Here is a 55,611-nt window from a genome sequence, read left to right as displayed (position 1 = left end):
GCGCGAGGGCGTGCGGCGCATGCCGGCGCTGGGCGCCAACGTGCCGCGCCGGCTCGGGGCGGTGTTCGCGGTGTCGGCGGCGGTGGCCGGGGTGGCCGGCGGCCTGCTGGCCCAGACCACGCAGTTCGTCGGGCTCGATGTGCTGGGCTTCCCGCGATCGGCCGAGCTGCTGGTCATGCTGGTGCTCGGCGGCACGGGCCGGCTCTACGGCGCGCTGGTCGGCGCGGCGCTGTTCATGATCGCGCAGGACGTGCTGGCGGGCATCAACCCGGTCTACTGGCAGTTCTGGATCGGCCTGCTGCTGGTGCTGATGGTGCTGTTCGCCAAGGGTGGGGTGATGGGCGCGGCCAGCGCCATTGCGGGCCGGCTGCGGCGCGGCCGGGGGGAAGCATCATGACGGCCACGCTCCGCACGGCAGGGCTCGGCAAGTCCTGGGGCGCCTTCGCCGCCAATAGCGACATCTCGCTCAGTTTCGCACCGGGCGCGCGCCACGCGCTGATCGGGCCGAACGGCGCCGGCAAGACCACCTTCATCAACCTGCTGACCGGGGCGCTGCCGCCGTCGGCAGGGCGGATCTGGCTGGGCGACCGCGATATCACGGCGCTGCCCCAACATGCGCGCGTGCGGCTGGGCATGACCCGTACGTTCCAGATCAACACGCTGTTTCCGGGCCTGACGGTGCTCGAATCCGTCGTGCTGGCGGTGGCCGAGCGCACCGGGGCCGCACGCATCTGGGCGCGCACGGTGGCTTCCCAGACGCCCCTCGTCGACGAAGCCATGGCGGTGCTGGCCATGCTGCGGCTGGACGCCGATGCCGACGTCGAGACCCGCCAGCTGCCCTACGGCAAGCAGCGGCTGCTGGAGATGGCGCTGGCGCTGGCCACGCGGCCGTCGATCCTGCTGCTGGACGAACCCGCCGCCGGCATTCCCACGGGCGAGAGCGCGGAGCTGTTCGCGGTCATCGCCGGGCTGCCGCGCGACATCACCATCGTCTTTATCGAGCACGACATGGATCTGGTGTTCCGCTTCGCCGAGCGCATCACGGTGCTGGTGGCGGGCCGCGTGTTGACCGAGGGCACACCGGCCGAGATTGCCGCCGACCCGCGCGTGCGCGAGGTGTATCTGGGGGAGGCCGCCCATGACTGAACTGCTGCGGATGGAGGGCGTCAGCGCGGGCTATGGCGACGCGCTGGTGCTGGACGGCATCGACCTGACGCTCTCCGCCGGCGACAGCCTGGCGCTGCTGGGCCGCAACGGCGTGGGCAAGACCACGCTGCTGGCTACGCTGATGGGCTTCACGCGGCTGCGCGGCGGGCGCCTGCACTGGCAGGGGCGCGACCTCGCCCGCGTGCCGCCGCACCGGCGCGCGCAAGGTGGCATCGGCTGGGTGCCGCAGGAGCGCTGGGTGTTTCCGTCGCTGACCGTGGCCGAACACCTGAGCGCCGTGGCGCGCCCCGGGCCGTGGGACATCCCCCGCGTTTTTCAGGTCTTTCCGAGGCTCGAGGAGCGCCGGAAGAACCTCGGCAACCAGTTGTCGGGCGGGGAACAGCAGATGCTGGCGATGGCGCGCGCGCTGATGGTCAATCCTTCACTGCTGCTGCTCGATGAGCCGATGGAAGGGCTGGCGCCGATCATCGTGCAGGAGCTGCGGCGAGTGATTGCCGGGCTGATCGCGGACAGCGGCATGGCGGTGATCGTGGTGGAACAGCACGCCCGGCTGGCGCTGGCGATGACGCAGCGCGCGATGGTGCTCGACCGGGGGCGCGTGGTGCACGCCGGCGAGAGCGCCGGGCTGCTCGCGGATCGTGCCCTGCTGGATCGGCTGGTGAGCGTGGCGGCGTAGGTGGTGGCGTAGGTGACGGCATAAGACGAGTCTGATTGCTTTTCAGAAACGTCTCATATCTCTGGGCGCGCTTCATTCCCAGAATGCATGGATCGACATCATCCGCTCAGACAGCAGGAGATCGCCATGCACAAACCGAAACCGTCTTCCCGGACATCCATTACACCCGGCATGCTCGGCACCCCGGGGTTCCCCGGGCCGATGGCGCCGTCGGCCCCGGCCCTGCGGCAACTGGAGCGCATTCAGGAAGCGCTCGGGGTGATGTCGGCGGCGCTGGATAACGCGGCCTCGCCGGACTTCGGCAATGCCGGCGCCGCGCTGATCATCCGGCTGATCCGGCGCGAGGCGGCGTCAGCCATCTCGGTGCTATCGCCGCCGAAGGAACGCTCCGGTCACGGCTTCAAGCCGCTGTAGAACGCCGCGAGGTTGGCGATGTCCTTGTCGGTCAGCGGCTTGGCCATCAGGTTCATCATCTCGTCCTTGCGCGCACCGGTCTTGTAGTCCTTGAGCGCCTTCACGAGGTAGGTCTCGTTCTGGCCGGCCAGGTGCGGCGCCTCGGGCAGCTTCGACTTGCCGTCCAGGCCATGGCAGGCCTGGCACTGCAATGCCTTGGCCTTGCCGGCCTGGGCGTCTGCGGCCAGGGCAGGAGCCCCGGCCACGGCCATTGCCATCCCCAGCCAGGCGGCGATTGTCAGCGAACCGTGTCGCGTCACTTGGCCCCCGCGTAGGAGATGCGGTAGATCGCCCCGGCGTAGTCGTCGGACACCAGCAGCGAGCCGTCCTGCAACTGCTGCACGTCCACCGGGCGGCCCATGTACTCGCCGTTGGCCGTCAGCCAGCCTTCGGCGAAGACCTCGGTGGCGCCGACCGAGCCGTCGGCGTTGACCGGCGTGTACACGATGCGGGCGCCAATCGGCTTGGTGCGGTTCCAGGAGCCATGCTCGGCCGCGAACACGCCGTTCTGGTACTTGGCCGGGAACATCTTGCCGGTATAGAACGACATGCCGAGGTCGGCCGCGTGGGCGGCGTACTCCACCACCGGGAAGACGGCGTCTGCCGGCGGCTTGGCGTCCTTGTACTCGACCGTGCGGACCTTGCCGCCGCCGTACCACGGGAAGCCGAAGTTCTGGCCGCCCTTGGTGGCCCGGTTCAGTTCGCCGGGGGGCTGGTCGTCGCCCATGCCGTCCACCTGGTTGTCGGTGAACCAGAGCATCTTGTCGACCGGGCTGAAGTCCAGGCCCACGGAGTTACGCACGCCATGGGCATAGACCTCGCGATTCTTGCCGTCCTGGTCGATCCGGATAATGCCGCCGACGCCGTTCTTGTCGAGGGTGGCCAGCTTGTCCTTGGGCGGCACGTTCCACGGCTGGCCGAGCGCCACGTAGAGCTTCTTGTCCGGGCCGATGCGGCAGGCGCGCGCGCCGTGGTTGAAGCTCTCGAACTCGGTCGGGACCAGCTTGCCCTGCGGCACGACCACGCCGACGGCCACGTCGGGGCCGCCCTCGCCGAAGAACTGGGCGGCCGGGAACGCCAGCACGCGGTTCTGCTCGGCCACGTAGAGGATGCCGTCGGGGGAGAAACAGACGCCATTGGGCACCTTGAAGGCGACGGAACTGGCGAACTGCACCACGTCGTCCGCCACGCGGCGCTTGTTGCGGTCCGTCACCTGCCAGACCTTGGTCTTGCGCGTGCCGACGAAGACCACGCCCGTGGACGGCTCCACCGCCATGTGGCGGGCCTCGGGCACCACCGCGTACAGCTCGATCTTGAAGCCCTGCGGCAGCTTGATCGTCTTGAGGTTGTCGCGGATGGCGTCGGCGCGCGTGCCGGTCTGCGGCACGGTTTCCGGCGTGGCGGTGCCGGTCGGCTTGAAGCTCTGGAGCTTCTGGAGGTTGTCGGGGGCGGCCATGGCGGGTGCCAAGGCCAGGAACATCGCGGCGGCGGCCGCGGAGGATATGGCAGTCCTGATCATTTTGTCGTCTCCGGAGTTCTTCTTGTGTGCATCAAACAGCTTAGGTCAAGAATCGGAACCCGCGTGATGCACTTTCTTGACGACGCAATAAAAGATTTTCAGGACGGCCGCCGCCGGGCAGGCTTACTTGCCGGAGTCCTTCACCCCGTCGAATTTGTCGAACTCGACGTTGTAGAGCTCCCCGTTGACCTTTTCCACCTTGCGGATGTAGACGGTCTGCACCACGTCGCGCGTGGCCGGGTCGATGGTGATGGCGCCGCGCGGGCTCTGGATCTTCATGCCCTTCAGCGCCGCCAGGAACTTGTCGCCGTCCGTGACGCCGTTGGTTTTCTTCAGGGCCTCGTAGATGGCGGCCATGCCGTCGAAGGCGGCCACGGCCATGAAGTTGGGCCGGCCGGCGCCCGGGTTGGCCTCGGCAAACGCCTTCAGGAACGCCTTGTTTTCCTTCGAATCATGGGCGGCGGAGTAGTGGAACGAGGTGATCACGCCCAGCGTGGCGTCGCCCATGGCGGGCAGCACGTGGTCGTCGGTCAGGTCGCCGGTGGCAATCACGCGGATGCCGGCGGCGGCCAGGCCGCGCTCCCGGAAGCCCTTCATGAAGGCCACGCCTTGCTCGCCGGCGGGCAGGAACAGGAACACGGCCTCCGGCTTGGCGTCCTTGATGCGCTGGATGAAGGGCGCGAACTCGGGGTTGCGCAGCGGCACGCGGATCGACTCGATAATCTGCCCGCCGCCGCCCAGGAAGTTGGTCTTGAACGCGGTTTCGGCGTCGATGCCGGGCGCGTAGTCCGCCACCAGCGTGACCACCTTGCGGATGTTGTTGCGCACCGCCCAGGTCGCCATCGGCGCCGAGATCTGCGGCAGCGTCATCGACACCCGTGCGATGTAGTTCGACTTGGTGGTGATGACGGAGGAAGCCGCGTTGAAGATCACCATCGGCTTTTTCGCCTGCTCGGCGATGGGCGCCACGGCCAGCGCCTCGGGCGTGAGGCCGAAGCCGGCCAGGATGTCCACCTTGTCGCGCACCACCAGTTCCTGGGCCAGGCGCTTGGCCACGTCCGGCACCGGGCCGGTGGTGTCCTTGAGGATGACTTCAATCTTGCGGCCGCCCACGGTGTCGCCGTGGAGCTTCTGCCACGCCTTGACGCCGCCTTCCATCTGCTTGCCGTAGTCGGCAAAGCTGCCCGAGAACGGGGCGATCAGCCCGATCTTGACCGGGTCGGCGGCAAAGCTGGAAGCGGGGAATGCCAGGACGGCGAGGGCGCCGCACGCCAGGACGGCGCGCCGCAGCGGGGTGAAGGTCATCGAAGTCTCCCGAAAAGTGCGGTACTAGGCGACCGCATCGAACGGGAGTGTAGGGGGGAGGGCGGCTGTGCGCAATCCCGTGTTTCGCTCCCCCTCCCGCAGGCGGGAGAGGGGGAAAACCAAGGCTCAGACCACCGTTGCCAGGGCCAGCGTCAGGCCCAGCGCCACCACCGAGATGATGGTTTCGCAGACCGACCAGGTCTTGAACGTCTGCGCCACGGACATGTTGAAGTACTCCTTCACCAGCCAGAAGCCGCCGTCGTTCACGTGCGAGAGGATCAGCGATCCGGCGCCCGTGGAGAGCACCAGCAGTTCCGGGCGGGTGCCCGGCACGCTGGCGGCGATCGGGGCGACGATGCCGGCGGCCGTGGTCATGGCCACCGTGGCCGAGCCCGTGGCGATACGGATCATCACCGCCACCAGCCAGCCCAGCACCAGCACGGACACGTGGGCGCTGGTCGCCACGTCCACGATGGACGTGGAGATGCCCGAGTCGCGCAGGATGCGGCCAAAGCCGCCGCCGGCGCCCACCACCAGCGTGATGATGGCCGTGGGGGCCACGCACTCGTTGGTGAACTTCAGGATCATCTCGCGGCTGAAGCCGCGTGCCTTGCCGAAGGTGTAGAAGCTCACCAGTGCGGCGATCAGCAGCGCCATCACCGAGTTGCCGATCAGCTTCAGGAAGTCGTTGGCGAAGGTCTTCGGCGTGGTGAACAGGTCGGCCCAGCTACCGATCAGCATCAGCATCACCGGCAGCAGGATGGTGAACACCGTGATGCCGAAGCTCGGCAGGGCGTGCGTGGCCTTGACGCCCTCGTCTTCCTCGGTGAACTGCGCGGCCAGCGGGTTCACATCGGGCAGCTTCACGTAGCGGTCCATCAGCTTGGCGAACAGCGGGCCGGCGATGGCGGCCGTGGGCACGCCCACGATCAGCGCGTACATGATGGTCTTGCCGATGTCGGCGCCATAGGCCGTCACGGCCAGCAGCGCAGCCGGGTGGGGCGGGATCAGCCCGTGCACCACGGACAGGCCGGCCACCATCGGAATGCCCACCAGCACCATCGAGGTACCGGTGCGCTTGGCCACGTTGAAGGCGATCGGCACCAGCAGCACGAAGCCGACTTCGAAGAACACCGGCAGGCCGACGATGAACGCGATGGTCACCATGGCCCAGTGCACGTTCTTCTCGCCGAAGAAGTCGATCAGCGTCAGCGCGATGCGCTCGGCGCCGCCCGACTCGGCCATCATCTTGCCGAGCATGGTGCCCAGCCCGATCACCAGCGCGATGTGGCCCAGCGTGCCGCCCACGCCGGCCTCGAACGACTTGATGATGTCGCCCATCGGCATGCCCACGGCAAAGCCGAGCGCGACGGACACTATCACCAGCGTGATGAAAGGGTTGAGCTTGAACCTGGCGATCAGTATGACCAGCGCGATCACGGCGATCAGCGCATAAACCAGGAGTGTGGTTCCTGTTACGGCACCCATATTGTCTCCTTGCGCGGGTGCCGTCCGGAGGACGGTCCGCTTCCGCTATGAAAAGGCCGCTATTCCTGTGGGGCTTAGCGGCCGGGTTGATAAATCGGTTGGCTCACCGTGCGGGCTTATGCCGCGGTTTTCTTGTAGGCAATGCAGTCCACTTCGACCTTGCAGTCCACCACCATGCTGGACTGCACGCAGGCGCGGGCCGGCGGGTTGGCGCCGAAGTATTCCTTGAAGATCTTGTTGAACGAGGTGAAGTCGCGGGCGTCGTCCAGCCAGACGCCGCAGCGCACCACGTGCTCGGGGCCGTAGCCGGCCTCGGCCAGGATCGCCAGCACGTTCTTGATGGCCTGGTGGCTCTGCGCCACGATGCCGCCGTCGATCACCTCGCCGCCCACCATCGGCACCTGGCCGGATACGTAGAGCCAGCCGTCGGCGGCTACCGCGCGGGCGAACGGCATGTGCGAACCGCCCTGGCCCGTGCCGCCTTCCACGCCGAAACGCTTGATGTCCATGAAAACTCCTGTCTACTGAATGATGAAAGGGATCAGGCCGTGGCGCGGGGGCCGCGCGGCAGGAAGCGGCCGGCGCGCACGCCGGTGGCCTCGCGCTGCTGCCACGACAGCTCGCCGTTGACCCAGACCGCCGCGATGCCCTCGGCGGGCTGCATGGGGTCGGTGAAGCTGGCGGCGTCCCGGATCGTGGCGGCGTCGAACAGGACCAGGTCGGCCCAGTAGCCTTCGCGCACGAAGCCGCGCCCGGTCAGCCCGAAGCGCTCGGCGGAGAGGCCGGTCATCTTGTTGACGGCCACACTCAGCGGAAATAGCTCGCGGTCGCGCGCGTAGTGGCCCAGCACGCGCGGAAACGCGCCCCAGAGACGAGGGTGCGGCAGCGGGTCATTGGGCAGGCCGTCGGAGCCGACCACCGTGGCCGGATGGCGCAGGATGCGGTCCACATCGGCATCTTCCATGCAGTGGTAGACCGCGCCGGCCGGTTGCAGTCGCCGCGCGGCTTCCTCCAAATCGACATTCCACTCGGCGGCGATGTCGGCCAGCAGGCGGCCGCCCATGGCCGGATGCGATTCCGACCACGTGACCTGGATGTCGAAATCGCTGGTCACCTGCTTGAGGTCCAGCGTGGACGAGCTGGCCGTGTACGGATAGCAGTCGCAGCCCACCGGCTGCCAGCGCTGGGCGCCTTCCAGCGCGTCCAGCACCTCGCCGCTGCGGCCCCAGTTGGGCACGCCGGCGCATTTCAGGTGCGAGATGACCACCGGCACGCGCGCATGGCGGCCGATGCGGAAGGCTTCGTCCATGGCATCGAGGATCTCGGCGAACTCGCTGCGCAGGTGGGTGGCGTAGAGCGCGCCGGCGTCCGCGAGCGGCTCGGCCAGGGCGAGGACTTCCTCGGTCGGCGCGCAGAAGGCGTTGGCGTAGGCCAGCCCGGTGGAGAGGCCCAGCGCACCGTGGGCCAGGGCTTCCTCCAACTGGGCGCGCATCGCGGCGGTCTCGTCGGGGGTGGCGGCGCGGTCGAGCCGGTCCATATGGTTGCTGCGCAGGGCCGTGTGGCCGACCAGCGCGGCCACATTGACGGCCGGCTGCGCCGCGTTGACGGCCTCGACATAGGCCTGGAAGCTCGGGTAGCGAAACGCCTCGGCGCGGCCCAGCAGGTTCATCGGATCGGGCGGATCGCCCGCCAGCGTGACCGGCGCCGCGCTGATACCGCAGTTGCCGACGATCACCGTCGTCACACCCTGCGAGATCTTCGGCGTCATCTCGGGCTGGCGGACCACGTTGGTGTCGTCGTGCGTGTGGACGTCGATAAAGCCGGGCGAGAGCACCATCCCGTGGCCTTCCACCACGTGGGAGGCGGTGTCCGGGTCGATGGCGCCGGGGGCGTCGATGCGCGTGATGCGGCCGTCGCGGATGCCCACGTCGGCCAGCCGGGGCGCGGCGCCCGAGCCGTCGATCAGGCTCACGAGGCGGATCAGGGTGTCGAACAGGTGTGGCATGGTCAGTCTCCCAGCGGCTGGCGGCTGTCCGGCCCGTCGCTGTCCTGGCTCACGCCGCGGTGGGCGTCGAGCACGTATTTGAGGCGGCGCAGCTTCTCGGCACTCTGTTCCTGCGTCAGCAGGGCCAGGCGCGTGGCGAGCACGTCGAGCACCAGCAGCATCGCGTAGCGCGAGGCCGATGGCTTGAAGATGAAATCCGTCTCCAGCGAGCGCACGGGCAGCAGCACATCGGCACGCGCCGCCAGCGGCGAACCGAGCGCCGTCACAGCGATCAGCCGGGCGCCGTACTCGCGCGCGATGTCGCAGCTGGCCAGCATCTCGGGCATGTTGCCGCTCGCCGAGAACGCCAGGACCACGTCGTCGCGGGTCAGCGTGGCTGCCACCATCTTCTGGAGGACCGCGTCCTGATACGAGGCCACGGGGTGGCCGAGCCGGGCCAGCCGGTAGCGCGCCTCGTCGGCCATGAACGTCGAGCCGCCACCCATGCCAAAAGCGTAGACCATGCGCGCGTCCAGTAACAGCCGCGCGGCAATGCCGATGCGTTCCGGGTCGATCAGCTTGCGATTGACTTCCAGCGTATTGATGACATCGGCGTGAATGCTTTCTGCCAGCGAGGCGGGCGCCCCGGGCTCCGCCAGCGGCACCGGCTGCAGGAAGCGCGAGCCCACCGCGGTGGCCTGGGCCAGCCGCAGCTTCAGGTCGCGCACATCGCGGCAGCCGATGGCCTTGGCGAAGCGCGTGACACTGGCCTCGCTCACCGCCGCCTTGCGCGCCAGTTCATTGATGCTGGCCGCCGCCGCGCCGGCCAGGTCTTCCAGGATCACCTGGGCGACCTTCTGCTCGGCCAGACGCAGCGCGGGGCCACGTTCGGCAATGCGGGTCAGGATGTCGAAAGGCGCGGTCATGGCGGGCGGATGCGCGTCCCCCGGCAGGGCTGTCGGGCGACGCATGTTACTTTATAACAAGGATGAAATATCGTAGTTTCAAGGCTATGATTACGTCAATCAGAATTTTTGCGGGGTGATGTCAGCATGCGTGAGACAAAGTATCAGGGTGAATACCAAGCCGGAATCATCGATCCGCTGAACAAGGCGCTGGGCCGGATGGACACCCCGCTGGCCCCCGCAAACGCCAGCCAGGTCGGCTGGAACCTGTTGTCGGAGGACCTGAGCCTGCCCGCGGCTGTGCTCTATGAGGAACGTCTCGCGCACAACCTCACATGGATGCGCCGCTTCATGGGTGAATACGGGGTGCAGCTGGCGCCGCATGGCAAGACCACCATGGCGCCCAAGCTGTTCGCGCGACAGTTGCAGGAAGGTGCCTGGGGCATCACCCTGGCCACCGCGCACCAGACCGCAGCCGCCGCCGCGCATGGTGTGAAACGCGTGCTGATGGCCAACCAGCTGGTTGGACGCCGCAATATGGAGATCGTGGCGGACCTGCTGCGCGATCCTTCCTTCGAATTCTTCTCGCTCGTCGATTCAGCGGATCTCGTCGATCAGCTCGGCGCGTTTTTCCGTGCGCGCGGCCAGAAGCTGCAAGTATTGGTGGAACTGGGCGTGGAGGGTGGCCGTACTGGCGTGCGTGACGCCGCCCAGCAGCAGGCCGTGATGGACGCGCTGGCGCGCTGGCCCGACGCGCTCGCGCTGGCCGGCGTGGAAGTCTACGAAGGCGTGCTCCAGCAGGAGGCCGACATCCGCGCCTTCCTGCAGCGCACTGTGGCCGTGACGCGTCAGCTGGCCGCCGAAGGCCGCTTCAGCCGCAGCCCAGTGGTCATGTCGGGCGCGGGCTCGGCCTGGTATGACGTGGTGGCCGAGGAGTTCTCGCGGACCGACATCGGCGCCCCCATCGACATCGTGCTGCGTCCCGGCTGCTACCTGACCCACGACGTGGGCATCTACCGTGCCGCGCAGACGCGCATCCTGGCCAACAACCCCGTGGCGCAGCAGATGCGCGAGGGGCTGCTGCCCGCGCTGCAGCTCTGGGCCTATGTGCAGTCGATTCCCGAGCCGACGCGCGCGATCATCGGCATGGGCAAGCGCGATGCCGCGTTCGACGCCGGCATGCCGATTCCCGCGCGCCTGTACCGGCCCGGCACGGACGCCCCGGTGGACACCCCGGCGCACTGGCAGGTGACCGGCATGATGGACCAGCATGCCTATTTGCAGATTCAGGCTGGCGACGATGTGCGCGTCGGGGATATGATTGCCTTCGACATCTCGCATCCCTGCCTGACGTTCGACAAGTGGCGGCACATCCCCGTGCTGGACGGCCAGTTGCGCGTCATCGACATCGTGCAGACGTTCTTCTGAGGGAGACCCTGCGACATGAGCATCGACATTCTTGCCTACGGCGAGCCGCTGGTGGAATTCAACCAGCAGCCCGACGACGCCAGCCGCTACCTGCAGGGCTTTGGCGGCGATACCTCGAACTTCTGCATCGCCGCCGCGCGGCAGGGCGCCACCACCGGCTACATCAGCGCGGTGGGCGCCGACAGCTTCGGCGAGCGCCTGCTGGCCCTCTGGACTACCGAGCGCGTGGATACGCGGCACGTCAGCGTGAATGCGGCGGCGCCCACGGGCGTCTATTTCGTCTCGCACGACAGCCACGGCCACCGTTTCGACTATCTGCGCGAAGGCTCGGCCGCGAGCCGCTACCACCATGACCAGCTGCCGCTGGCGGCGATTGCCCAGGCGCGCTTCCTGCACCTGTCCGGCATCAGCCTGGCCATCAGCACCAGCGCCTGCGACGCCGGGCTGGCCGCGATGGAGCACGCGCGCAAGGGCGGCACGCAGGTGTCGCTCGATACCAACCTGCGGCTGCGGCTGTGGTCGCTGGCCCGCGCGCGCGGCATCATGCGCGAGGCGTTTTCGCTGACCGACGTCTGCCTGCCGAGCTGGGACGACATTACCGTGCTCACAGGGCTGGACGACCGCGATGCCATCGTCGATTACCTGCTCGGCTGCGGCATCGGGCTGGTGGCGCTGAAGCTGGGCGAGGAGGGCAGCTACGTGGCCACGCCCGAGGCGCGCTCGCTGGTGCCGCCGTACCCGGTGCGGCCGCTCGACGCCACCGGCGCGGGCGATTGCTTCGGCGGGAGCTTCATCGCCCGGCTGGCTGCGGGCGCGGATCCGTTCGATGCCGCGCGCTACGCCAACGTGGCGGCTGCGCTGTCCACTACGGGCTACGGCGCGGTCGCGCCGATCCCGCGCGCCGATACCGTGCAGGCGCGCCTGGAACAATCCGTGTCGGTGATTGCCTGACTGGAACCAGACGGGCGTGCTTCGCCCCCCATATTTGCCACCCAACATCGGGACTGTCATGCCAAATCAACCTTCCCCGCTGCTAGAACGACTCGTCAATGTGCCGGTGATTCCGGTGCTGGAATACCACTCGGTGGACGACGCGCTGCACGTCAGCGAGGCGCTCGTCGCCGGCGGCCTGCCGCTGCTGGAGATCACGCTGCGCACGCCGGTCGCCCTGGAGGCCATCCAGGCCGTGGCCAAGGCGCTGCCGCAGGCCGTGGTGGGTGCCGGCACGGTGCTGACCGTGGAACAGCTTCACGCCGTACGCGACGCCGGCGCCCAGTTCGCGGTCTCGCCCGGCCTGACGCGCAAGCTGGCCGATGGCGCGCAAGGCGCGGGCATCACGCTGTTGCCGGGCGTAGCGACTGCCAGCGAGGCCATGGCGGCGCTGGAATCCGGCTTCACCTTCCTGAAGTTCTTCCCGGCCGAGGCAGCCGGCGGCGTGCCGATGCTGAAGTCGCTGTACGGGCCGCTGGCGCAGCTCAAGTTCTGCCCGACCGGCGGGATCGACCTCATCAAGGCCCAGCACTACCTGGCGCTGCCGAACGTGGTGTGCGTGGGCGGCTCGTGGGTCGTGCCCAAGGACGCCGTGGCCGCCAAGGACTGGGGCCGCATCCGCAAGCTGGCCGAGGAAGCCGCACGGCTCTGCAAGGGCTGATCGCCCGACCGCTGGAAAGCGGGGAGTAAAAACTACAAAGCCGACCGGGAATTATTCCCGGTCGGCTTTTTTAGTCCTCGGGGCGCCCGCTACGGCGCCTCGGCTGGAGAACGTTTACTTCGCCTTTTCAGCGGAGTTCTCGAGTTTCTGACCGCCCTTCTGCACGTCCTGGCCGACGCCGGCCATGGTGTTGCAACCTGCCAGCAGGGTGGCACACAGTACGCACCAGATCCATCCTTTTTTCACGAGTGGCTCCTTTAGGGATAGTGAGAAGTGGGCACATTCTACCGTCGCCCCAATCGATCTCGATGCAGGATGTGTGCCAATTTGTAAGTAGGAAAACGCTGACAAACGGCTACAAACGGCTGACAAACAGGCCCTCCGGCACCGTGCCCGATCAAGGGCGAAGGCCGGGGCCGAGCAGTTGCCGCGCGCGGTCCACGATGGCCGCGTGGGTCTGCGCCAGCCAGTGCGCGGGGAAGGGCTGGGCGAGCAGATAGCCCTGGACGCTGTCGCAGCCCCAGTCGCGCACGGCCTCCAGCTGGGTGCGCGTCTCCACGCCCTTGGCACAGACCGGTACGCCATGCGCGTGGGCCAGCACGCACGCCGCGCGCAGGTGGGCGGCGATGTCGCCGCTGCGGGTAGCGTGCCCCAGATGGCGCGCATCGAGCGTGACCACATCGGGCCGGGTGATTTCCAGTGCGCGCAGGCTTGCTGCGTTGTCGGTGAAGTCACTGAGCGCCATGCCGATGCCGGTGTCATGCAGCAGCGTAGCCTTGTGGGCGGTCTCCGGACTGTCCGGCACGATGCTCACCGGCACCTCCACACACAGCCGGCCGGGGCCCACGCCGTAGGCCTCGACGGCCCGGCGCAGCATGTCGATGCTGCCGGGCGACTGCAACTGCGAGCTTGACGCCAGCAGCGTGAAGGGCACCGGCGCCACGGTCTCCGTGGCCCGCATCAGGGGCAGCAGTTGCTGAAGAATCCATTGCCCCATCTCGTCCATCATGCCGAGTGCCTCGACGGCGGGCAGGAAGTCGTGCGGCGCAATGCGGCCCAGCACCGCGTGCTGCCAGCGCAGCCGCACCGTGTAGGCGACGATCTCGGCGGTGGAAAGTAACGCGCGGGGCTGCAGATGCAGGCTCAGTTCGCCCCGGGCGATGGCATGGGGCAGGGCGGCGAGCAGCGGTGCCATGCGCGGGGGCGTGGGGAGGCTGGCGCGGCCAACGCCGTCGCCGCCGCGCCGGTTGATCTGCAGCATGGCGTCGAAGGCCTGCTGCAGGTTGCGTTCGGTGGCGCTGTCGGGGTGATCCATCGCCGCGCCGATGCTGCACGACAGAAACAATTCGAAACCATCGACCAGATAGGGCCGGCCCAGCACGGCTGCAATCGTCATGCTCAGGCAGCCGGGGTCGTCCGTGCCCTCGGGGAGCAGGCAGGCAACGCCGAGATCGGCCGGGCCCAGCCATTGCATCACGGCCGGCATGGTGGCGAGGCTGGCCACCCGCGACTTGACCTCTGCGCGCAGCAGATTGGCGCGCGCCGGACCGAGGGTGTCGCAGGCATGCTGGAAGCGGTCGAGGCGGATGACCAGCACGGCCAGAGGATGGGCCGTGCCGACCTGCGCGCGATGTTCGTCCAGCGCGGCAATGAACACCGCCGGCTGGGCCGCGCGGTTGCCGTCCATGGCTGGTGGCGTGTCGTGAGTGTCCGCGCTCATCAGTGACTCGCGGCGCCGTAGAGGCCGTGGCAGACATCAGCCACCGGCAATACCCGTTTTGCGTTCCCGTTCATGCATTCCATCTTTCGGGGCGCTCTGCTGGCGCCGCTCGATTTTGTTAGCGACTGCGTGGTACTGCGGATGCTGCAAGGCAGATCATACGGCAGCCGCGTAGAACTAGGAGAACGGCTAGGTCCACGTGCACAGTGCGTAACAGCGATGTTTGATTCTGCACAACGAATCGCATGTCGCTACAAAAGTCGTCTTGACCAGTGAGCAGGAATCGCGTTAGGGCGCGGGCAATAAAAAACGGACGCATAAGCGTCCGTTTCGGGGTGAGGCGGGCAGGGCAGTCAGCCGGTGGTTTCGGGCTCCGGGCCGTCCTCGGGCGGCACCTGGGAGGCCAGCACCTTGTCGATACGCTTGCCGTCCATGTCGATGATCTCGAACTTCCAGTCGCCCCATTGCACGCTGTCGGTGGTCTGCGGCAGGCGGCCGAGCAGCAAGAGCAGCATGCCGGACAGCGTGTGGTAGCGCTCCTTGTCTTCCTCGGGCACGGCGCGCAGGCCCAGGCGGTCCTTGAATTCCGGCACCGGGATCATGCCGTCCAGCAGCCACGAGCCATCGTCGCGCTGCACGGCCCACTCGCCACCTGCCTCATCGGGCTTGAACTCGCCGGTAATCGCCTCGATCAGGTCCTGCAGCGTGACCAGACCCAGCACCTCGCCGTATTCGTCGATCACGAAGGCGATCTGGCCGCCGGAGGCACGGAAGTTCTCGAGCAGCTCCATGCCGGTGACGCTTTCCGGCACGAACACGGCCGGCTGGAGCACCGCGGTCAGTTCGGCACGCTCGCCACGGAGGCGGCGGGCCAGCAACTGACGCGCGCTGACCACGCCCAGAATGTCGTGCATGCCACCCCGCACCACGGGGAAGCGCGAGTGGTCCGATTCCTCGATCCGGCGCAGGTTCTCTTCTTCGGAGAGGCCGGCGTCCAGGTAGACCACATCGCCGCGCGGCACCATCAGCGAGGCCAGCTGGCGATCATCGAGCCGGAACACGTTGCGCACCATCGTGTGCTCGTGACGTTCGATGACGCCTGCCTCCGAGCCTTCCACCAGCAGCGCGTGGATTTCTTCCTCGGTCACGGCCGGGCCGCGATCGGTCTTGACACCGAGCAGCCGCAGCACGAGGCGCGTGGAGCCGCCCAGCAGCTTGACGAATGGTGTGGAGGCCGTAGCGAGGAACGAGATCGGACGCGCCACCGCGCGCGCGATGGCCTCGGGCGCCAACTGGCCGAGCCGCTTGGGCACCAGTTCGCCAAGGACGATCGAGAAATAGGTCAGGCCGGCCACCACGATGGCCGTGGCGGTATAGCCGGCGGTCGTCGGCGACAGGCCCAGGCCCGCGAGCCATTCGCCGAGCGGCGCCGCCAGCGTGGATTCCCCGACCACGCCGTTCAGCACGCCGATGGAAGTAATGCCGATCTGGACGGTGGACAGGAACCGCGTGGGGTCCTCTCCGAGCTTGACGGCCTCTATCGCGCCACGGTCGCCGTTCTCGATCTGCCGCTGCAACCGGGCCTTGCGGGCCGTGACGAGTGCGATCTCGGACATGGCGAACAGGCCGTTAACCAGAATGAGCGCCAGTAATATGGCTATTTCCATCAGGGTGCGCGCCCTACGCGCGCGGGAATTGAAAAGTCAAAGCATACCATCGGCATGTGACCGGACTACTGCGCGGTGGCGCACACGTCACAAGAAAATGGCCCGTCCGGTGGACGGTCTTGCACGGCAGCGCAAGCACGGATCATGCCGTCAGCGGCTGGATGTCCCGCTCGATCTTCTCGCCAGCCTTCTCCTGGGCGATGCGCAGGTCGTACGCCGCCTGGAGATTGGCCCAGAACTGTGGCGTCGTGCCGAAATACCGCGCGAGCCGCAACGCGGTTTCGGGCGAGATGGCCCGGCGCCCGCGCACGACGTCGTTGATGCGCGGCGCGGGCACGCGCAGGGCAATCGCCAGCGCATTGGCCGAGAGCCCGTGCGGGGCCATGAAGTCCTGGCGCAGGATCTCGCCCGGGTGCACCGGCGCGAGGGGCTCGCCCGTTTCGACGTCCCTGGCATCGAGGCGCGGCAGGTCTTCACGCGTGATGGTCATGCTGGCTCCGGTTGTCGGTGATAGTCCGCAATGTCGACGTCCCATGCTTCGCCGTTCTGAAAACGGAAGCAGATGCGCCACTGGTTGTGAATCTGGATGCTCCATTGGCCCCGCCGCGCGCCACGCAGGGGTTCCAGCCGGTTCGCCGGCGGGGCCTGCATGTCGACCAGCGATGCCGCCGCGTCCAGCAGCCCGAGTTTCCTGAACGCCGTGGCCTGAATATGCCGTGGCAGGGTGTTGACGTACCGGCCGCAAAACAGGGCCGCCGTGGCTTTATTGGCGAACGTCCGGATCATGGATGTCGATGGTATAACGTATTGCATTAAATGGCCAGCATCTAGGATGAGGGTGAACCGTCATCCTAGAAAGCCGCGCGCCATTGCGACATGGGACGAATCTGAAACCTGTGAATCACGATGATTACCTGCGAGGGAATCGTCACGCTTCCCGGCCCATGCTGTAATACCCGCCATGGAATCCCTCACGCCCGGCTCCGAAGCCGCTCTCGATTTCCCCGCCCTGCTGCGCTACTGGCGCGGCAAGCGCGGTTACAGCCAGCTCGCGCTGTCGCTCGCGGCCGGTGTATCGCAGCGCCATATCAGTTTTCTGGAGTCGGGCCGGGCGCGGCCCAGTCGCGAGATGGTGCTGGCGCTGGCAGACCGCCTCGCCGTGCCGCTGCGGCAGCGGAACCGCTTGCTGCTGGCGAGCGGCTTCGCGCCGGCCTATAGCGAACACGCGCTGGCGGCGCCGCCCTTGCACATGGTGCGGCAGGCCATTGCGCTGATCCTGAGCAAGCAGGAGCCCTATCCCGCCGTGGTGCTGGACCGGTTCTGGAATCTGGTGGACGCCAACACCGCGTACCGGCGCATGTTCGGCACGCTGCTGGCGGGGCGCCGGCCCGCTTCGCTCGATGAGGACGGCCGGCGCATCAACCTGATGCTGACCGTGTTCGACCCGGACGGCCTCTGGCCGATGATCGAGAACGCGCAGCAGGTGGGCCGCTACCTCGTGCGCCGGGTCTGGCAGGCGTTGCAGGCGCAGGCGCACGATGAGGTGGCGCGTGAGATGTTTCGCCGCATCGCCGCATGGCATCCAGACATGGTGGGGCCCGGCGGCGAGCTGCTGGCGGACGAGGATGACCCCGAGGCGGACGGCGCGCCGCCGCCGGTCTTGCCCGTGATCGTCCAGGCTGGACGGTTCCGCGCGTCGCTGTTCTCCACCCTGACCACGCTGGGCATTCCGCAGGACGTCACGCTGGAAGAGTTGCGCATCGAGTGTTTCTTCCCGGCCGACGAGGCCACCCGCGACCTGTTTGAGTCCCTGGCCGGCACTCCCGCGCCCGAGCGCGCGCTCGAGTCGTAGTTCAGCCAGAATCGCACGCTCGTGCTAACATCGCCGGGCCGTTGTGGCAGTGCGGAAAACGCCTGCCGCCACGGCGTCGTTACGTCTTCAGGGCGGGGTGAAAGTCCCCACCGGCGGTATGTTGCCAGCGTCGTGCATCGATGACGCGAGGCAGCGAGCCCGCGAGCGCCCGCATTCCCGTGCGGGGTCAGCAGACCTGGTGAGAGGCCAGGGCCGACGGTCAGAGTCCGGATGAAAGAAGATGGGCGAAAATCCGCAAGCCGGCCTTGCGCGCGTGGACACGTCCGCCCGCGCGGCGGAGCGTCGTCGTATTTTTGCGGGTTTTCGCTGATCCACCCTGAAACGCCCACTGATCCCTATATATGGAGCGTTTCAATGCTGCACCACACCGAAGTCAATCTCCCGAACGTTAATTCTGGCGCCAACCTTGCCATCGCCGATGCCGATCCGCGCCCGCTGGCCGAGCGCATCGCGCACGCGCTCGGGGCCATGCGTGAGGGCCGTCCCGTCGTGCTGCTCGATGACGACGACCGCGAGAACGAGGCGGACCTGATCCTGTCCGCCGAGCGCCTGACCACGGCCAATATGGCGATGATGATCCGCGAATGCAGCGGCATCGTCTGCCTGTGCCTGACCGAGACCAAGGTCCGCGAACTCGGCCTGCGCCCGATGGTGGAGAACAACCTCAGCCAGTACGGCACCGCCTTCACCGTCTCCATCGAGGCGCGCGAGGGCGTGACCACTGGCGTGAGCGCCGCCGACCGCATCACCACCATCCGCGCGGCCATTGCCGAGGATGCCGGCACGGACGCCGTGGTCAGCCCCGGCCACGTGTTCCCGCTCGTGGCCCGCGACGGCGGCGTGCTGGTGCGGCGCGGCCATACCGAAGGTTCGGTGGACCTCGCGCGGATGGCGGGACTGTCGCCGGCGGCGGTGCTCTGCGAGCTGATGAATCCGGACGGCACCATGGCGCGCCGCCCCGAGGCGCTGGCGTTTGCCGAGATGTACCAGTTGCCGGTGCTGACCATCGAAGACCTCGCCGCCTGGCGTGAAATCAACGGCTGAGGGAGCCCGGAAGGGCGCCTCAGGCGCCTTCGGCCCGGCGCGATGACGCAATCTGATGCAGTTTCATCGCGCCAAACGGGCGAATAGGCAGCCTCGCTGTGCGACAATGCGGGCTGCTTTTTTCCCGTCATGACGAGGGCTTCCCGATGTCTGTTCGCGCGTTCCTCCCGCATTTTTCGCGATTTCCCCGATTTCTCGCACGCCTGACCGTCCTGGCCGGCGCGTGCTTCTGCCTGACCGCCCACGCCGGCGGGCAGGCCGATCCCGCCCCGCCGGACCCCCAACGCTGGGTGCCGATGGTGGGCGCCACCGGCATGACCTCCTACTTCGATCAGACCGCCGTGCGCCGTCGCGGCCCCGAGGTGGGCGTCGTGCTGATGCATAACGCCCCAACGGGCGGCGTGATCCGCACCGCCAGCGGCGACGCCATTCGCTCGTCGCTGAAGCGGATGGTGCTGAATTGCGCCACGTCGATGTTCGCGGTGGTGGAGCAGACCCTCTACAGCAAGCGCTACGCGCGCGGCGAATCGCTATATACGATCCGCGCCCCGCAGACGGGCATGCCCCAGCCGATTGCCTCCGGCACCCTCGCCGGGGAGCTGATGAGCCAGCTCTGCCGCTGAGGCCAACCGCCACGGGCTAAGGCCGCTCGTCAATAGCGGTCCCGTTTTCCGCCGCGACACGCTATGCTTCGCCTCACGTCCACACGAGGGGGCAGGCATGGCGCACGCATGGCGGCAGGTGGCATGGTTCTGGCTGACGACTATTGGACTGGTCGGCATCTTCTGTGGATGGGTGCACGCGGCGTCAGCGCCGGCCGCACCATCCTCTCCTCCGGCGGCCGCCACGGCCGCAGCCCAGTCCACGCCCGTGGAACTGCGGCTGATGAACCGCCCCGTCGCCACCCTGCGCGGCACCCTGGGCGGCGCCGGCCCCGCCACCCGAGCCGAGCGGGCCGAAACCACGTTCGACAACCTGAGCGAGTCAGAGCTGGGGCTGCCACTGAGCCAGTTGAGCGGCACGCTCGGCGATGTCAGCGGCGTGGCCTTCCGCCTTGGCGACCGCGTGCTCTTCGCTCTGGTCGAAGGCGATCTCGATCCTACCGATGGCCTGACGATCGAAGTGGCAGCCGCCCAGACGCGCGCGCGGCTCCAGGCCGTTATCGACGCCCGCCGGGCCCAGCTCTACTGGCCCAACCTGCTGCGCGGGGCCTTGTTGTCGCTGGGCAGCCTGGCGCTGATGGTCGGGCTGATCTGGGGCATTGGCCGCGCCCGCAGCCGCATGCGCGGCGCACTGCAACACGCGCTGGACGTTCATCTGCAACAGCGCAGCGGCAGCCAGTTCGACTGGACCGGCGCGGTCTACCAGCTCGTCAGCCGCATCGTCCAGATCCTGGCGGTGGGCTCGGTCATCGCGCTGGGCTTCCTCTGGCTCCAGTTCGCGCTCGAGCAGTTTCCGCTGACCGAACCGCTCGGCGACCGCATGGGCGCCTTCTTCCTTGGCCTGCTGCGGCATATCGGCGTGTCGATCGTGGAGTCGATCCCGGGGCTGGTCACGGTGGTGGTCATCCTGCTGATCACCCGCGCGATCCAGCGGCTGGTCGGCAATATCTTTGTCGCCGTGCAGAAGGGGCAGATCACGGTGCCGGGCATGCACCCGGAAACGGCCGGCGCCACGCGGCGGCTGGCCAGCGTGCTGGTCTGGGCGCTCGGGTTCACCTTCGCCTATCCCTATATCCCCGGCTCCCAGAGCGACGTGTTCAAGGGCCTGTCCGTGCTGATCGGCTTCATGATCACGCTGGGCTCGGCCAATATCGTCAACCAGATCATGAGCGGGATGGTGGTGGTCTATTCGCGCGCGCTGCGCCGGGGGGACATGGTCAGCATTGGCGATACGGTGGGCACGGTGATCGGGCTGGACGCGCTGTCGGTCAAGGTCGTCAACCTGCGCAACGAGGAGGTGACGCTGCCGAACGCAGTGGTGGTGGGCAGCGCCATCCACAACTTCTCGCGCCATGGCGCCACGCGCGACCCTGGCACCGCCGAGCAGGGTGCGATGGTGTCCACTTCGGTCACCATCGGCTATGACACGCCGTGGCGGCAGGTCCACGCAATGCTGCTGGAAGCCGCCGCCCACGCCACCCACGTGGTGGCGGCGCCCACGCCGTTCGTGCTCCAGCGCGGGCTATCGGATTTCTACGTCGAATATGAGCTGTTCACGGCGATCGACAATCCGCGCAATCGCTTTTTTGCGCTGTCGGCACTGCACGCGGCCATCCAGGATGTGTTCAACACCCATGGCGTGCAGATCATGTCGCCCCATTTCATCGACCAGCCGGGCCAGAGCGTGGTGGTACCGCAGGCCCGCTGGTTCGAGGCGCCGGGCCATGCCGAGGTGGACCCGGCCGCGCACCCGCATCGCCGGCCCACGCGGCCGTGAGTGCAACCTCGGCCAGCTTCGGACTTACTCCGCCACGTGGCGGGCCTTCCAGGCGCCGTTGGACTGCTTGCAGAACCAGCCCGACCACGCTTCGGTGGCGCTGCCGCGCTGCAGTTCGGACTTCAGGCGCCGGCACTTCTGGCCCTTGTCTTCCTTGGTGGTGACGGGCGTGATGGTGCCGAGGATGGCGGCGCGCTTGCCGGCGCCCGGGTAGTTCCAGGTCACGCTTTCGTTGTCGGGGCCGCCGTCGAGGATCTTGCGCACGGTCTGTTGCAGCGAGGCGGCTTCCTTCTGGTTCAGCGTGCCGATGATGCTGCCGGACAGGTAGTTGTCGAAATAGGCGAGGGCGGGCTGGGCGGTGCCAAGCAGCAGGGCGCAGCCAAGGCTGGCGGCAAGCGCCAGTCGAAGATGGGAACGGCGAAGGGTACCCCGGGCGTGCATGACGATTCCTCGTGAGAATGGATGACGAGGCGATTGTAAGCGCGCCCACGCCGCTTGGGGGCATCGCGATGCTTCCCGAGACACTTGGCGCCCCGGTGCGGCGCAGCATCGCCTCCGCCGCAGTGCGGTTTGACACCGTGCCGCCGCTGACCTAGCGTGGATTGCCATGTGTCCGCGCAGCCATCCGGGCGCGGCACGGTCATGGGCCGGACGCTGGGGCGAACCCTGCCCATATGCCGGAAACGCTTGTCCCAAGCGGCTTTGGAGCTACCGCTTGAACATTTTGTTGCAAACGTTGCGCCAGCGAAACGTGACTTTTAAGTCTCGAATTGTTATGGTTTCGCATCGCAATGCAACAAATCCGTTACGGACCGGTCGATGCCGATCCCGACTGAATCGGATCCGACGCCTGGTCCGTCTCTTGCTCTGGAGACCTGCGACCGACAGTCGGACGCACGCTGAAACGTCTGTTGAACACTTTCGATCCGCGCCGATGTGCCGGGTCGCCATCCATCCATTTTCCGGCCTTCATGACCGCAACCACCTCGCCGTTCCGCCCCATCCACGCCCCGACCGATGCGCCCGCGCGCCGCTTATCCGGGATGCTGGGAGGGCTGGGACGCTGGCTGGGGGGCGGGGTGCTGGCCGTGGCGGCGCTGTCCGCGCATGCGTTCGACTTCGAGACCGTCGCCGCCAAGGCCCGCCAGTTGTCGGGCGCGCCCTACAAGCCGGCGCCGCAGAACCTGCCGACCGAGCTGAAGGATCTGAGCTACGAGCGCTATCGCGAGATCGAATACAAGCCGGAGCGCTTTGCCTGGCGCGGCGCGCGACTGCCGTTCGAGGTTTCGTTCTACCACGAGGGCATGGTGTTCGATCAGCCCGTGCGCATCAATGAGGTGGTGGGCAACAGCGTGCGCGAGTTCCGCTTCGACCCGGGCGCGTTCAACTACGGCTCGCACAAGGTGGATGCGGCCAAGCTCAAGGGACTCGGCTTTGCCGGTTTCCGCCTGCTATACCCGCTGAACCAGGGCAAGCGCAAGGACGAACTGGCCTCGTTCCTGGGCGCCAGCTACTTCCGCGCGCTGGGCAAGGACCAGTGGTATGGCCTGTCGGCCCGCGGGCTGGCTGTGGACACGGCACTGAATTCGGGCGAGGAATTTCCGCGTTTCGTCGAATACTGGATCGAGCGGCCGTCCGCCAACGACAAGCAGGTGACGATCTACGCGCTGATGGATTCGCGCCGCATGAGCGGGGCGTACCGCTTCGTGATCAAGCCGGGCAACGAGACCGTGATGGAAGTGAAGTCGCGCCTGTTCCTGCGCGAAAACGTGACCAAGCTCGGTCTGGCCCCGCTGACCAGCATGTACCTGTATGGCGAAAACCAGCCGTCCGCCAATGCGGACTTCCGACCCGAGGTGCATGACTCGGACGGCCTGTCCGTGCAACTGGGTACCGGGGAGTGGGTCTGGCGCCCGCTGGTCAATCCCAAGCGGCTGCTGGTGACGTCGTTCGCGGCGACCAACCCGCAGGGCTACGGCCTGATGCAGCGCGACCGCAGCTTCGACAACTACCAGGAGCTGGGCGCGTGGTACGAGCGCCGGCCAAGCGGCTGGGTGGAGCCCAAGGGCAACTGGGGCTCGGGCCGTGTGGAGCTGGTGCAGATTCCGACGCCGGACGAGACCAACGACAACATCGTGGCCTTCTGGGTGCCGGACAACCCGCCCAAGCCCAAGCAGGCCTTCGACTATGAATACCGCCTGAAATGGCAGAAGGATGGCGAGAACCTGCCGCCGCTGTCGTGGGTCACGCAGACCCGGCGCGGCCAGGGGCTGACCCGCAAGCAGGACGACACGAGTTTCTCGCTGACCGTGGATTTCGAAGGCCCGGCCTTCAAGAAGCTGGCCGAGGATGCGCGGCTGGACCCCGTGATCTCGGCGGACGCCAACGGCGAACTGCTGAAGACCTCGGTCCGCCGCAACGAAGCCACGGGCGGCTGGCGCATGACGCTGTTCATGCGCCGCAAGGACGAGACAAAGCCGGTTGAGTTGCGCGGCTATCTTCGCAACGGCAATACAACCCTATCCGAGACATGGAGCTACATCATTCCCCCCGGCTAAAGCATCGCCCGGCCCAGGCGGCAGCATGCGAGCGCTATGTCGACCGCCTGCCTGCCTCGCCCGAGCTGCGCAGCGAACTGCTGGCCGACACCCCCATGCCGCCGGTGACCTCCGTGCCCGCCGAGGGCATCGAGGTGCCATCCGCAATGATCGAACTGCAGACCCGCCTGGCCCGCCGCGACCCCAAGGAGCGCGAGGGCGATGAGGCCGCTGTCACCGCCACGCCCGGCGGTCCGACCTACGCCTCGGTGCCGCGCCGCCTGACGATGGCCTACGGCAATCCGCAGGTGGACGGCGAGCCGCTGCTGCAGCGCCGCGACGATGGCACCGTGCGCGTGGATACCGGGCCGAAGCCCGAGCGCGCGTCGATGGTGCCGCGCCAGTGGCCACCCCATGTGGTGAGCGGCTGGCTGCGCAATACCTGGCGCAAGATGATGGGCCGCCCGCCCGTGCCCGAGACCTGGGACACCCTGCACGATGGCCCCGACGCCGAGGGCAAGTGGCATCCCGCCGGCTCGCATCGCCGCTGGTTCCTGCTGGGGCTGGTGGTTGCCCAGACCACGGTGGCCACGTACTTCATGGCCAAGGTGCTGCCGTACCACGGCGCCGATCCGCTCGAAGTGGCCATCCTGGCCCTGTTCGCGATCCTGTTCTCGTGGGTGTCCGCCGGGTTCTGGACGGCGATGATGGGCTTCCTGGTGCTGGCCAAGGGCGGCGACCGCCATCTGATCTCGCGCAGCGCCGCGCCGGACGCGCCAATCGATCCATCCGCCCGCACGGCGGTGATCATGCCGATTGCCAACGAGGACGTGACACGCGTCTTCGCCGGGCTGCGGGCGACGTATGAGTCGCTCGAACGTTCGGGCGACCTCGCCCACTTCGATTTCTTCGTCCTCTCTGACAGCGGCAACCCCGACCTGCGCACCGCCGAGCACGATGCCTGGATGGAAATCTGCCGCGCCGTGGGCGGCTTCGGCCGTATCTTCTACCGCTGGCGCCGCCATCGCGTGAAGCGCAAGACCGGCAACGTGGCCGACTTCTGCCGCCGCTGGGGCAGCAAGTATCGCTACATGATCGTGCTCGACGCCGACAGCGTGATGAGCGGCGAATGCCTGGGCACGCTGACGCGCCTGATGGAAGCCAACCCCGGTGCCGGGATCATCCAGACCGCGCCGCTGGCGGTGGGACGGGACACGCTCTATGCGCGGGTGCAGCAATTCTCGACGCGCGTCTACGGCCCGCTGTTCACGGCCGGCCTGCATTACTGGCAGCTCGGTGAGTCCCACTACTGGGGCCACAACGCGATCATCCGCATCAAGCCGTTCATGGAGCATTGCGCGCTGGCGCCGTTGCCGGGCAAGGGGCCGCTGTCGGGCGAGATCCTGTCGCACGACTTCGTTGAAGCCGCGCTGATGCGCCGGGCAGGGTGGGGCGTGTGGATTGCCTATGACCTGCCGGGCTCGTTCGAGGAACTGCCGCCGAACCTGCTGGATGAGGTGAAGCGCGACCGCCGCTGGTGCCAGGGCAACCTGATGAACTTCCGGCTCTGGATGAAGCAGGGTTTCCACATGGTGCACCGCGCCGTGTTCCTGACCGGGATCATGGCCTACCTGTCGGCGCCGCTCTGGTTCCTGTTCCTGCTGCTGTCCACCGCCGCGCTGGCCAAGCACGCGCTGGTGCCGCCCGAGTACTTCACGCAGCCGTACCAGCTGTTCCCGACCTGGCCCGAGTGGCACCCGGAGAAGGCGCTCGCGCTGTTCTCGGCCACGGCCACGCTGCTGTTCCTGCCGAAGCTGGCCAGCGTGATCCTGCTGCTCAAGGACTCGCGGCAGTACGGCGGCCCGGTGCGGCTCATCGTCAGCATGCTGCTGGAAATGCTGATGTCGGCGCTGCTGGCACCCACGCGGATGCTGTTCCACACCAAGTTCGTGGTCGCGGCGTACAGCGGCTGGGGCATTTCGTGGAAGTCGCCCCCGCGCGAGGATGCCGAGACCTCCTGGGGTGAGGCGTTCCGCCGCCACGGCTGGCACACGGTGCTGGGCCTGGTCTGGGGCGCGGGCGTGTACTGGCTGAGCCCGGGCTTCATCTGGTGGCTGCTGCCGATTGTCGGTTCGCTGGCGCTCTCGATTCCGCTGTCGGTGCTGCTCTCGCGCGTGACGCTGGGCCGGGCCATGCGCCGCGCCGGGCTGTTCGTGATTCCCGAGGAAGCCAATGTGCCGCGCGAGATCGTGGAAACCCAGCAGCACGTGGAGGCGGCACAGGACGTGCCGGGCTTCGTCGATGCCGTGGTGGACCCGGTGACCAATGCGCTGATGTGCGCCACGGCCACCGCCCGCAAGGTGCAGCCCACGCCCACGCGCCTGCAGCATGGCACGCTGGTGCAGCATGCGCTGACGCATGGTCCGCAATCGCTGTCGGCGGCGCAGAAGCATGTGCTGCTCGGCGATCCGTTCGCACTCTCCAAGCTGCACGAGCTGGTCTGGGGCTCACCCCTGGCCGATGCAGCGTGGAAGGAGACGCGCGTGCTGATGCGCCGCGCCGCCAACGTGCTGCCGCTGCGGCCGCGCGCGGCCTGATCAACGACTCAAGCCGCGCGCAAAGTCAAAACGGCAGGTCAGCCTAGGGAAGGCTGACCTGCCGTTTTTTTCGTCCTGTCGTTTTAAACCGTTGTATCGGGGGAGGGGTGGGTCTTATCTCAGGGCCGACACGCAGATCGGCGCATTGATATAGACATCGCCCACGCGGCGCTCGCCGCGGTCCTTGCGGGTCATGTAGCGGAACATCATGCTGACGCCAAGCTTGGTCAGAATTTCCACGTCGCGGTTGGCGCAGATGTTACGTTGCAGCGGCGCGGCGTAGTTGACCTCGAAGCTGGCCAGGTCAAGCATCGGCCCGCGATAGTTGGTCAACTCCAGCTGGAAGAGCACATGCTTGCCCGGCACCGACTGGCAGCGGCGCAGGCGCGTCTCGCCATCGATCTCGATCGGCAGGGCATCATTGAGCTGGCGGCAGGCGCGCGCCAGCACGCCGTCGGGGCGGCTGGTGTTGCGGAGCAGTTCGGGAACGCCGGCGCCGCCGGTGTTCTGCCCGGTGGCGGCACCCTTGAGCATGCGCGACAAGGCGTCGGCTTCATCCACCACAGGCACGGGAGCGGGGGCCGGCGCGGAAGCCGTGACCGGCGCCCTGACCGGCGCTGCCCACGCGGGCAACGGCGACAGGGTTGCCAGGGCAACCAGGCTCAGCGAAACAATAATCGGCGTTTGTCGTATGGTCATGCGGGCTAGCGTTGCCGGGGACGGCTCCCGTGACCCGTCTCCCGCTGTGCGTCCGACTACGCGGTCGGCGCAACATCCGTGCCGACAGGCAGGCATTGTACCCTCCACCCCCGTGCATGCGAAAGCCACGCCACACCGAAAGCACGCTTTGTAACCTGTGCAACAATTGCGCCTTGTCTTCGGAACCGTTTCATGACTGCCAGCCCTCGCGCCTCCACATCTGCTCCACGTTTTCCCCTCTGGCTGTTGATCTGCGCGTCGCTGACCGCGTTGGCGCCCCTGTCCATCGACATGTATCTGCCGAGCTTTCCGGCGCTCGCGGCAGACCTCCACACCGAGATCGGGCAGGTGCAACTGACGCTGGGCACCTTCCTGGTCGGGCTGGCGATCGGGCAGGCGTTCTATGGTCCGATCAGCGACCGCTACGGCCGCAAGGCGCCTCTCTATATAGGACTGACGTTGTACGGCGCCGCCGCTGCCGGCTGCGCGCTGGCCGGCAGCGTGGAGTCCCTGATGCTGTGGCGCTTCCTGGAGGCGCTTGGCGGCTGCACGGGCCTGGTGGTGTCGCGCGCCGTGATCCGGGACCGGCTCGAGGCCAAGGATTCGGCGCGGGCGTTTTCTTCCCTGATGCTGGTGATGGGCCTGGCGCCGATACTCGCGCCGCTGATCGGCGGGGCCGTCCTCTCTGCCCTGGGCTGGCGCGCGATTTTCTGGATCCATTGTGGCGCGGCCGTGCTGATCCTTTGGTTCGTTCACGCACGGATGGAGGAGTCGCTCGATCCGGCGCACCGCCGCACGCTGCACCCGGGCACCGTCTTGCGCAACTACTGGGAGCTGCTGCGCGACCGCGAATTCCTGGGCTACTCGCTGGCGGCCGGCTGCGTGCAGGCAGGCATGTTCGCCTATATCGCCGGTTCGCCGTTCGTGCTGATCGAGTTGCATGGCATCGACCCCTCGCACTATGGTTTCGTGTTCGGGGCGAACGCGTTCGGGCTGATCGCGATGTCCCAGATCAATACGCGCCTGGTGCGTGCGCGCTCGCTCGACGCCGTGCTGGGCATGGCCCTGTACGCGCCGCTGCTGGCCGGCCTGATGCTGGCCGTCGCGGCGCTGGCGGGCATGGCCGTGCTGCCGGTGCTGCTGGTCGGCTTCTTCGTCTTTCTGGCGGGAATGGGGTGCATCACGCCGAATGCGTCGGCGCTGGCGTTGGCGCACCAGAGCCATCGCGCGGGCACCGCGTCCGCGCTGATGGGCACGCTGCAGTTCGGATTCGGCACGCTGGCTGGCGCCGCCGTCAGCGTATGGCACGACGGTACCGCGCTGCCACTGGCCGTGGTGATGGCGGTGTGCGGCTGCAGCGCGGTCCTGCTGCGGCGCTACGGGCGGGCCGGCGCGGCCGTGCCCGCCTGATCAGGCGGCCTGGTTGGCGGGCGTCGCCGGCGCCATCGGCATGGCCGGCGCGGGCTGCATGACCACCATCTGCGCCGGCATCGGGGCGGCAAATCCGGCTTGGCCAAAACTCTCGCGAATCACGCGGTTGGTATCGAAATAGACCTGCCAGTAGTGATCGTTATGGCAGTAGGGCCGCACGGCGAGCACCGGGCCGACCAGCGTGAATTCGAGGATTTCCACGTCCACCGGCGGTTCCGCCAGGACGTTGGGAATCGCGCCGATGCGCTCCTTGAGCAGTGCCACGGCGGCCATCGCGTCGGTCGAGCCGGCCAGCTGCGCCTTCAGTTCCACGCGCCGGTAGGCATTGGCGGTGAAATTCTGGATGGTGTCCGAGAAGATCTTGTTGTTGCCGACTACGGTCAGCACGTTGTCCGGCGTGTCGAGCGTGGTGGCGAACAGGCCGATCTCCCTGACTGTGCCGGTCACGCCGCCGATGGTCACGAAATCGCCCACCTTGAACGGCCGCAGCACCACGAGGAAGGCGCCGGCCGCGAAATTCGCCATCAGCCCCGACCACGCCATGCCGATGGCCACGCCAGCCGCCGCAATCAGCGCCGCGAAGGTGGTGGTCTGGATGCCGAAGTAGCCGAGGATGCCGATCACCAGCACCACGTTGAGGGTGACGGTGACGATGGAGCCGACGTAGCGCAGCAGCGTGGGGTCCACCTTCTGCCGGGCCAGCGAGTTCTGGACCAGCCGGACGACGAAATGGATCAGCCAGCGGCCGATCACCCAGAAGGCCAGCGCGGCCAGGATCTTGACGCCGAACACGGTGGCGTAACCGACGATCAACTCGCGAAAGCTCTGCAACGAAGAGGTATCCATGGGGCATGCTCCTGTTAGGCAAGGGCATTATTGGCCTCGTCGCGGGCAAGTTCAAGTTAATAATTTCGCGAAAATCCGCCGTTCGATATGCGCAAATAACAAAGCGGCCGGAACGCTGTCCGGCCGCTTTCTCCCAGTCCCAACAAGGGTGGATTACCAGTTGGTCTCGCGCTCCGGGGTGGCCGAAATGCGGTGCAGGGTCAGGTCCGCGCCATTGAACTCGGCTTCGGCATCCAGTCGTATTCCGACGAATTTCTTCAGTGCACCGTAGACCACCGTGCCGCCCACCAGCGCGATGACGATGCCAAGCGCCGTGCCGATCAGCTGCGCGACCAGCGACACCCCGCCCATGCCGCCGAGCGCATGGGTGCCGAAGATGCCCGCCGCGATGCCGCCCCAGGCGCCGCACAAGCCGTGCAGCGGCCAGACGCCCAGCACGTCATCGATATGCCACTTGTTCTGGGCCAGCGTAAACAAATAGACGAACAGCACGCCGGCCACCGCGCCGGTGATCAGCGCGCCGAGCGGATGCATGAGGTCCGAGCCGGCGCACACGGCCACCAGCCCGGCCAGCGGGCCGTTGTAGGCGAAGCCGGGGTCGTTGCGGCCGGCCCACCACGCCGCCAGCGTGCCGCCGGCCATCGCCATCAGCGAATTGATGGCCACCAGGCCGCTGATCTTGTCCACGGTCTGGGCGCTCATCACATTGAAGCCGAACCAGCCCACCGCCAGCACCCAGGCGCCGAGCGCCAGGAAGGGGATGTTCGAGGGCGGATGCGCGCTGATGCGGCCGTCCTTCGAGTACCGGCCGCGCCGGGCGCCCAGCAGCAACACGGCGGGCAGGGCGATCCAGCCGCCCACGGCATGCACGACGACCGAGCCTGCGAAATCGTGAAACGGCGAGCCTGCAACCGAGGCGATCCAGTCCTGGATGCCGAAGCGGTTGTTCCAGGCGATACCTTCGAAGAACGGGTAGACAAAACCTACCAGGATGAAGGTGGCGACCAGTTGCGGATTGAATCGCGAGCGCTCCGCAATGCCTCCCGAAATAATCGCCGGAATGGCCGCCGCAAATGTGGCGAGGAAGAAGAATTTCACCAGTTCATATCCGCTCTTTTGTGCCAGGACTTCGGCACCGGACATGAATTGCACCCCGTACGCCACCGTATAACCGACAAAAAAGTAAGCAATCGTGGAAACGGCAAAATCAACAAGGATTTTCACCAGTGCATTCACCTGGTTTTTCTTGCGCACCGTGCCGAGTTCCAGGAATGCAAATCCCGCGTGCATGGCGAGTACCAGGATGGCGCCGAGCAGGATGAACATCGCATCGGCGCCCGTTTTCCAGTTTTCCATTGCTACCTCAATGCTCAAAATGGGAGCACGAGTATGCAAATTCCGTTCCAGACAGCGATGCAGAATGGGGAAAATAGCGCCGAGGCGGTGCGTGGCGCACTGGTGTGGCGTTTCCGGGCGAGTTGTCGGATCAACTATTGCGCGCAGCGGCTGCGCCGCCGTACGAGCCACGCCTCATTTTGGATCGCCATGCGCCAAAAGCGGGCGTATGGCGCGCGCGGTGCGATCCAGAATGGTGCGTCCTCGCCCGGGGGGAGGCCGACGAAGCGCGGCCCCGTGCATGTGCGCCGCACGATACGTGTCGGGCCGAAAAAGTGACGATTCCATTTGGGGAAAAGAGGGGTAAAACCCCCGCTAAGTCTTGCCAGAGAACGTTTTCCGGCCGTTTTCGTTGCTTCGGTGCCACTGGGGATTGCCCAAGGCGCAAAGGGCAGATTAGACTGCGCCGATCGGTAATTTGCCGGCAGGCAGATGTCCGGTGACGACGACCAACAAGGGAAATCTAGCCATGAATAAAGGTGAACTGGTATCGGCCATCGCCGCGGAAGCAGAACTCAGCAACGCCGCCGCCGAGCGCGCGCTGAACGCCGCGCTGGACAGTATCAAAAAGGCAGTGGCCAAGGGGGACTCGGTCACCCTGGTGGGGTTTGGTAGCTTCAGCTCGGGCAAGCGTGCTGCCCGTACCGGCCGCAATCCGCGCACCGGCGAAACGATCAAGATCCCGGCCGCCAAGACGGTGAAGTTCTCCGCCGGCCAGGGTTTCAAGGACGCCGTGAACAAGAAGAAGTAAGCAAGTTCGCGTTCTTGAAAGTACGGAAAGCGGCCTTCGGGGCCGCTTTTCTTTTTGGGCCATGATGTCCACGCGCGGATTTGCCCATTGGCGCGCCTCGTCGGGTTACACTGCCCGCGCCTCAGGCTCGATTTCTGGATTTTCTGCGATGAACGATTTGTCCCACCAGCTTTCCATGACCGTGCTGATGACGCCGGACATGGCCAACTTCTCCGGCAACGTGCACGGGGGCACCATCCTGAAGTACCTGGACATGGTGGCCTACGCCTGCGCCAGCCGCTACGCCGGCCGCTATGTGGTCACGCTGTCGGTGGACCAGGTGATGTTCCGCCAGCCGATCCACGTGGGCGAACTCGTCACCTTCCTGTCTGCCGTGAACTACACCGGCCGAAGCTCGATGGAAATCGGCATCAAGGTGGTGACTGAGAATATTCGCAGCAAGGTGGTACGGCATACCAATAGCTGCTACTTCACGATGGTTGCCGTGGACGACAACGGCGCGCCAGCCGAGGTGCCGCCGCTGCAACCGCGTGACGAGGTGGAGCGCCAGCGCTTTGCCGCCGCCCAGCAGCGCCGCGCGCTGCGCCAGGAAATGGAGCGCCGGCACGACGAGATCAAGGGTTCGGCGGACTGACCATGGCGAACATCCGCATCGGAATGATGGCCGTCGCCGGCCTGTGGGCGCTCTCCGGCATCACGCAGGCCGAGGAAATCGGCAGCGTCAGCACGAATTTCCGCGTCACCGGCTCCGACAAGGTGGTGATCGAAGCCTATGACGATCCGCAGGTGGACGGCATCACCTGCTACGTCTCGCGGGCGCGTACGGGCGGCATCAAGGGCTCGCTCGGCATGGCCGAAGACCCGCCCGAGGCGTCGATTGCCTGCCGCCAGGTGGGCCCCATCACCTTCAAGGGCCCGGTCAAGGCGCAGGAAGACGTGTTTTCCGAGCGGATGTCGATCCTGTTCAAGACCCTGCACGTGGTGCGCGCGGTGGACCGCAAGCGCAACACGCTGGTCTATCTGACCTACTCCGACCGCATCGTCAGCGGCAGCCCGCAGAACGCGGTGACGGCGGTACCGGTGCCGGCCGGGACACCGATCCCCGTCAAGTAAGCCTCAGCCCCTCAGCCCCTCAGCAACCTCAGGCTTCAAACAGCTTGCGCAGATTCGATTTCAGAATCTTCCCATTGGGATTGCGCGGCAGCATCTCCCCGCTGACGATAATCCGCACTGGCACCTTGAACGCCGCCAGCTGCTGCCGCACGAAATCCTGCAACTCCGCTTCCGTGGCAGCCATGCCCGGCTTCAGGCTCACCACCGCACCGGGCTCCTCGCCCAGCGTGCGGTGCGGGATGCCGACCAGCGCCGCATCCATGATCGCCGGATGGGCGTACAGCGCGCTTTCCACCTCGATGCAGTAGATGTTCTCGCCGCCGCGGATCAGCATGTCCTTCATCCGGTCGACGATATAGAGGAAGCCGTCCGCGTCCAGCCGGGCGACGTCGCCAGTGTGCAGCCAGCCATCGACGAAGGTCTTGGCCGTCGCCTCGGCCTTGTTCCAGTAGCCGTGCACCACGTTCGCGCCGCGCACCATCAGCTCGCCGGTCTCCCCCAAGGGCAGCGCGCGCCCGAAGCCATCGTCGATCTTCATCTCGCCGATCGGCAGGGCCGGGCCGCTGCTGTCTGGCCGGAACACGTACTCTTCCGCGCTGTGGCTGGTGAAGGTGGCCGAGGTCTCCGTCATGCCCCAGCCAATGCCGGGCGCCGCGTGCGGAAACACTTCCTTGATGCGCCGCACCAGTTCCGGCGAGGCCGGTGCGCCGCCATAGTTCATGTTCTCCAGCGATGACAGATCGAAGTCGCCGCGCCGGGGATGCTCGATGATCTGCCAGGCGATGGTCGGCACGCCGCCGGCCCCCGTGCAGCGTTCGCGCTCGATCAGCGCCATGGCCTGGAGCGTGTCCCAGCGATGCAGCAGCACGATTTTGCCGCCCGTCGCGAGTGCGCCATTGAGCACTGACATGCAGCCCGTGACATGGAAGAACGGTACCGCCAGCAGCGCCGCCTTCTGCGGGGCGTTCGGATCCGGCTCGGGCACCGGCTCGCCGCGCCGCAGCAGGTTGCGCAGCGGGCTGAACTGGGCCGCTACGGCCACGGAGGTGGCGTTGCGGTGCGAGCCCACGGCGCCCTTCGGCTTGCCGGTAGTGCCCGAGGTGTAGAAGATCGTCGCGTCCTCGTCCGGGTCCAGCGGGATGGCCGGCAACGATTGCGAGGGCAGGCCGTTCCAGGCCGACGACGGGCCGATCACCGATTCGAGCGTAGCGATATGGGCGTCGCCCGTGATTTGGGAAAAGTCGCCGCTCTCAGGCAGTCGCGACACATAGACGCGCTCCAGCGCCGGGCAGGCCGGCAGGTGCTCGAGGATGCGGCCGAGCCGCTCGTTATCGACGATGGCGATCCGGCTGCCCGAATCGGCCAGCCCGTATTCGAGTTCGGCGCCCGTCCACCATGCATTGAGCGGCGTGACGATGGCCCCCGCCAGCAGCGCGCCGAAGAACGCCACCGGCCATTCGGGCAGGTTGCGCATGGCCACGGCAACGCGGTCGCCCTTGCGTACGCCGTCCCGGATCAGCTGGTGCGCCAGCGCCGTGGCGGCCAGTGCGAACGCGCGGTAGCTGACGCGCTCGTCCTCATAGACGACGAAGGTCTTCTCGCCCCAGCCGGCGGCCACCAGGAACAGGTCGCGTAGCGTGGGCGGGGCGTTTTTCCAGACAGTCGTGGGAATGCCACGGATCACGCGCGTCTCGGTTTCGAAGGGCGCGCCGGGCGCGGTCAGGCGGGCGTGGGCTTCGGCGAGGGACATCACCGGCCACACGGCGGTTTGCTGAGGATGTTGCGACATGACTGCCTCCGGGGCTGCATTGCAGGTGGACGTGCAGAAACGCGAAGGGCGGCAGGGGCCGGAGCCACCGCCGCCCGGGAGGGGGTGGGGTCAGATCGTGACGCCGCCGTCCACGACCATCGCCTGGCCGGTCATGAAGGTGCTGGCGGCCGAGGCCAGGAAGCAGGCGGCGCCGGCAATCTCGACCGGCTCGCCGATGCGGCGCAGCGGGGCGCCCTGGGTCGATTGCTTGTAACGCTCGGGATCTTCCCACAGCGCGCGCGCGAAATCGGTCTTGATCAGGCCGGGGGCGATGCAGTTCACGCGCACGTTATGCGGCCCGAACTCCACGGCCAGGTTGCGCGCGAGCTGGAAATCGGCCGCCTTGGAGACGTTGTAGACGCCAATCGTCGGGGAGCCGCGCAGGCCGCCAATCGACGACACGATGATGATCGAGCCCTCGCGGCGTTCGATCATCTGCGGCGCCACCATCTGGATCAGCCAGTGGTTGGAGATGACGTTGTTGTCGAGTACCTTGCGGAACTGGTCGTCCGTCACGCCGCTCATCGGCCCGTAGTACGGGTTCGAGGCGGCGTTGCAGACCAGGACGTCCACCTTGCCGAAGGTGCGGTTGGTCTCGTCCACCAGGTGCTGGAGGTCTTCCTTCGACGAGATATTGGCCGGCACGGCGATGGCGGTACCGGCGCCGTGGCGCGCGTTGATGGCGTCCACCACTTCGGCGCAGGCTTCGGCCTTGCGCGATGAAATGACCACCTTGGCGCCTTGCACGGCCATCTGCTCGGCGATGGCGCGGCCGATGCCGCGCGACGAACCGGTGATGATGGCAACCTTGCCCGACAGATCGAACAATGACATGGTGTCTCCTGAGGATCGCGGCGGTCTTGCCGTCGCTGGATATATGAGGTGCCGGGACATTATGGGGACGCCGCCCCCCTCAGTCCACCCGCAAACCGCCACGCCGGGGGTGGTATCAGCAAACTTTCTGCGGGCAATTCACGCGATGCATGACGCGTGCCGCAGCGTGGAATGCTCTGCCCCTTATATGCCCCTCATGCCTCCTTGTCGGCGGCGAGCACGCGCGGCAGGGTGGCGGCCAGCGCACCGCGCAGCGGCGCGTCCAGGGGGATGCCGAAGCGGTGGATGAGCAGGTCGATGACGGCCTCGGCGTCGTCCAGTTCCTGCTTCTGGACGCTGCCGTCGGCGGCGCGCGCGGCGAACTGGCCGTTGCGAAGCGCCAGGCGCACCCCGTCCACCACCCGCGCCACCATCAGCGTCTGTGTGAACTGGCTGTCTGGATGGGTCGACACGTACCAGTTGCGCGCCACGTAATCGATCTTCGGCTGCGGGGTCAGGTCGAAGCGGTACATCACGCGCCAGTCGTCCGCGCCGGTGCCGTCATCGGACCGGAATTCGAGGTCGTAGGCGTGGAACGCGGTGCTGGCCAACTGCGCCGCCGGTGTGGGCGTCAGCCGGAACGGCACGTCAGGGTCGACCGGCAAGGACAGCGGTAGCGCGCGGTCGAGTGTGGTGCCGCCGAAGCCCACGTCGGCCAGATAGCTCTCGTGGGCCACCTCGACGCGCAGCAGCATGTGGGAGAGCCCGGTGGGCGGATGGTCCGCCGGCAGCCGCCAGCGCACGCGCGCGGCCAGGGGCACCACGGTATACCCGAGCGCCTTGAGCCCGGCGCAGAACAGGGTATTGAGCTCGAAGCAGTAGCCGCCGCGCCCCTGGGTGACGAGTTTTTCGAACACGTCCGGCACGTCGATCCGCACAGGGCGGCCCGTCAGCGGATTCAGGTTCTCGAACGGGAGATGGGCGAGCTGGGCTGCGACCAGCGCGTCCAGCGCGGGGAGGTCGGGGCTGGCTGGCGCGGCATCGAGGCCGATCCGCGCCAGCCACGCCTGTAGCTGATCGGGCGAGAGCGGGGAAATTTCATCGACGGGAAGCATGGGGTTCGCTGTCTCCGTGGGGGTCCGATAGCGGCCCGGGTGGCGGTTGGTTTGGCGAGAATGCCAGGCTGCGCCGACGGAATCCGCTTCGTCAGAGGTGGGGTAGACCGAGGCCGGCGCGCCCACTACTATAAGTCCACAACGCCACCGGCACCGATGCCCCACGCATGACAGGGTCATCCTCAGCCGGGCCCTCTCACAGGAGACGCCCCGTGAAAACCCTGATCGAGCATCTGTCGCATTACGCGGCCTATCACCGCGATCGCCGCAACATCGTCACCCATTTCGTCGGCATCCCGATGATCGTGCTGGCCGTGACCACGCTGCTCGGCCGGCCCGCCATGCCGCTCGGCGAGGGGGCGGCGTTCCTCACCCCGGCCATGGTCGTCTACGCGCTCTCGTGCCTGTTCTACCTGCGGCTGTCGTTCGCCTTCGGCCTCGCCATGGCGGTCATTCTGGCCGTATTCCTATGGGTTGGGGCATGGATTGCCGCGCTGCCGACGGCGGCCTGGCTCGCTTCCGGCATCGGCCTGTTCGTGGTGGGATGGATCATCCAGTTCGTCGGGCACTACTACGAGGGGCGCAAGCCGGCGTTCGTCGATGACCTCGTCGGGCTGCTGATCGGCCCGCTCTTCCTGGTGGCGGAGACCGCGTTCGCGATGGGCCTTGCCCGCGAAACGCACGACGCGATGGCCGCGCACGTGCACTGATCGGGTCAGATTCCAGATCTTCGGGCACACGCCGCGCACGCCAAAGTGGGGGGACGTACCCCCTTTACGCGTGCGCAAGGCCCGCTCGCGAGCCCGTTGCTGACGCAAAGCAGCGACAAAACCCGGGGTTTTCACTGGGTTTGACGTGCCTCATGTACGAAAACCCCTTGACTTGCGGTACTTTCCGCTATGATTCAGTGCGTACCGGCACCCGTGATTCGCAACGTGCCACTGCGGTGAGACGCAGCGATACGCAGCGATACGCCGGGACACATTCTTCAACTCACGTATATCGATATGGCGACCAAAGCGAAACCGACCACGAAGACTGCAACCAAGCCCGCTGCCAAGAAGGCACCGGCAACCAAGGCACCCGTGAAGGCTGCCGCCAAGAAGGCCGCTCCGGCCAAGAAGGCTGCTCCCGCCGCTGCTCCGGCCCCGAAGCCGCTGAAGGACACCTTCAACAAGTCGAGCCTGGTCGCTCACCTGGTAGCTCAGACCCAGCTGGAAGCCAAGGCCGTGAAGTCGGTGCTGGCCCATCTGGAAAACACCATCGTCAGCGCGCTGAACAAGAAGGGCGCCGGCGAATTCACGCTGCCGGGCCTGCTGAAGGTGACCGCACAGCAAGTGCCGGCCAAGAAGAAGCGCTTTGGCAAGGACCCGTTCACGGGTGAAGAGCGTTGGTTCCCGGCCAAGCCGGCCAGCGTCAAGGTCAAGGTCCGTCCGCTGAAGAAGCTGAAGGACGCCGCGGCCTGATCGCCACGCATCTTTGGTAGTCCTGAAAACCCCACCCGCTCCGGCGCGTGGGGTTTTTTGTTGCCCGGATGCCCGGGCGGCGAAGGCGGGTCAGTACGCCTTGAAATTGGCCGCCACGCGCTGGCGCAGGAAATCGCCCGCCGAGATGGCTGGGTACAGCCGCGCAGGGCCCTCGATCGTCGCCTCGCGGTTGGCCTGGCAGAAGAACGCCAGGCTGTAGCGCGGGCCCATGTACTCGCCCGGCGCGGGGTTGCGCACGCGGTGGAAGTTGGACGGCAGGCGGTCATCGCTCCAGCGCATCAGCATGTCCCCGATATTGCACGTGATGACGTCCTCGTCCGGGGCGATGGGCGTCCACGCCTGCGCCTCCATCTCCTTGCCCGGACAGACCTGCAGGCCGCCCTGGCCCTGGCGCTGGAACAGCAGCGTCAGGCAGTCGAAATCCGTATGGGCACCGGCACGCCAGAGTTCGAGTTTGTCCTGCGCCTCGGGCGGAATCGCGTAGTAGTGCAGCAGCCGCAGCGTGCTCTGGTAGTCCGGCGCGGCCGGGTCGTGGGCGCGCGTGAAGAATTCCGGATCGAAGCCGAGCTTGTCGGCGAAGCAGGACAGGAGCTTCATGCCCACCTCCCAGCACTGGCGCTCGAAGGCCAGCATGGTGGCCTGGAAGCCGGCCAGCTCCGCCTCGCTGGGCCACAGCGGCGCCATGTGCGGGCGGGTGATCTGGTAGGACTCCTTCTGGTCCGGCGTGCCGGTGGAGGGCCGCACCTGCGCGCGGGACTCCCAGCCCGCGTTGTTGGCCTTCTGGAGCGGATACAGGCCCTTCACGGCCTCCGGCAGCGCGAAGAAGCGTTCGGTCATGGCGAAGGCTTCGCGCACGGCGGCGAGGTCGATGCCGTGGTTCGCCACCTGGAAGAAGCCGACGTCCACGGCCGCATGCCAGAGTTCGTCGGCGATCTCGGCCTTGCGGCGGGGGTAGTCGGAGAGGTCGATGCGGCGGATCTCGCGCGCGCTGGTCTCGTGGCCTTGCGCGCCCATGCGGGATTCGCGGGCCAGTTCGTGGAGGGAGGCGGTGTCGGTCATGATCGTTCCGGAGTCAGGAAAGGGTGGGTGCGGCCCTGCCTTTCGCGCGATGACTGCCGGGGATCTCGATCTTTGGACGATCTCTTGAGGCCCCGGTGCCAGTCGCACAAGGGCGGGGCACGGACGTCAAGAGCAATTTCCTGCCGCGCACCGGGGGTGGGCGGTTGAACGCTTCTACTCTTCGGGGGGGAAGATTGCAGGTTTCGGGCCAGCCGGCACGACCCGGTTTTGACCCAGTTCCGGGCCGATTTGCGCCGGGGTGGCGCACGCCATGCCGCAGGATGGTGCGGCGCGCCCAAAAAAAACGCCGGCGCAAAGGCCGGCGTTCAGTTCTTTCCTCCCGCAGCGGGGAGGGCACCACATGACCGCTTACTGCGGTCCCAGCTTGCGGATCAGGGCGTCCAGCTTGCCCATTTCCTCTTCGTTCAGGTCCGTCAGCGGTGCGCGCACCGGGCCGGCATCGTGGCCAACCAGCTTGGCGCCGGCCTTGACGATCGACACCGCATAGCCGTGCTTGCGGTTACGGATGTCCAGGTACGGCAGGAAGAAGTCGTCGATCAGGCGACCCACGGTAGCGTGGTCGTCCGCCGCGATGGCGCGGTAGAAGTCCATCGCCGTCTTCGGGATGAAGTTGAACACGGCCGACGAGTACACCGGCACGCCCAGCGCCTTGTAGGCAGCGGCGTACACCTCGGCGGTGGGCAGGCCGCCCAGGTAGGCCAGGCGGTCGCCGAGCTTGCGGCGCACGCGCACCATCGCCTCGATCTCGCCCACGCCGTCCTTGAAGCCGATCAGGTTCGGGCAGCGGTCGACCACGCGTTCCAGCAGGTCGGCGCCGATGCGCGAGTTGGCGCGGTTGTAGACGATCACGCCGCACTTGGTGGCCTTGCAGACCTCTTCAATGTGGTTGGCGATGCCTTCTTCGCTGGCTTCGGTCAGGTAATGCGGCATCAGCAGGATGCCGTGCGCGCCCAGGCGCTCGGCTTCCTTGGCGTATTCGATGGCCACGCGGGTCGGGCCGCCGGCGCCGGCCAGGATGGGTACCTTGCCACGGCAGGTTTCCACCGCGGTGCGGATCACGTTCGAATAGTCCTGCTGCGTCAGCGAGAAGAACTCGCCCGTGCCGCCGGCTGCGAACAGGGCCGAGGCGCCGTACGGGGCCAGCCATTCCAGGCGTTCGATATAGGTCGACGGGCGGAAATTGCCCTGTTCGTCAAAGTCGGTCACGGGGAACGAAAGCAGGCCGTCCGAAATAATCTGCTTGAGTTCTTGCGGTGTAGTCATGTCGCTCATCCTGATCGCCACATGGCGAAAATGGTGTGGTTTGTTAGTGGGGCAAGGCCCGTTCGATGACCTCGCACCCAACTGCTGAGTGGATTCGAGATAAGTCATCGTACAACTAACAACTTGACGGTGCAAGGGCTAAGGGCATGACCGAGGGAAAACCCCGGCATTTTTGCCCGCACCGGGGGTGGGCAGACGAGGGGGGCGTCACATCGCCCAGACCGGTCGATCGCCCGCCAGGCCGCAAGGAGATTGAAAGGAAGACCATCGGGCCGATGCCCGAAAGCAGGGCGATTTGCACCGGTTCAGGGTAAACGCGCACTGTGTCTGACGGAACCGCGTCCCTATAATCACAGTCGTACGACGACATATCACAAGCCGGTTCCCACGCATTCTGCACCCGGTCCCCGGCTGTGAGGAGACCCCGATGAACGCAAGCCCCACTTCCAGCACCGCCGCCGCGACTTCTGTCGAAGGCGCGCGCCGCACCAACGTCCGCTACTGGATTCTCCTGCTCATCTTCATTGTGACCACGGTCAACTACGCCGACCGGGCCACGCTGTCGATCACCGGCCCCGCGATGCGCGAGGAGTTCGGCTTCAGCGCCGTGCAGATGGGCTATATCTTCTCCGCCTTCAGCTGGGCCTATGTGATGGCGCAGATTCCAGGCGGCTGGCTGCTCGACCGCTTCGGCGCACGCCGCATCTACGCGGCCAGCATCTTCGTCTGGTCGTTCTTCACGCTGCTGCAGGGCTGGCTGGGCGTGTTCGCCACCATCGGCTCGGTCATGACCGTGCTGTTCGCGCTGCGCTTTGCCGTGGGCCTGGCCGAATCGCCGGCTTTCCCGGCCAACGCCAAGGTGGTCGCCAGCTGGTTCCCCACCGCCGAGCGTGGCACGGCATCGGCCATCTTCAACGCCGCCCAGTACTTCGCCGCCGTGGTCTTCACGCCGCTGATGGCCTGGGTCGTCCATAGCTGGGGCTGGCACCACGTCTACCTGTGGATGGGCCTGATGGGCATGGCGCTGGCGCTGGTATGGCTCAAGATCATGCGCAGCCCGGCCACGCACCCGGCCGTGAACCGCGCCGAACTCGACTATATCGAGCAGGGCGGCGGGCTGATCCATATGAACGAAGGCGCCGGCCAGGCCAAGGAAAAGGCACCGGCGGGCTGGTTCTACGCCAAGCAACTGCTCTCCAACCGCATGCTGGCTGGCGTGTACCTCGGCCAGTACTGCATCAACGTGCTGACGTACTTCTTCCTGACGTGGTTCCCGGTGTACCTGGTGCAGGCGCGCGGCATGTCGATCCTGAAGGCGGGCTTCGTGGCCTCGCTGCCGGCTATCTGCGGCTTCCTGGGCGGGGTGCTGGGCGGGGTGATCTCCGACAGCCTGCTGCGCAAGGGCTACTCGCTGACCTTCGCGCGCAAGCTGCCCATCGTGGTCGGCATGCTGCTGTCCGTGTCGATGATTGCCTGCAACTACGTGGATGCCGAGTGGCTGGTGGTCGGCATCATGGCGCTGGCCTTCTTCGGCAAGGGCATTGGCGCGCTGGGCTGGGCTGTGGTGGCCGATACGGCGCCCAAGGAGGTCATGGGCCTCGCCGGCAGCATTTTCAACACCTTTGGCAATATCGCCGGCATCGTGACGCCGATCGTGATCGGCTATATCCTCAGCGTCACGGGCTCGTTCAACGGCGCGCTGGTTTTCGTGGGCATCAACGCCCTGGTCACCGTGGTGAGCTACCTGGTGATCGTGAAGGACATCCGGCGCGTGGAACTGAAGCACGCCTGATATAGAGAGAAGACAAGGACCCCCCAACATGTCTGAACAGGATTCCCCGGTGGCCGCCCAGGCCGTGGCTGCCGACCCCAAGCCGCTGTATATCCGCATCCACGCCGACGACAACGTGGCCATCATCGCCAATGACGGCGGCCTGCCCGCCGGCACGGTGTTCCCGTGCGGCCTGACGCTCGTGGAACGCGTGCCGCAGGGCCACAAGGTGGCGCTGGTGGACCTGAAGCAGGACGACGCGGTCATGCGCTACAACGTGGTGATCGGCTACGCGCTGAAAGACCTGCCGCGCGGCAGCTGGATCAACGAGCGCGTGCTGCGCATGCCCGAGCCGCCGGGCCTGACCGACCTGCCGATCGGCACGCGCGTGCCGGCGCCGCTGCCGCCGCTGGAAGGCTATACCTTCGAAGGCTTCCGCAACCCGGACGGCTCCGTGGGCACCCGCAACATCCTGGCGATTACCACCACGGTGCAGTGCGTGTCCGGCGTGGTCGAGCACGCGGTGCGCCGCATCAAGGCCGAACTGCTGCCGCGCTACCCCAATGTCGACGACGTGATCGGCCTGGAGCACACCTATGGCTGCGGCGTGGCGATCGACGCCCCCGATGCCATCGTGCCCATCCGCACGCTGCGCAACATCGCCCTGAACCCCAACTTCGGCGGCCGCGCGATGATGGTGAGCCTGGGCTGCGAGAAGCTCCAGCCGGAACGCCTGATGCCGCCCGGCACGATCCCCATCCAGACCGGCGCCGGCGAGGTGCAGGTGGGCGTGGTCTGTCTGCAGGATGACCAGCACGTGGGCTTCGGGTCGATGATCGACTCGATCATGACCATGGCCGAATCGCACCTCGAAGTGCTGAACGCGCGCCAGCGCGAGACCTGCCCGGTCTCCGAACTGGTGGTGGGCGTGCAGTGCGGCGGCAGCGACGCCTTCTCGGGCGTGACCGCCAACCCCGCCGTGGGCTACGCCACGGACCTGCTGGTGCGTGCCGGCGCCGCCGTGATGTTCTCGGAAGTGACCGAGGTGCGCGACGGCATCGCCCAGCTCACCGCACGGGCCGCCACCCCGGAAGTGGCCGAGGCCATGATCCGCGAGATGGACTGGTACGACCGCTACCTGGACCGTGGCCGCGTGGACCGCAGCGCCAACACCTCGCCCGGCAACAAGAAGGGCGGGCTGTCGAACATCGTGGAAAAGGCGATGGGGTCCATCGTCAAGTCGGGCAGCTCGGCCATCTCCGGCGTGCTGTCACCGGGCGAGAAGCTCAAGCAGAAGGGCCTGATCTACGCCGCCACGCCGGCCAGCGACTTTATCTGCGGCACGCTGCAACTGGCCGCCGGCATGAACCTGCACGTGTTCACCACTGGCCGGGGCACGCCGTATGGCCTGGCCGAGGTGCCGGTGATCAAGGTGGCCACCCGCAACGACCTGGCGCGCCGCTGGCACGACCTGATGGACATCAACGCGGGCCGCATCGCCACCGGCGAGGCCACCATCGAGGATGTGGGCTGGGAGTTGTTCAACCTGATGCTGGACGTGGCCAGCGGGCGCAAGAAGACCTGGGCCGAGCACCACAAGCTCTACAACTCGCTCGCGCTGTTCAACCCGGCGCCGGTGACCTGAGTCACTGGCTGGGCAGGGAAGAGAAGGGGCCGCCGTCGCGCGGTCCCTTTTTTTTGCCGATGCGCTGCGCCCGGGGCGAAGCCCGCTTCGCCGCACCCCCATCCCCATCCCCCGGATCACGAATCCGCCTTCGCACTGCCACGCGCCCGCGTGAGGCAATCCCCTGCAATATCAACGACTTGTCGACGCACACCCGCCTGGCACGCCTGCTGCAATAGGGTTTGACGAGCGAGACGTCCTATCTCGCCAACCCTGAGCGGAAAGGAGTCGCAAATGCACGATATCGGAAGTTCCAGGCCCGGTGGCTGGGGTGCCGGCTACAACGAGTTTGAACAAGGGTTCTCCTCCGAAATGGCCGGCGAATTCGGCCAGGAGCTGGAGAACGAGTTTGCCAACGAGTTCGGGAACGAGTTCGAGCAGGGCGAGGCGTCCTTCGGCAACGAATTCGAGAATGAGTTCGAGAACGAGATCTCCGGCGAGATGCAGGAGATGGAGCTGGCCGCCGAACTGCTCGCCGTCAACAACGAGCAGGAGATGGAGCAGTTCCTGGGCGGGCTGATCAAGTCGGTGGGCCGCGCGGCCACGGGTTTCGCCAAGTCGTCGGCGGGCAAGGCGCTCGGGGGCATCCTGCGCTCGGCGGCGAAGTCGGCCTTGCCGATTGTCGGCAGCGCGCTGGGCAATCTCGTGGTGCCGGGCGCCGGCGGGGCCATCGGCGGCAAGCTGGCCAGCATGGCCGGCAACGCGCTGGGGCTGGAACTGGAGGGCCTCAGCAACGAGGACCGCGAGTTCGAGGTGGCGCGCCGCGTCGTGCGCATCGGCCGCCATGCCGCCAATCACCTGGCGACGACCCCGATCCCCCCGCAGGTGCCGCCAGCCCGGGCGGCGCACGTGGCCTTCCTGCGCGCGGCAAAGCAGGTGGCGCCGGGGCTGCTGCCGGCGATGAAGCAACTCTCGCGCAATGGCGGGGCTGCTCCGCCGCATGGCGGAAATGGTGGCGGGAACGGCAGCGGGATGGGCATGCAGCACCCGGGCACGTCGATCTTCGGCCCGGCGTCGGGCGGGTCCCACTTGCCGGTGCCGATGGGCCAGTCCCATCCGGGCGGGGCCGTGGCGACGGTCGGATGTCCCTCGTGCGGCACGCAGGTCCAGGCCCCGCACACGGGCCACTTCCCACACGGCGGGGTCTGGCGGCGTTCGCGCAACGGGCGCGCCATCATCCTCTACCTCGGTCCGCAGCAGCGGCCGGCGTACTGAGCGCCACGGGACACCGCGATGAACCCGAGCCTCCACGCGCTGCGTCTGCTGGAACAGGAAGCGCTGGGCATCCGCGCACGCCTGGACGCGCAGCTGCCCTATGCGTTGCAGATGCCGATGGTGCCCGCCGCCAATGTCAGCGATGAGGCGATGGGCGCCATCGAGCGCCATATGCAGGCGGAGCGCAAGCAGCTGCGCGTGCGCATCACGGGCTTCCTGCGCCTGCTGCGCGGCCTGCAGCCCACGCCGCGCGACGTGGCGCGGGCCCAGCAGCGCTATGCCCTGCTCAAGCTGTACTTCCATGCGGCGCTCACGCACTTCGAGATCTTCGCGGAAGTGCTGACGCAGCGCAGCCAGCACGGCACCGGCATCTGGCTCTCGGGCCTCGACGTGGCCGCGCAGGATGGCCTCAAGCAGCCCGGCTCGTCGATCGAGGCGCCGCCCGTCATCTGCTACGTCGAGCGCGGCCATGGCGGTGCCATCCGCCGCGCCCGCACGCGGCTGCCGGGCGGCGGCGCCAATCCGGTGGCGGTGATCCGCATGCCGCGCGAGCGGATGGTGGGCACGGGCATCGCGGCGTCCCTGTTCCATGAGGTGGGGCACCAGGCGGCGGCGCTGCTGGACCTCGTCAACGCCTACCGGCGGGCGTCCGCCAGCCGCGTGGGGCAGGGGCGCACCCCGGCGCAGCGGATCTGGCAGGCGTGGGATCGCTGGATCAGCGAGATCGTGGCGGATCTCTGGGCGGTGTCGCGCGTGGGCATCGCTGCCACGTGCGGGCTGATGAGCGTGGTGAGCCTGCCAAAGGCGTTCGTGCTGCGCATCAACCTCGACGATCCGCATCCGGCGCCTTGGATCCGCGTGAAGTTGTCCCTGGCCATGGGCCGCGCGCTCTATCCGCATCCGCAGTGGGACGCGCTGGAGCAGGTCTGGGAGCAGCTCTATCCGCGCTGGCAGATGAGCGCGGCCCAGCGCGAAGCCTTCGATCAGCTGGACCGCGCCGTGCCGTGGTTCGTAGCGACCTTGCTGTCGCTGCGGCCCCCGGCGCTGGACGGGCGCTCGCTGGCGGAGGCGCTGCGCCTGCCAGACCGTCACCCCAAGCGGCTGCTGGCCGCCTGGGAGCGGGTCAGGCAGCGCCCGCAGGAGGGCTTGGCGGACACGCCGACGCTGGCCTTCGCGGTGCTCGGCCAGGCGCGCTACAGCGGCCTGCTGCCGGCCAATGACGAGCTGCAGATCATCTCGGCGCTGCTGCAGCGCTGGGCGCTGGCCGGCTACCTGCCCTGGTCGGCGGGCAGCAGGCAGCTGAGTGTGGTGTTGAACCAGCGCCGCCCGGTCCGGACCCCGGTTCCGGCTTATGCATGATTTTCGTGATTTCCGTGATGGCGTGAAATTGCTGAGGGAGAAATGTGATGGTCAATTCGGACGATATCCACCCCTACAAAGACGTCTTGATCGTGAAGACGACCAAGGGGATGGACGGTGACTACGATGTCACGATACCCGTCTACGGGCTCAGCAACAGCCTGCAGGCGCAATGCCACATCGGCGACCAGCCCACGGACACCCGGAAGGTCGCTGACACCGGCAGCCCCCAGACGCTGACGGCGCGCATCACGCTCAGGATGAAGAGCGGCGTGGACCTCCCGGCCAAGATCGAGATCATCAATGGACTGATCGAGCAGCTGGTCGACCCCAAGGCCATCAGCGCGCAGGAGTCGGCCGATATTGGCGTGTACCTGTCCCAGGGGCATGGCGTGGAACTCAGCCGCGACGTCGAGATCCCGCCGAGGGAAGTGGTGCCGAGCGAGCCCAGTTTCCACCCGCTGGACGACCCGATCGCGGACCGCTCCGGGCCGCTCGACACCGAGCAGTACGTCAGCCCGACCACGGTGCGCCTGCAGCGGACCCCGCGCGCGCTCACCGGCGACGTGGCCCTGTGGCTGCTGATCAAGATGAATGCCGACATGCTCGGCTGGGACAACTACGTCAAGCAGATCGATTCGCTGTTCTTCCCGGACGCGAACACGCCGCTGGGCAAGGATGGCGAGCCGTTCCTCTATGGCGGCGCGGCCCGGCTCAGCCGGCGCCGTTTCCTGCCCTTCACGGACACCGACGCCTACCGGGCCCTCAAGGTGGCGACGGAAGCCTTCGTAGTCACCTGGGGCGCCGTGGTGCCCAGCGGCCCGACGGCCAACGACATCGCCCGGCTGCTGGCCTATGACCCGACCGCCATCGCCCTGGCCAACGACCGCCTCGGCCTGAAGATCACCAAGCCGGACGTGCTGGCGAACAAGTATTTCGGCGGCGGGGCCTCGCCCACGCTCCCGTACCTGCAGCGGATTGCCTCCGCCCTGCAGGGCACGGATGCGGCGGAGCGGATCAACCGGGCGCTGACGGACCGGACCGTGCCAGAAGAGCGCGCCGCGCTACCGGGCGAAGGCGTCACGCCGACGCCCCAGCGCCACCTCGACCAGTGCGGCGAAGGCTGCCTGTGGCTCGACCACTGGAACCAGGACATCTCGGCCAAGCTGACCTATCCGCCGCTGATCGAGCTGATCTGGAGCTACTGGATGGAGGAACTCCAGCTGGTGCAGACCATGAACGCGATCTCCCGGCGCTTCCAGAACGTCTCCGCCGGCCCACGCGACCCGCTGGCCCAGTTCGAACTCGATTCCCTGCGCCCGCTCAACAACATCATCTGGGGCTGGGTGCAGGACGAGCAGCACCGCCTGCCGATCGAACGGCGCGCGGCGGAGTACCAGCACGAGTACGGTTTCCAGCTCATCGGCCGGGCCGTGCCGCAGGTGCAGCCGGCCGACACGCGCAGCAAGTTCCTGGGCGCGTTCCACACGCTGCTCAACCTGTGCGTGCCGTTCTTCCGCCAGGCCGACGACACCACGGTGGTGCCGGACGGCTTCCCGCTGCTCAACGCGCTGCGCGAAGTCCACCTGATCCTGTCCGAAGGGGCCCATAACCAGTTCCGCGACCTGCCCACCACCTCCCGCGTGGAAATGATGATGCAGCAGTGGATGCTGGCGCGCCCCGAGTTCCGCGAGTTCCTGCCCCGGCGCGCGATGGTGGCGTATCCGGAGCCGTGGATGCACTCGGTGGAGAGCATGCGCAAGCTGCAGGGCTGGGGCGATACCAACACCTACCAGTTCTGGCAGTTGGCCACCACGGGCGAGCAGATCGTCTCGTCGATCCGATGGAGCGACTGGAACTCGGTCAGCGACCCGGTCAATGCCGCGAACTGGGCCGCCTTCTTCCGGCCGGAGATCCAGACCTATATCCACTCCTACCGGGCAGTGACCGGCGTGGATGTGGGCGTGGAGCCGGTGGACGTGCAGGTGCCCGGCATGCATCTGCTGCGCAGGCTGCACGAGCACAAGGGCGGGCTGCGCATCGCCTAGCGCGGACGGAGCGGCGCCATGATCGACTTCGCCTCGGCCTTGTACCTGGGCCTGCGGCACCCGGCGGACCAGTTGGGCGACTACGCCGCGCTGACCACTGGCTACCCGGCCTCGCTGGCCGCTGCGCCACTGGCGCGGCGGCTGGCGGCGGACGCGGCGGCGCTGCAGGGCTGCGAGGCTGGCATGGTGGCGCCATCCACGCTGCATCTGGCCATCGACGTGTTCGAGCAACTGGGCCGCACGCACGCGCTGATTGCCGACGAGGCGCTGTACCCGGTGATGCGCTGGGGCCTGGAGCGCGTACGCGGCCTCGGCGCGCCGGTGGCATGGTTCCGGCACGGCGACCTGGCCGATCTGGCGCGGCGGATTCGCGATCACCGCCTGCGCCGACGGGGCAGGCCGCCGGCAGTGATCGCGGATGCCACCCGGCTGGCCGGCCTGCCGTTGCCGCTGGCGCGCTATCTGACGCTGGTGCGCCGTCATGGAGGACTGATTTTGATCGATCACAGCCAGATGCTTGGCCTGATGGGCGCCGCCGCCTCGCCGCGCCAGCCGTGGGGCAGCGGCGGCGGCGGCGCGCTGCGCCACGCGGGGTGCGATCCGGCGCAGCCGGTGCTGCTGGTGGCGTCATGGGCCAAGGCCTTCGGCGCGCCGCTGGCCACGCTGTGCGGGCCTGCCGCGCTGGTCCAGGCGATTGCCCGGGACGGCCCCACCCAGACCCACAGCAGCGCCGCCAGCGAGGTCGCGCTGCGCGCCGGGCTCCGTGCGCTGGAAATCAACCGCATGGCGGGCGATGTCCTGCGCGCGCGGCTCTGGCAGCGCCTGCGCCGCCTGCAGGCCGGCCTGCGCGCGCTGGCGCGGGGCTGCCTGCCGGACCTGCACGCGCCGCCGCGCGACCATCCGATGCAACACGTGCGGCTCGCCAGTGCGGAACGCACCGTGGCGCTGCACACCGGCCTGCGCGCCGCCGGCTTCCGTACCGCGCTGCTGCGCCAGCCCGAGGGGCGCCACGCGCTGGCGCTGATCGTCCGGGCTAATCATCGCCGCGCGGATATCGACGCCTTGGTGGCCGCCATGACGCGGCTCGCGCCGCACTTGCCCGATGCCGCGCGCCAGGCGCCGTGGCCGTCTTCGACCCCAATGGAGGAACCCCAGCATGTTTAAGACCGCTGATGGAGACACGCTGGAGCTTGCGCCATGGCGCATGCGCCGGCTGATGGGGCTGGTGGCGGCCATGCGCCGCTATCCGCCCGGCACGCCCCCGCAGGCGCTGGTCAACGACCTGCGGCTGATCATCGCCCGCGCGCGGCGTGTGAGTACCCAGCCACGGCTCGGCATGGCCCGCTTCGAGAGCACCGATGCGTGCTGCCGAGCCTGCCTGCTGGCGCGGCAGCAGCCGCGCGGGGGGATGGAACTGGTGGGGTTGCAGCTGGCGGCGCCGCGGCCGGGCGGGCACCTGTACGAGGGCTTCGCGCCGGAGCTGGAGGAGGAAGTCACGCGAGAGGTCAACGTGACGCTGGCGTGGCGGAGGTTCGAATCGCTCAAGCTGGCGGTCGATGACCGGACCGTATCGGGGCCGGGCGTCTACATCCTCGTCCGTGGCACGACGCCGATCTATGTCGGCCTGTCGAAGACGTTGGGTAGCCGCATGAAGCAGCACCGGTGGTGCGCGGGTGTGCACGGCGCGCTGCGCGGGCTCGGCGTATGGGTAGCCAGCGTCAGGAAGGAGAAGGACCTGTCTGCCGTCGAGCACGCCGTCATCCGCGCCTTGCGTGGCAGCATTCACAACAGCGCGCTGGTCGGCGATGTTCTGCTCGCAGGGCCTTCCGGCATCACGATTGTGAACATCCTGCCCCCGAGCCTGCTGCGAGGGGCGACCCCCATCAACGCCTTCCGCACGGGCGACGACAAGCGCACCCTGGCGATGAAGTCTGGCGAGAAGCTCGAACTCGAATGGCGGCTGCCATGATCGTCGACTTCCACGTCCACGCCGGGCAGGGCGACGGTATGACCGGTCCCTGGGACACCACCGCGCCGCTGGCCGCCTACGCGCGCCGCGCCAGCGAGGCCGGCATCGTGCGTTCGGTGCTGCTCCCCGTGTTCCAGTCGGACTACGCGCAAGGCAACCGTGACGTCGCCGCGCTGGTGCGGTCCGACCCGCGCCGCTGGATCGGCTTCGCCATGGTCCACGCCGAGCGCGACCGCGACCGGCTGCACGCGATGATCGAGGAAGCCGTGCTGCGGCTGGGGCTGCGCGGCATCAAGGTACATCGTCACGATGCGCGGATTCACCGGCAGGTCTGCGACGCCGCGCGCCGCTGGCGGCTGCCGGTGCTGTACGACGCCGGCGGCGACACCGGCGCGCTCTCCCTGCTGGCGCAGACCCATCCTGACGTGGCGTTCGTGTTCGCCCACCTCGGCAGCTTCGCGGACGACTGGGCCGCCCAGCGGCAGGTCATCGACCTGATCGTGCGGCATCCGAACCTGTTTGCCGATACGGCCGGCGTGCGCCGCTTCGACCTGCTCGAGGAAGCCTTTGCCCGCGCCGGCCCGGACAAGCTGCTGTTCGGCTCGGACGGCCCGTGGCTGCATCCGGGGCTGGAGCTGGCCAAGATCCGCGCGCTGCGCCCATCGCCGGAAGCCTTCGCGCGCATGGCCGGCGGCAACGCGCTGCGGCTGATTGGCGGCGCCCGCGTGGCAACGTCAGGGCCGACCTCACGGGCAGCCCTCCGTGGGCCGCCCCTGCCGGCGCAATTGCAGCGCACGCGGCGTGACGCGCAATAGCTCGGCGGCGCGGCTGGTGGACCCGGCGCGCCGTTCCGCCACCTTCACGGCGATGGCTTCCGCGATCTGGCCGATGTTCTTCAGCCCCAGCCCGGCATCGAGCGCCCCCTCGACGGCGCGGGCCAGCACGCCCTCCCAGCCGTCCATCAGGCCGGTGGCGGCCATGACATCGGCCAGCGGCAGGTCCAGGCAGCCCGTGCTGAGCACGTGGAAGCCTTGCTGGCGGTCCGCCATGCGCAGCACCACGTGGCGCAGTTCGCGCACATTGCCGGGATAGTCGCGTGCCATCAGCTGCTGCATGACCTCGGGCATCACGCGCGGCGGCGTGCCGGCGTGCTCGGCCAGGAAGTGTTCGACCAGCAGCGGGATGTCGTCGCGCCGCGCCGCCAGCGGCGGGGCGTGGATGGTCCATTGGGTGATGCGGAAGTACAGGTCGCTGCGGAAGCGGCCTGCTGTCACCTCCGCGTCGAGGCTGCGGTTGGTCGCGCAGGTCAGCCGGAAGTCCGAGCGCCGCCAGTTGTCGTCGCCCACGCGCTTGTAGGCGCGCTCCTGCACCACGCGCAGCAGGCGGGCTTGCAGCAGCAGGTCCAGTTCGCCGATTTCGTCGAGGAACAGTGTGCCGCCATCGGCCAGCGCCACGGCGCCGTCACGCGCGGCCACGGCGTGGGTGAAGGCGCYGCGCGCATGGCCGAACAGCTCGCTGCCGGATAGCTCGGGGCTCAGCGTGGTGCAGTCCACCACGATGAAGGGGCCGCTGCGCCGCACCGGATCGAGATCATGGATCAGCCGCGCCAGCAGCTCCTTGCCGCAGCCACTGTCGCCGGTCAGCAGGCAGGCGCCGCTGCCGAAGCGGCCGACCTGCGCCACTGCGCGCAGCGTTTCACGCCAGGGCGCCGAGTGGCCCACCGCGCGCTTGCGCAGCCAGTCGGAGGTGAGGATCGATTCCAGCTCGTGCAGGCGCTTCAGGCGGAGCGCCAGTTCGGTCAGCATGCCCGGCTCGTCGTCAGCCGCTACCACGTCGCAGATGCCGCCGGGCCACCATGGCTCCTGCCGGCATTGCGCGCGCGTGGCGGCGGTGCAGGCGGCGATGAAGGCGTCCGGGCGGGGCACGCTGCGCAGCCAGTGCTCGGCGGCGGCGGCCACGCGTGTGTCCCGGGCCAGGACGACGACCACCAGCATGCCGTCGCCCGCGCCGGACAGGTCGATTTCCTCGGGAAGGCCGTGCTCGCACAGGCGTTGACGGAGCCGCAGCGCCTCTTCCTGATAGAGCACGACACGCATAGACACCTCGCAGGGGAGCGAAGACGATGGGAGATCAAAAACGGGGAGGGTGGGCGCCGGGTCCGGGGGGCAGGCCGGCAGGCATCCCAGAACATACTAGGCGACGGTCACGGCCGCCCCATGTCAAAAATGCTCAGCACAGGGTTGCCGGATGTTAAAGGCACAACGGGGGTGTATCGCGGGTGAAACGAGTCTTGCCGCCGGATGGCGGCCGGGGGCGAACGCGGCGGCGTCAGATATTGCGATGCATATGGCTGACAGTGCAGACGCCGCCGCGCTGGCTTAGTCGCCGATGATCTGCTTGGTGAACACGGCGCGCTCCATCTCCTGCACGTTCACGCTGACCTGCACGCTCTGGCCGGCGCCGGGGCGCACCGCGTCGGTGAGGACATCGCACACGGCCTGCGCCACCTGCTTGCGCACGGCCTGCTCGCGCCCGTCCAGAATCCAGACGGTGGCGTGCACGAAGGCGCGGTCACGGTTTTCCGTGCCCTGGCGGTAGGTGGTCAGCGTCACGCAGCGGGACTTGATGTCCGGCTCGCGGAACTGGCCGGTGGCCAGCAGCGCGGCGTTGGCTTCGTCCAGCAGCTCGTCCTGCGAGCAGGTCAGGCGGGTGTTTTCGGTGAGTTCGATGATCAGTTGCGGCATGGCGGGAGCGTCGAAGGATCGGAGGGAAAGCCAGCATCGTACGGCAAACCGGCGCCCTCCGGGAAACCCCCCGGCTCAGGCCGCCACGCCGAACGCGGCCTCGATGCGGCGGATGTGGTCGCGCAGCAGCGGGCGCACCTTTTCCAGCAGATGCGCCGGCGGCACGATGGCGTTCGGGCCGCTGCAGCTGAGGGTCATCGGCGGCAGGGACTGGCCGGGCCGGAAAGCGACGGCGATCGAGTTGATGTCGGGCAGCCATTCGCCGAACGAGGTGGTGCAGCCCAGCCGGCGCGCTTCGTCGCGGCTGGCGGAGAGCACGCCCTCGGCATGGGCCGCGCTGACGCGGTCATCGGCGCGGAAGGCGGTCAGCGCCTGGCGCTGCTCGGCCGGCGGCAGGGCCACAAGGTAGGCCCGCCCGGCCGCCGTATTGAGCCCGGAAACGCGGCTGCCCACGGCCACGCGCAGCGTGAGGTAGCTCTCCGACTGGCAGTTCTCGTAGATCAGCATGCGGCCCCGGTCGCGCACGATCAACGAGGCCACGCCCTGCGAGAGATCCGCCAGTTCCTGCATGTACGGCCGCGCAACCGCCAGCACGTCCGCGCCGGGCTGGCCGGACGGCACCAGCGCCAGCGCGGAACTGCCCAGCCGGTAGCGCATCGGCTCGGTCAGCGCCTGGAGGTAGCCGAGTTCGGTCAGCGTGTGCGTGAGCCGGGAAATGGTCGACTTCGGCAGCCCGCAGCGCTGGGCCAGTTCGGCATTGCCGAGTTCGCTGTCGAAGGCGCGGAAGCACGCCAGCACGTCGAGCCCGCGCGCCAGCGCGGTCACGAAATGGCGGTCTTCCTTGCGGTTGTCCACCTTGGGCGTGGCGGGCGGGAGGTCGGGGAGGGAATCGGCCTGGCTATCCATGTGCGTGGCTCAAAGGTTGCCGGAGGCAAGCTGCTCGCGCAGCTTCGCCTTGAGGATCTTGCCGGACGGCGCCGCGGGTAGCTGCGCCACCACGCGGATTTCGGCCGGCATCTTGTAGGGCGACAGGCGGTCGCGCAGGAAGGTGCGCAGCGCGGGCTCGTCCAGCGTCATGCCGCCGCGCACCTCGACGAAGGCGATCACTTCCTCGTTGCCCTCGGTGGCCCGGCCCACTACGGCCGATTGCAGCACGGCGGGGAACGCATTGAGCGACTGCTCGACTTCCTCCGGATACACGTTGAAGCCCGAGTGGATGATGATTTCCTTCGAGCGGCCGACGATGGATACCGCGCCGTCCGGATCGATGCGCGCGAGGTCGCCCGTATGGAGCCAGCCGTCGGCATCGATGGTCTGCGCCGTGAGGTCCGGGCGCCGGTAGTAGCCTTTCATCACGTTGGGGCCGCGCACCAGCAACTCACCGCTGCCGTCGGGCAGGGGGGAGCCGAGGCGGATTTCCACGTCCGGCACCACCGGGCCGACCGAGCAGTCGGCGCGCGGGGCATCCACGCGGGTCTGGCACACGGTGGGCGAGGTCTCCGTCATGCCGTAGCCGTTGTTCAGCACGATGCCGAAGGCGTCTTCGAACGATGCCTTGAGCGACGCCGTGAGCGGCGCCCCGCCCGACTGCGCCATGCGCAGCGAAGGCGTGCGCAGCGACTGGCCCTGCGCGCGGCTCCATTCGATCACCTTGGCGTACATCGCCGGCACGCCGTGCAGCACGGTGAGTTGCTCCTCGACCAGCGTGCGCGCCAGCTTCTCCGGGCGGAAACGCGGTTCGTAGTAGACCGTGGCGCCGTTGGACACCGGGCCCACCAGCAGCACGGACAGCCCATAGACGTGCGAGATCGGCAGCACGCCGTAGACGCGGTCGCCGGCCTGTACGCGGGCCTGCAGGCGGTTGGAATGGCCGATGAACATCAGGTTGGCGTGCGTCAGCATCACCGCCTTCGAGGCGCCCGTGGTGCCGGTCGTATAGATCAGCGCGGCCACCTGCTCGCGGGCCTCGGCGGCTACCGGCTCCGCCACGGCCGTCTCGTCGATGGCGCTGACAAGCAGCTTGCCGACGTGTGGCCACACGGCAGCATCGGCCCACTGCGCGCCGCGCGCCAGCCCGTGTTCGCGGGCTTCGGGGAAATCGTTGTCCAGATAGAAGGTCACGCGCGCGCCGGCGTGCTCGACGATATTGGCAATCTCGCGCGCCGACAGCCGGGCATTGACCGGCACCGACCAGGCGTCGATGGCGCTCAGCGCCAGCAGCAGCACGGCGCAGCCGACGCTGTTCTCGGTGACCAGCACCACACGGTCGCCGCCGCGTACGCCGAGCGCGGTCAGCGTCTGGGCGGTCTCGCGCACGGCCAGGTCCAGTTCGCCATAGCGCAGCGCGCGGTGGGCATCCATCACGGCCACGCGGTCAGGATGGCTGGCCACCCACGGGCCCATGGTCTGGTGCAGGCGCTGGAAGGCGGGGCGGAACGAGTCGGATTGGGCGGGGGTGGACGCGTGACCAGAACGGTCCGCGGGGGAAGCGGTACTGCGCATGCATGTCTCCGGGCAAGGCTTCCGGCGTGAAGTCGCCGGTATTGATGCGTGGCATCGTCCCAT

At 67.6% G+C, this 55,611-nt stretch carries 53 protein-coding genes and 1 riboswitch (1 of these 54 cut by a window edge); of the genes, 28 read left to right on the top strand and 25 right to left on the bottom strand.

Translation table 11 applies throughout. From position 1 onward, the window contains the following. The 4 genes from AC1DP9_RS21260 to AC1DP9_RS21245 form a co-directional block, all read left to right on the top strand. Nucleotides 1–397 carry the final stretch of a branched-chain amino acid ABC transporter permease gene (locus tag AC1DP9_RS21260; RefSeq protein WP_477108397.1) on the top strand. It extends 626 nt beyond the left edge of the window, so the window shows 397 of its 1,023 coding nt (coding positions 627–1,023); its start codon lies off the left edge, out of view; it ends in the stop codon at nt 395–397. Continuing rightward, nucleotides 394–1,146 (top strand): ABC transporter ATP-binding protein, encoded by a 753-nt coding sequence (locus tag AC1DP9_RS21255; RefSeq protein WP_092296737.1) that lies wholly within the window; start codon nt 394–396, stop codon nt 1,144–1,146. Before AC1DP9_RS21260 ends, AC1DP9_RS21255 begins: the two co-directional genes overlap by 4 nt. Beyond that, nucleotides 1,139–1,843 carry an ABC transporter ATP-binding protein gene (locus AC1DP9_RS21250; protein ID WP_477105489.1) on the top strand — a complete coding sequence of 235 codons (705 nt, stop codon included), beginning with the start codon at nt 1,139–1,141 and terminating at the stop codon, nt 1,841–1,843. The genes AC1DP9_RS21255 and AC1DP9_RS21250 overlap by 8 nt, the downstream gene beginning before the upstream one ends. A 126-nt stretch (nt 1,844–1,969) precedes the next feature. Further along, on the top strand, nt 1,970–2,257 hold the full coding sequence (locus tag AC1DP9_RS21245; protein ID WP_143093916.1) for a hypothetical protein: 288 nt from the start codon (nt 1,970–1,972) through the stop codon (nt 2,255–2,257). Here the strand turns inward: AC1DP9_RS21245 and AC1DP9_RS21240 are convergent. The 7 genes from AC1DP9_RS21240 to AC1DP9_RS21210 form a co-directional block, all read right to left on the bottom strand. Beyond that, a complete protein-coding gene (locus AC1DP9_RS21240; RefSeq protein WP_477108396.1) occupies nt 2,236–2,556 on the bottom strand; it encodes a c-type cytochrome in 321 nt (106 codons plus the stop codon). The genes AC1DP9_RS21245 and AC1DP9_RS21240 overlap by 22 nt on opposite strands. Continuing rightward, nucleotides 2,553–3,752 carry a PQQ-dependent sugar dehydrogenase gene (locus tag AC1DP9_RS21235; RefSeq protein WP_477108395.1) on the bottom strand — a complete coding sequence of 400 codons (1,200 nt, stop codon included), beginning with the start codon at nt 3,750–3,752 and terminating at the stop codon, nt 2,553–2,555. Before AC1DP9_RS21235 ends, AC1DP9_RS21240 begins: the two co-directional genes overlap by 4 nt. 186 nt (nt 3,753–3,938) lie before the next feature. Beyond that, complete coding sequence (locus AC1DP9_RS21230) at nt 3,939–5,120, bottom strand: ABC transporter substrate-binding protein (RefSeq protein ID WP_477108394.1); 1,182 nt, start codon at nt 5,118–5,120, stop codon at nt 3,939–3,941. A gap of 126 nt (nt 5,121–5,246) precedes the next feature. Further along, on the bottom strand, nt 5,247–6,608 hold the full coding sequence (locus tag AC1DP9_RS21225) for a GntP family permease (protein ID WP_092296719.1): 1,362 nt from the start codon (nt 6,606–6,608) through the stop codon (nt 5,247–5,249). Nucleotides 6,609–6,724: 116 nt separating this feature from the next. Then, nucleotides 6,725–7,117 (bottom strand): RidA family protein, encoded by a 393-nt coding sequence (locus AC1DP9_RS21220; RefSeq protein ID WP_092296716.1) that lies wholly within the window; start codon nt 7,115–7,117, stop codon nt 6,725–6,727. Nucleotides 7,118–7,149: 32 nt separating this feature from the next. Further along, entirely contained in the window at nt 7,150–8,613 is a 1,464-nt protein-coding gene (locus tag AC1DP9_RS21215) for an N-acyl-D-amino-acid deacylase family protein (protein ID WP_477108393.1), read from the bottom strand. A 2-nt stretch (nt 8,614–8,615) separates the two neighbouring features. Next, a complete protein-coding gene (locus tag AC1DP9_RS21210; RefSeq protein ID WP_441593273.1) occupies nt 8,616–9,518 on the bottom strand; it encodes a MurR/RpiR family transcriptional regulator in 903 nt (300 codons plus the stop codon). Nucleotides 9,519–9,644: 126 nt separating this feature from the next. On the opposite strand from AC1DP9_RS21210, the gene AC1DP9_RS21205 reads away from it, so the two are divergent. Genes AC1DP9_RS21205 through AC1DP9_RS21195 form a run of 3 tightly spaced genes read left to right on the top strand, consistent with a single transcriptional unit; the run spans nt 9,645 to nt 12,576 of the window. Next, on the top strand, nt 9,645–10,925 hold the full coding sequence (locus AC1DP9_RS21205) for an amino acid deaminase (RefSeq protein ID WP_477108392.1): 1,281 nt from the start codon (nt 9,645–9,647) through the stop codon (nt 10,923–10,925). A gap of 15 nt (nt 10,926–10,940) precedes the next feature. After that, nucleotides 10,941–11,876 carry a sugar kinase gene (locus AC1DP9_RS21200; RefSeq protein WP_441593269.1) on the top strand — a complete coding sequence of 312 codons (936 nt, stop codon included), beginning with the start codon at nt 10,941–10,943 and terminating at the stop codon, nt 11,874–11,876. A 58-nt stretch (nt 11,877–11,934) separates the two neighbouring features. Beyond that, nucleotides 11,935–12,576 (top strand): bifunctional 4-hydroxy-2-oxoglutarate aldolase/2-dehydro-3-deoxy-phosphogluconate aldolase, encoded by a 642-nt coding sequence (locus AC1DP9_RS21195; RefSeq protein ID WP_092296701.1) that lies wholly within the window; start codon nt 11,935–11,937, stop codon nt 12,574–12,576. A gap of 114 nt (nt 12,577–12,690) precedes the next feature. Here AC1DP9_RS21195 and AC1DP9_RS21190 read toward each other — a convergent pair whose 3' ends face one another. The 5 genes from AC1DP9_RS21190 to AC1DP9_RS21170 all read right to left on the bottom strand — a co-directional run bounded on the left by AC1DP9_RS21190 (nt 12,691) and on the right by AC1DP9_RS21170 (nt 16,749). After that, on the bottom strand, nt 12,691–12,822 hold the full coding sequence (locus AC1DP9_RS21190) for an entericidin A/B family lipoprotein (protein WP_092296698.1): 132 nt from the start codon (nt 12,820–12,822) through the stop codon (nt 12,691–12,693). Between the two features lie 151 nt (nt 12,823–12,973). After that, nucleotides 12,974–14,296, bottom strand: a complete 1,323-nt coding sequence (locus tag AC1DP9_RS21185) for a GGDEF domain-containing protein (protein WP_092296695.1) — start codon at nt 14,294–14,296, stop codon at nt 12,974–12,976. Between the two features lie 353 nt (nt 14,297–14,649). Continuing rightward, nucleotides 14,650–15,963, bottom strand: a complete 1,314-nt coding sequence (locus tag AC1DP9_RS21180; protein WP_092296692.1) for a hemolysin family protein — start codon at nt 15,961–15,963, stop codon at nt 14,650–14,652. A 142-nt stretch (nt 15,964–16,105) separates the two neighbouring features. Then, nucleotides 16,106–16,453 carry a HigA family addiction module antitoxin gene (locus tag AC1DP9_RS21175; protein WP_092296689.1) on the bottom strand — a complete coding sequence of 116 codons (348 nt, stop codon included), beginning with the start codon at nt 16,451–16,453 and terminating at the stop codon, nt 16,106–16,108. Next, nucleotides 16,450–16,749, bottom strand: a complete 300-nt coding sequence (locus tag AC1DP9_RS21170; protein WP_092296686.1) for a type II toxin-antitoxin system RelE/ParE family toxin — start codon at nt 16,747–16,749, stop codon at nt 16,450–16,452. Before AC1DP9_RS21170 ends, AC1DP9_RS21175 begins: the two co-directional genes overlap by 4 nt. A 175-nt stretch (nt 16,750–16,924) precedes the next feature. Between AC1DP9_RS21170 and AC1DP9_RS21165 the strand changes: the two genes are divergently transcribed. The 4 genes from AC1DP9_RS21165 (at nt 16,925) to AC1DP9_RS21150 (ending at nt 21,319) form a co-directional block, all read left to right on the top strand. Further along, nucleotides 16,925–17,815 carry a helix-turn-helix domain-containing protein gene (locus AC1DP9_RS21165; RefSeq protein WP_092296683.1) on the top strand — a complete coding sequence of 297 codons (891 nt, stop codon included), beginning with the start codon at nt 16,925–16,927 and terminating at the stop codon, nt 17,813–17,815. Between the two features lie 79 nt (nt 17,816–17,894). Further along, nucleotides 17,895–18,062: riboswitch (FMN riboswitch) on the top strand. Nucleotides 18,063–18,190: 128 nt separating this feature from the next. Continuing rightward, nucleotides 18,191–18,880, top strand: a complete 690-nt coding sequence (ribB, locus tag AC1DP9_RS21160; protein ID WP_477108391.1) for a 3,4-dihydroxy-2-butanone-4-phosphate synthase — start codon at nt 18,191–18,193, stop codon at nt 18,878–18,880. 146 nt (nt 18,881–19,026) lie between these two features. Further along, nucleotides 19,027–19,503, top strand: a complete 477-nt coding sequence (locus tag AC1DP9_RS21155) for a surface-adhesin E family protein (protein ID WP_477108390.1) — start codon at nt 19,027–19,029, stop codon at nt 19,501–19,503. Between the two features lie 97 nt (nt 19,504–19,600). Further along, nucleotides 19,601–21,319 (top strand): mechanosensitive ion channel family protein, encoded by a 1,719-nt coding sequence (locus AC1DP9_RS21150; RefSeq protein ID WP_477108389.1) that lies wholly within the window; start codon nt 19,601–19,603, stop codon nt 21,317–21,319. Between the two features lie 24 nt (nt 21,320–21,343). On the opposite strand, the gene AC1DP9_RS21145 is transcribed toward AC1DP9_RS21150, so the two are convergent. After that, the gene (locus tag AC1DP9_RS21145) at nt 21,344–21,760 is read right to left on the bottom strand and encodes an RT0821/Lpp0805 family surface protein (protein ID WP_092296671.1); all 417 of its coding nucleotides are present in this window, start codon (nt 21,758–21,760) and stop codon (nt 21,344–21,346) included. An 11-nt stretch (nt 21,761–21,771) separates the two neighbouring features. Here AC1DP9_RS21145 and AC1DP9_RS21140 point away from each other — a divergent pair, with 11 nt between their 5' ends. From AC1DP9_RS21140 to mdoH, 3 genes are all read left to right on the top strand, one after another. Beyond that, nucleotides 21,772–21,915: a hypothetical protein gene (locus AC1DP9_RS21140; RefSeq protein ID WP_477108388.1), complete on the top strand. Its 144-nt coding sequence runs from the start codon at nt 21,772–21,774 to the stop codon at nt 21,913–21,915. 447 nt (nt 21,916–22,362) lie between these two features. Next, a complete protein-coding gene (locus AC1DP9_RS21135) occupies nt 22,363–23,877 on the top strand; it encodes a glucan biosynthesis protein G (protein ID WP_477108417.1) in 1,515 nt (504 codons plus the stop codon). Then, nucleotides 23,850–26,453, top strand: coding sequence for a glucans biosynthesis glucosyltransferase MdoH (gene mdoH, locus AC1DP9_RS21130; protein WP_477108387.1), 2,604 nt, complete (start codon nt 23,850–23,852; stop codon nt 26,451–26,453). The genes AC1DP9_RS21135 and mdoH overlap by 28 nt, the downstream gene beginning before the upstream one ends. Nucleotides 26,454–26,567: 114 nt before the next feature. On the opposite strand, the gene AC1DP9_RS21125 is transcribed toward mdoH, so the two are convergent. Beyond that, nucleotides 26,568–27,152: a hypothetical protein gene (locus tag AC1DP9_RS21125; RefSeq protein WP_477108386.1), complete on the bottom strand. Its 585-nt coding sequence runs from the start codon at nt 27,150–27,152 to the stop codon at nt 26,568–26,570. 192 nt (nt 27,153–27,344) lie between these two features. Between AC1DP9_RS21125 and AC1DP9_RS21120 the strand changes: the two genes are divergently transcribed. Beyond that, nucleotides 27,345–28,562 carry a Bcr/CflA family multidrug efflux MFS transporter gene (locus AC1DP9_RS21120; protein WP_092296662.1) on the top strand — a complete coding sequence of 406 codons (1,218 nt, stop codon included), beginning with the start codon at nt 27,345–27,347 and terminating at the stop codon, nt 28,560–28,562. On the opposite strand, the gene AC1DP9_RS21115 is transcribed toward AC1DP9_RS21120, so the two are convergent. Together AC1DP9_RS21115 and AC1DP9_RS21110 are read right to left on the bottom strand one after the other, a co-directional pair. Continuing rightward, nucleotides 28,563–29,429, bottom strand: a complete 867-nt coding sequence (locus AC1DP9_RS21115; RefSeq protein ID WP_092296659.1) for a mechanosensitive ion channel family protein — start codon at nt 29,427–29,429, stop codon at nt 28,563–28,565. A 153-nt stretch (nt 29,430–29,582) separates the two neighbouring features. Then, the gene (locus tag AC1DP9_RS21110; RefSeq protein ID WP_441593334.1) at nt 29,583–30,785 is read right to left on the bottom strand and encodes an ammonium transporter; all 1,203 of its coding nucleotides are present in this window, start codon (nt 30,783–30,785) and stop codon (nt 29,583–29,585) included. Between the two features lie 508 nt (nt 30,786–31,293). Here AC1DP9_RS21110 and AC1DP9_RS21105 point away from each other — a divergent pair. The 3 genes from AC1DP9_RS21105 to AC1DP9_RS21095 all read left to right on the top strand — a co-directional run bounded on the left by AC1DP9_RS21105 (nt 31,294) and on the right by AC1DP9_RS21095 (nt 32,688). Then, entirely contained in the window at nt 31,294–31,575 is a 282-nt protein-coding gene (locus AC1DP9_RS21105; RefSeq protein WP_008651272.1) for an HU family DNA-binding protein, read from the top strand. Between the two features lie 148 nt (nt 31,576–31,723). Then, on the top strand, nt 31,724–32,209 hold the full coding sequence (locus tag AC1DP9_RS21100) for an acyl-CoA thioesterase (RefSeq protein WP_092296653.1): 486 nt from the start codon (nt 31,724–31,726) through the stop codon (nt 32,207–32,209). Between the two features lie 2 nt (nt 32,210–32,211). Beyond that, nucleotides 32,212–32,688 carry a CreA family protein gene (locus AC1DP9_RS21095; protein ID WP_369823485.1) on the top strand — a complete coding sequence of 159 codons (477 nt, stop codon included), beginning with the start codon at nt 32,212–32,214 and terminating at the stop codon, nt 32,686–32,688. Between the two features lie 28 nt (nt 32,689–32,716). Here the strand turns inward: AC1DP9_RS21095 and AC1DP9_RS21090 are convergent, their stop codons facing one another. The 3 genes from AC1DP9_RS21090 to AC1DP9_RS21080 all read right to left on the bottom strand — a co-directional run bounded on the left by AC1DP9_RS21090 (nt 32,717) and on the right by AC1DP9_RS21080 (nt 36,426). Continuing rightward, nucleotides 32,717–34,477, bottom strand: a complete 1,761-nt coding sequence (locus AC1DP9_RS21090) for a class I adenylate-forming enzyme family protein (RefSeq protein ID WP_477108385.1) — start codon at nt 34,475–34,477, stop codon at nt 32,717–32,719. 90 nt (nt 34,478–34,567) lie between these two features. Further along, nucleotides 34,568–35,332: an SDR family oxidoreductase gene (locus tag AC1DP9_RS21085; RefSeq protein WP_092296647.1), complete on the bottom strand. Its 765-nt coding sequence runs from the start codon at nt 35,330–35,332 to the stop codon at nt 34,568–34,570. 194 nt (nt 35,333–35,526) lie between these two features. Next, nucleotides 35,527–36,426, bottom strand: a complete 900-nt coding sequence (locus AC1DP9_RS21080) for an arylamine N-acetyltransferase family protein (protein WP_477108384.1) — start codon at nt 36,424–36,426, stop codon at nt 35,527–35,529. Nucleotides 36,427–36,638: 212 nt separating this feature from the next. Between AC1DP9_RS21080 and AC1DP9_RS21075 the strand changes: the two genes are divergently transcribed. Further along, nucleotides 36,639–37,136 carry an Mpo1 family 2-hydroxy fatty acid dioxygenase gene (locus tag AC1DP9_RS21075; RefSeq protein WP_092296641.1) on the top strand — a complete coding sequence of 166 codons (498 nt, stop codon included), beginning with the start codon at nt 36,639–36,641 and terminating at the stop codon, nt 37,134–37,136. A gap of 297 nt (nt 37,137–37,433) precedes the next feature. Continuing rightward, nucleotides 37,434–37,892, top strand: a complete 459-nt coding sequence (locus tag AC1DP9_RS21070; RefSeq protein WP_092296638.1) for an HU family DNA-binding protein — start codon at nt 37,434–37,436, stop codon at nt 37,890–37,892. A 90-nt stretch (nt 37,893–37,982) separates the two neighbouring features. On the opposite strand, the gene AC1DP9_RS21065 is transcribed toward AC1DP9_RS21070, so the two are convergent. Both AC1DP9_RS21065 and kdgD read right to left on the bottom strand, forming a co-directional pair. Further along, the gene (locus AC1DP9_RS21065; RefSeq protein ID WP_092296635.1) at nt 37,983–38,972 is read right to left on the bottom strand and encodes an isopenicillin N synthase family dioxygenase; all 990 of its coding nucleotides are present in this window, start codon (nt 38,970–38,972) and stop codon (nt 37,983–37,985) included. Between the two features lie 369 nt (nt 38,973–39,341). Further along, nucleotides 39,342–40,256, bottom strand: coding sequence for a 5-dehydro-4-deoxyglucarate dehydratase (gene kdgD / locus AC1DP9_RS21060; protein ID WP_441593251.1), 915 nt, complete (start codon nt 40,254–40,256; stop codon nt 39,342–39,344). A gap of 427 nt (nt 40,257–40,683) precedes the next feature. Here kdgD and AC1DP9_RS21055 point away from each other — a divergent pair, with 427 nt between their 5' ends. The 8 genes from AC1DP9_RS21055 (at nt 40,684) to AC1DP9_RS21020 (ending at nt 51,117) form a co-directional block, all read left to right on the top strand. Continuing rightward, nucleotides 40,684–42,048: an MFS transporter gene (locus AC1DP9_RS21055; RefSeq protein ID WP_092296632.1), complete on the top strand. Its 1,365-nt coding sequence runs from the start codon at nt 40,684–40,686 to the stop codon at nt 42,046–42,048. A gap of 28 nt (nt 42,049–42,076) precedes the next feature. After that, nucleotides 42,077–43,672, top strand: a complete 1,596-nt coding sequence (gene garD, locus AC1DP9_RS21050; RefSeq protein WP_441593248.1) for a galactarate dehydratase — start codon at nt 42,077–42,079, stop codon at nt 43,670–43,672. Between the two features lie 273 nt (nt 43,673–43,945). Beyond that, on the top strand, nt 43,946–44,926 hold the full coding sequence (locus tag AC1DP9_RS21045) for a hypothetical protein (protein ID WP_092296626.1): 981 nt from the start codon (nt 43,946–43,948) through the stop codon (nt 44,924–44,926). Between the two features lie 18 nt (nt 44,927–44,944). Next, nucleotides 44,945–46,285 carry a hypothetical protein gene (locus AC1DP9_RS21040; RefSeq protein ID WP_092296624.1) on the top strand — a complete coding sequence of 447 codons (1,341 nt, stop codon included), beginning with the start codon at nt 44,945–44,947 and terminating at the stop codon, nt 46,283–46,285. 47 nt (nt 46,286–46,332) lie between these two features. Continuing rightward, on the top strand, nt 46,333–48,333 hold the full coding sequence (locus AC1DP9_RS21035; RefSeq protein WP_477108383.1) for an 8-amino-7-oxononanoate synthase: 2,001 nt from the start codon (nt 46,333–46,335) through the stop codon (nt 48,331–48,333). A gap of 18 nt (nt 48,334–48,351) precedes the next feature. Beyond that, nucleotides 48,352–49,497, top strand: coding sequence for an aminotransferase class I/II-fold pyridoxal phosphate-dependent enzyme (locus AC1DP9_RS21030; protein WP_477108382.1), 1,146 nt, complete (start codon nt 48,352–48,354; stop codon nt 49,495–49,497). Further along, nucleotides 49,490–50,302: a GIY-YIG nuclease family protein gene (locus tag AC1DP9_RS21025; protein ID WP_477108381.1), complete on the top strand. Its 813-nt coding sequence runs from the start codon at nt 49,490–49,492 to the stop codon at nt 50,300–50,302. The genes AC1DP9_RS21030 and AC1DP9_RS21025 overlap by 8 nt, the downstream gene beginning before the upstream one ends. Further along, entirely contained in the window at nt 50,299–51,117 is an 819-nt protein-coding gene (locus AC1DP9_RS21020) for an amidohydrolase family protein (RefSeq protein WP_477108380.1), read from the top strand. The genes AC1DP9_RS21025 and AC1DP9_RS21020 overlap by 4 nt, the downstream gene beginning before the upstream one ends. Here the strand turns inward: AC1DP9_RS21020 and AC1DP9_RS21015 are convergent. The 4 genes from AC1DP9_RS21015 to AC1DP9_RS21000 form a co-directional block, all read right to left on the bottom strand. Beyond that, complete coding sequence (locus tag AC1DP9_RS21015) at nt 51,049–52,398, bottom strand: sigma-54-dependent transcriptional regulator (protein WP_477108379.1); 1,350 nt, start codon at nt 52,396–52,398, stop codon at nt 51,049–51,051. The genes AC1DP9_RS21020 and AC1DP9_RS21015 overlap by 69 nt on opposite strands. A gap of 282 nt (nt 52,399–52,680) precedes the next feature. Beyond that, complete coding sequence (locus AC1DP9_RS21010; protein WP_477108378.1) at nt 52,681–53,046, bottom strand: 5-carboxymethyl-2-hydroxymuconate Delta-isomerase; 366 nt, start codon at nt 53,044–53,046, stop codon at nt 52,681–52,683. A 75-nt stretch (nt 53,047–53,121) separates the two neighbouring features. Further along, nucleotides 53,122–53,952 (bottom strand): IclR family transcriptional regulator, encoded by an 831-nt coding sequence (locus AC1DP9_RS21005; RefSeq protein WP_092296612.1) that lies wholly within the window; start codon nt 53,950–53,952, stop codon nt 53,122–53,124. A gap of 9 nt (nt 53,953–53,961) precedes the next feature. Beyond that, nucleotides 53,962–55,548: a class I adenylate-forming enzyme family protein gene (locus tag AC1DP9_RS21000; RefSeq protein ID WP_441593238.1), complete on the bottom strand. Its 1,587-nt coding sequence runs from the start codon at nt 55,546–55,548 to the stop codon at nt 53,962–53,964. Nucleotides 55,549–55,611: the final 63 nt, after the last annotated feature.

It is taken from the genome of Cupriavidus sp. 01L43, assembly GCF_056399925.1.
The sequence above is the reverse complement of the archived record's forward strand: the minus strand, read 5'-3'. Positions and strand labels throughout refer to the sequence as shown.

Coding starts and splice junctions, on each gene's coding strand:
- AC1DP9_RS21255 (WP_092296737.1), top strand. CDS start 394: ATGACGGCCACGCTCCGCACGGCAGGGCTCGGCAAGTCCTGGGGCGCC.
- AC1DP9_RS21250 (WP_477105489.1), top strand. CDS start 1,139: ATGACTGAACTGCTGCGGATGGAGGGCGTCAGCGCGGGCTATGGCGAC.
- AC1DP9_RS21245 (WP_143093916.1), top strand. CDS start 1,970: ATGCACAAACCGAAACCGTCTTCCCGGACATCCATTACACCCGGCATG.
- AC1DP9_RS21235 (WP_477108395.1), bottom strand. CDS start 3,752: ATGGCCGCCCCCGACAACCTCCAGAAGCTCCAGAGCTTCAAGCCGACC.
- AC1DP9_RS21230 (WP_477108394.1), bottom strand. CDS start 5,120: ATGACCTTCACCCCGCTGCGGCGCGCCGTCCTGGCGTGCGGCGCCCTC.
- AC1DP9_RS21225 (WP_092296719.1), bottom strand. CDS start 6,608: ATGGGTGCCGTAACAGGAACCACACTCCTGGTTTATGCGCTGATCGCC.
- AC1DP9_RS21220 (WP_092296716.1), bottom strand. CDS start 7,117: ATGGACATCAAGCGTTTCGGCGTGGAAGGCGGCACGGGCCAGGGCGGT.
- AC1DP9_RS21215 (WP_477108393.1), bottom strand. CDS start 8,613: ATGCCACACCTGTTCGACACCCTGATCCGCCTCGTGAGCCTGATCGAC.
- AC1DP9_RS21210 (WP_441593273.1), bottom strand. CDS start 9,518: ATGACCGCGCCTTTCGACATCCTGACCCGCATTGCCGAACGTGGCCCC.
- AC1DP9_RS21205 (WP_477108392.1), top strand. CDS start 9,645: ATGCGTGAGACAAAGTATCAGGGTGAATACCAAGCCGGAATCATCGAT.
- AC1DP9_RS21200 (WP_441593269.1), top strand. CDS start 10,941: ATGAGCATCGACATTCTTGCCTACGGCGAGCCGCTGGTGGAATTCAAC.
- AC1DP9_RS21195 (WP_092296701.1), top strand. CDS start 11,935: ATGCCAAATCAACCTTCCCCGCTGCTAGAACGACTCGTCAATGTGCCG.
- AC1DP9_RS21185 (WP_092296695.1), bottom strand. CDS start 14,296: ATGAGCGCGGACACTCACGACACGCCACCAGCCATGGACGGCAACCGC.
- AC1DP9_RS21180 (WP_092296692.1), bottom strand. CDS start 15,963: ATGGAAATAGCCATATTACTGGCGCTCATTCTGGTTAACGGCCTGTTC.
- AC1DP9_RS21175 (WP_092296689.1), bottom strand. CDS start 16,453: ATGACCATCACGCGTGAAGACCTGCCGCGCCTCGATGCCAGGGACGTC.
- AC1DP9_RS21170 (WP_092296686.1), bottom strand. CDS start 16,749: ATGATCCGGACGTTCGCCAATAAAGCCACGGCGGCCCTGTTTTGCGGC.
- AC1DP9_RS21165 (WP_092296683.1), top strand. CDS start 16,925: ATGGAATCCCTCACGCCCGGCTCCGAAGCCGCTCTCGATTTCCCCGCC.
- ribB (WP_477108391.1), top strand. CDS start 18,191: ATGCTGCACCACACCGAAGTCAATCTCCCGAACGTTAATTCTGGCGCC.
- AC1DP9_RS21155 (WP_477108390.1), top strand. CDS start 19,027: ATGTCTGTTCGCGCGTTCCTCCCGCATTTTTCGCGATTTCCCCGATTT.
- AC1DP9_RS21150 (WP_477108389.1), top strand. CDS start 19,601: ATGGCGCACGCATGGCGGCAGGTGGCATGGTTCTGGCTGACGACTATT.
- AC1DP9_RS21145 (WP_092296671.1), bottom strand. CDS start 21,760: ATGCACGCCCGGGGTACCCTTCGCCGTTCCCATCTTCGACTGGCGCTT.
- AC1DP9_RS21135 (WP_477108417.1), top strand. CDS start 22,363: ATGCTGGGAGGGCTGGGACGCTGGCTGGGGGGCGGGGTGCTGGCCGTG.
- mdoH (WP_477108387.1), top strand. CDS start 23,850: ATGGAGCTACATCATTCCCCCCGGCTAAAGCATCGCCCGGCCCAGGCG.
- AC1DP9_RS21125 (WP_477108386.1), bottom strand. CDS start 27,152: ATGACCATACGACAAACGCCGATTATTGTTTCGCTGAGCCTGGTTGCC.
- AC1DP9_RS21120 (WP_092296662.1), top strand. CDS start 27,345: ATGACTGCCAGCCCTCGCGCCTCCACATCTGCTCCACGTTTTCCCCTC.
- AC1DP9_RS21115 (WP_092296659.1), bottom strand. CDS start 29,429: ATGGATACCTCTTCGTTGCAGAGCTTTCGCGAGTTGATCGTCGGTTAC.
- AC1DP9_RS21110 (WP_441593334.1), bottom strand. CDS start 30,785: ATGGAAAACTGGAAAACGGGCGCCGATGCGATGTTCATCCTGCTCGGC.
- AC1DP9_RS21105 (WP_008651272.1), top strand. CDS start 31,294: ATGAATAAAGGTGAACTGGTATCGGCCATCGCCGCGGAAGCAGAACTC.
- AC1DP9_RS21100 (WP_092296653.1), top strand. CDS start 31,724: ATGAACGATTTGTCCCACCAGCTTTCCATGACCGTGCTGATGACGCCG.
- AC1DP9_RS21095 (WP_369823485.1), top strand. CDS start 32,212: ATGGCGAACATCCGCATCGGAATGATGGCCGTCGCCGGCCTGTGGGCG.
- AC1DP9_RS21090 (WP_477108385.1), bottom strand. CDS start 34,477: ATGTCGCAACATCCTCAGCAAACCGCCGTGTGGCCGGTGATGTCCCTC.
- AC1DP9_RS21085 (WP_092296647.1), bottom strand. CDS start 35,332: ATGTCATTGTTCGATCTGTCGGGCAAGGTTGCCATCATCACCGGTTCG.
- AC1DP9_RS21080 (WP_477108384.1), bottom strand. CDS start 36,426: ATGCTTCCCGTCGATGAAATTTCCCCGCTCTCGCCCGATCAGCTACAG.
- AC1DP9_RS21070 (WP_092296638.1), top strand. CDS start 37,434: ATGGCGACCAAAGCGAAACCGACCACGAAGACTGCAACCAAGCCCGCT.
- AC1DP9_RS21065 (WP_092296635.1), bottom strand. CDS start 38,972: ATGACCGACACCGCCTCCCTCCACGAACTGGCCCGCGAATCCCGCATG.
- kdgD (WP_441593251.1), bottom strand. CDS start 40,256: ATGACTACACCGCAAGAACTCAAGCAGATTATTTCGGACGGCCTGCTT.
- AC1DP9_RS21055 (WP_092296632.1), top strand. CDS start 40,684: ATGAACGCAAGCCCCACTTCCAGCACCGCCGCCGCGACTTCTGTCGAA.
- garD (WP_441593248.1), top strand. CDS start 42,077: ATGTCTGAACAGGATTCCCCGGTGGCCGCCCAGGCCGTGGCTGCCGAC.
- AC1DP9_RS21045 (WP_092296626.1), top strand. CDS start 43,946: ATGCACGATATCGGAAGTTCCAGGCCCGGTGGCTGGGGTGCCGGCTAC.
- AC1DP9_RS21040 (WP_092296624.1), top strand. CDS start 44,945: ATGAACCCGAGCCTCCACGCGCTGCGTCTGCTGGAACAGGAAGCGCTG.
- AC1DP9_RS21035 (WP_477108383.1), top strand. CDS start 46,333: ATGGTCAATTCGGACGATATCCACCCCTACAAAGACGTCTTGATCGTG.
- AC1DP9_RS21030 (WP_477108382.1), top strand. CDS start 48,352: ATGATCGACTTCGCCTCGGCCTTGTACCTGGGCCTGCGGCACCCGGCG.
- AC1DP9_RS21025 (WP_477108381.1), top strand. CDS start 49,490: ATGTTTAAGACCGCTGATGGAGACACGCTGGAGCTTGCGCCATGGCGC.
- AC1DP9_RS21020 (WP_477108380.1), top strand. CDS start 50,299: ATGATCGTCGACTTCCACGTCCACGCCGGGCAGGGCGACGGTATGACC.
- AC1DP9_RS21010 (WP_477108378.1), bottom strand. CDS start 53,046: ATGCCGCAACTGATCATCGAACTCACCGAAAACACCCGCCTGACCTGC.
- AC1DP9_RS21005 (WP_092296612.1), bottom strand. CDS start 53,952: ATGGATAGCCAGGCCGATTCCCTCCCCGACCTCCCGCCCGCCACGCCC.
- AC1DP9_RS21000 (WP_441593238.1), bottom strand. CDS start 55,548: ATGCGCAGTACCGCTTCCCCCGCGGACCGTTCTGGTCACGCGTCCACC.